Genomic DNA, 54,578 nt, shown 5'->3' with positions numbered 1-54,578 from the left:
GTCAGGGACTGGAGTTCGGTGTGGTCGCGCAGGGTCACGACGGTGCCGCGGCGGCCGCCGCCCGCGACCGGTGAGCTGTTGACCACGAGGACCCGGTCGGCGGTCAGGTGGACCTCGTCGACCCGGGGCCGGTCGGCCAGCAGGGCGCCGGTGAGCGGCGCGGGCAGTCCGAGGTCGGCGACGCCGGTGCCCCGGATCTCCCCGTGGACACCGAGCAGCTCCCGCCCTGCGTCGTTGACCAGGGTGATCCTGCGCTGGCCGTCGAGCAGGAGCAGCCCCTCGCGGACCCCGTGCAGGGCCGCCTGGTGGTAGTCGTACATCCTGCTGAGCTCGGCCGCGTTCATGCCGTGGGTGTGCCGCCGCAAGCGCGCGTTGACGACGTACGTGCCCGCGCCGCCGAGGGCCAGGGCCCCGGCCGCGACCCAGGCGAGGGCGGTGAGCTGCTCGGCGAGCCGGGCGCTGATCGCGCGGACGGTGATGCCGGCGCTGACCATGCCGACGATCCGGCCCTGGTCCAGCAGCGGGGTGACCACCCGGATCGAGGGTCCGAGGGTGCCGGTGTAGGTCTCGCTGAAGGTCTCGCCGCGCAGGGCGCGGGCGGTGTTGCCCATGAAGGGCGCGCCGATGCGCCGCGGGTCGGGGTGGGTCCAGCGCCGCCCGTCCGGGGCCATGATCGTCACGAAGTCCACCCCGGAGTCGACCCGGACGCGCTCGGCGTAGGGCTGGAGGGCGGACGAGGGGTCGCCGCCCCGCCCGGCGCCGCGTACGGCCTCGACGACGGACGGGGAGTCGGCGACCGCGCGGGCCACGGACCCGGCCTGGCGCCGGGCCGCTTCCTCGGCCTGGCCGCGGGCGGAGGCGTAGGCGAAGACCGCACAGCCGGCGACGACCACGGCGACCAGCAGCACCTGCATGGCGAACAGCTGGCCGGCGAGACTGCGCGGCGGTCGGAGGAAGCGGAACATGGCGCTCAGTCTGCCCTCCGCCGTGAACTCAATGAACGCAAGGGTGACCGGGGTCACAGCGGTGGGCGATGGTCTCCCGGAACGCAATCACCACCAGGAGGCGACGTGGCCGCCAGACCCGACAAGACCCACTATCTCTACATCGCGGTGATCGCCGCGGTGCTGCTCGGCATCGCCGTCGGCTTCGCCGCGCCCGGCACCGCCGTGGAGCTCAAGCCGCTGGGCACCGGCTTCGTGAACCTCATCAAGATGATGATCTCGCCCGTGATCTTCTGCACGATCGTGCTGGGCATCGGGTCGGTGCGCAAGGCCGCCAAGGTGGGGGCGGTGGGCGGTCTCGCCCTCGGCTACTTCATGATCATGTCCACGGTGGCGCTGGCGATCGGCCTGCTCGTGGGGAACCTGCTGGAGCCGGGCAGCGGACTGCACCTGACGGAGGCGGTGCGCCACGCGGGTGAGGCCCAGGCCAAGGCGGGCGCCGCGCAGAGCACGCCGGACTTCCTGCTGGGGATCATCCCGACCACGCTGGTGTCCGCCCTCACCGGCGGACAGGTGCTCCAGACGCTGCTGGTGGCACTGCTCTGCGGGTTCGCGCTGCAGGCGATGGGACCGGCGGGCGAGCCGCTGCTGCGCGGGATCGGGCAGCTTCAGAAGCTGGTGTTCCGGGTGCTGGCGATGATCATGTGGGCGGCTCCGGTGGGCGCGTTCGGAGCCATCGCGGCGGTGGTCGGTGCGACCGGCATCGACGCCCTGAAGTCCCTGGCCGTCATCATGATCGGCTTCTACACGACCTGCCTGCTGTTCGTGTTCGTCGTCCTGGGGACCCTGCTGCGGGTGTGCACGGGGATCAACGTGTTCTCGCTGCTGCGCTATTTGGGTCGGGAGTTCCTGCTGATCCTGTCGACCTCCTCGTCGGAGTCGGCGCTGCCGCGGCTGATCGCGAAGATGGAACACCTCGGCGTGGCCAAGCCCGTCGTCGGGATCACGGTGCCCACGGGCTACTCGTTCAACCTGGACGGGACCGCGATCTACCTGACGATGTCCTCGCTCTTCATCGCGGAGGCCATGGGCAAGCCGCTCGCCCTGGGCGAGCAGATCTCGCTGCTGCTGTTCATGATCGTGGCCTCGAAGGGCGCGGCCGGGGTCACCGGGGCGGGGCTGGCGACCCTGGCGGGCGGTCTGCAGACGCACCGGCCGGAACTCGTCGACGGCGTCGGGCTGATCGTGGGCATCGACCGCTTCATGAGCGAGGCCCGGGCCCTGACGAACTTCGCGGGCAATGCGGTGGCGACGGTCCTCATCGGCACCTGGACGAAGGAGTTCGACCGCGAGCGCGCCACCGAAGTCCTGGCCGGGCGGCTGGAGTTCGACGAGGCCCACCTGGTCGACGATGTCCACGCCGCCGAGCCCGCGGCCCCCGTACCCGGCCAGCCGGCCGGCGCCAAGGACGGCGTACCGGCCTGACCGGGACGCCCCGACGGGCCGACCGGGCAGGGCTCGCCCCCACGGTGCCCAGCCCGGTCGGCCCGCACACCCGCCCCATAGGCGATTTTCAGCCACCGGTCTGCAAAGTGTCCTGCTGTAAAAGGTACTTCCATACCCGGGCACGCGTCTGACATCTTGCGTCCACCACTCGTTTCGTACGGCCCGATCGGTGCCACCCGCACCGCCGGGCCGTCTTCGGAGGACGCATTGATACCCCACATATCCAGCCGACCTCGACGCACGCTCGTGCTGGCCGCCACCCTCGGCGCCGCACTGGCCCTCGGGACCCCTGCCGCTCTCGCCGGCACGGCTCCGGTCGGCCCCTCCGCCCCCTCCGCCCGTGCCATGGCCCCGGCCGCGGCGCCGACTTCCCAGAGTGCGACCTGGGTTGCCGGCACCCGTGCCTACCTGGTGATCACCGCTCCCGGTGACAGCTCCGCGGTGCGCTCGGCCATCGCCGCCAACGGCGGTACGGTCTTCTCGAACTTCGACTCCATCGGCGTGATCGTCGCCCACTCCGCCTCGGCCGGCTTCGCCGCCACCATGCGCGGGGTCAGCGGCGTCCAGCAGGTCGGCGCGACCCGTACCTCGGACGTGCCGGCCGACGCCTACAACCCGGCGCTCCCCGCCAACCCGAGCCAGGCCAGCACGCCCGCCGGCGAGCCCGTCCGCGCCGACATGAGCCAGATCAAGGCGGACCAGGCGTGGGCCGTCACCACCGGCTCCTCCTCCGTCAAGGTCGGCATCCTCGACACCGGTGTGGACGACCAGCACCAGGACCTGGCGCCGAACTTCAACGCGGCCGACTCCGTCTCCTGCGCCTACGGCAAGCCCGACACCCGTGCCGGTGCCTGGCGCGACGTGGACACCCACGGCACGCACGTCGCGGGCACCATCGCGGCGGCCAAGAACGGCAAGGGCGTCATCGGCGTGGCCCCGGGAGTGAAGATCTCCGCGGTCCGCGTCGCCGAGCCGGGCAACTCGTTCTTCTTCGCCGAGAACACCATCTGCGGTTTCGTGTGGGCCGGTGACCACGGCTTCAAGGTCACCAACAACAGCTACTACACGGACCCGTGGCAGTTCAACTGCCCGGACAACATCGACCAGGCCGCCATCATCGAGGGCGTCAAGCGCGCCCAGCAGTACGCCGAGGGCAAGGGCTCGCTCCAGATCGCCGCCGCGGGCAACGAGGACTACGACCTCGCCCACAAGACGACCGACTCCGCGAGCCCGAACGATTCGACGCCGGTCACCCGCACCATCACCAACGCCTGCCTGGACATCCCGACCGAGCTGCCGGGCGTGGTCACGGTCGCGGCGAACGGCACCGGCGTCACCAAGGCCTCCTTCTCCAACTACGGCCAGGGCGTCATCGACGTCGCGGCGCCGGGCAGCAACGTGTACTCCACGCTGCCGGGCGGCACGTACGGCTCCAAGAGCGGCACCTCGATGGCCACCCCGCACGTCGTGGGCGTCGCCGCGCTGATCGCCAGCACCAACCCCGGCATCACCCCGGCGCAGATCCGCGACAAGCTGGCCACCCAGGCCAACGACATCGCCTGCCCCTCGGACAGCCGCTGCACCGGCACCACGGCGAACAACGCCTTCTTCGGCGAGGGCCAGGTCGACGCGCTGAAGGCGGTCGGCTCCACCCCGCCGCCCGGCAAGTACTTCGAGAACCTCGGTGACTTCGCCATCAACGACAACGCCACCGTGGAAAGCCCCATCACCGTCAGCGGGGTGAGCGGCAACGCGCCCGCGACCCTCAAGGTGGGCGTGGACATCAAGCACACCTACATCGGTGACCTGAAGGTCGACCTGGTCGCCCCGGACGGTTCCGTCTACACCCTGAGCAACCGGGCGGGCGGCGGCACCGACAACATCATCCAGACCTTCACCGTCAACGCCTCCTCCGAGGTGGCCAACGGCCTCTGGAAGCTCCGCGTGAACGACAACGCGAACGCCGACACCGGCAAGATCGACGCCTGGAACCTCACGTTCTAGTCGCGCCGCGGCCCACGAGCCCCCGCTCCGCCGACGGAGCGGGGGCTCTTGTCCGTCCTTCGGACCCCGCGGCCCCGCCGGATGCACCCGGGCGCGGGTCTCACCGGCGCAGCACGCAGTCCCCGCAGAAGCCGCCGCCCGGCACCTTGTAGTAGAGGCAGCAGCTGCGCCGTACGAAAGCCACCCCCAAGCCTCCTCGTGGAGGAAGGTGCCGGTTCCGCCGAGCGCCCCGCCGTCGGCCAGCAGGTCGGCCACGCGTTCCACGGCCGCCCCGCCGGGCACCCGGTCGATCAGCACGCGCAGGGCGCCCACCAGCGCCGACGCGGTGTTCCCGCGCAGGACCTTGGGCGACACCCCGAACCGCTCCCGCAGGGCCGCGTCGAGGAGTCCGAGGTGGCCGAGCACGCGCGCGCCGAGCACCTCGGCGGGCAGGACCCCCTGTCCGGGCGCGGGCAGCCACAGCTGGAGCGAGCCCGCCGCCGGCATCCGCCACCACACCCGGTCCGCCGACAGGTCCGGCACCCGCCCGGCCAGGGCGGCGCACCCCAGCCCGAGCGACCACAGCCGCGAGGCGATCCCGAACTGCGCGGTCGACGCCGCCACCCGCCCGGTCCCGCTGCCGATCCGCCGCCCCACCTCGTCGACGTACGTCCCGAGTCGTTCTCCGTAGAGCTCGGTCAGCGGCCGGTACCCCTCACCGGGCGGCTGCGTCCCGTACGGCACGCTGAAGAACGGCCCCACGGCCGCCAGCCGCCGCAGTACGTCGTCCATGTCCATGGGGACGATGATCTCAGCAGGCGGCCGGGGCCCCCGCCGGCGGAGCACCCGGTCGCCGGGCCCGGACGGCGCGCGACCCGGAGCACGGCCCCCGCCGCGGGCAGCGCCGCCGGGGGGCGCCGGGCGGGGGCAGGATCCGTGTTGCCGCCCCTCGACCAGTCGGATGGCCCAGTGCCGTGGTCCATTCGGGGGCCGGTGGGGCGGGCCATTTACGCCTTCGGACCGGGCTCTGCGGGCAGCTGTGCGGCCGGGCCGCCGGGGAGGGCGGGGGCGCGGCGCGCGGACGGCCCCCGAGGCCCTCGGCGAGGCCCTCGCGGCGGCCGGGCCGAGCGCCCTCCGGCCGGGCCGGAACGACCCCGCATCTTCGCAGGTCAGACCCGTTTTCACGGCACGGGAACGGATGTCCGTGGTTCAGGATTGCGGACCCTGGGATCCGGGGATCCTCGTCCTCGGAAAACATGGCCGCGGCGTTGCCATTTTGGGGGTTCATGAGAGCACATTTAGGGGCTACATTGAGCCACTCGCGTTCACCTGACAGCCCGTTGCCTTTCACCCGCGTTTTGCGCGGGGGGTGACGTCAGGAGCGCACACTGTGCAACCACCCCACCGCCCAGAAGGACCGAAGGCTCCGTGCCCGTACCCGTACTCCTCGCCGGCCGCACCGTGCGGCTGGAGCCCCTCGCCCCCCACCACACCGAGGCCTTGGCCGTGGCCGGGGCCGAGGATCGTACGACTTACGCCTTCACCCCCGTACCCCATGGGGTGCAGGCGTCCCACGAGTACATCGACCGCGCCCTCGCCGACCAGGCGGCGGGTCGATCGCTCTCCTTCGCGGTGGTCAGAGCCACCGACGGCCGGGTCGTCGGTTCGACCCGCTTCCTCGAACTCGATTACTGGCAGGGCCCTCTGGTGTGGCCCGCCGTGACGGGCGTCCCCTTCGGTGATCCGGCGACGGCCATCCCCGATGCCGCCGAGATCGGCAATACCTGGCTGTCCCCGGGCGCGCAGGGAACCGGCATCAACACCGAGGCGAAGCTGCTCATGCTCCGCCACGCCTTCGAGTCCTGGGGCGTGCGCCGCATCTCGTTGCGGGCCGACGCCCGCAACGTGCGCTCGCGCGCGGCGATGGAAAAGCTCGGGTTCACCTGCGAGGGGGTCCGCCGGGCCCATTCGCGGGGGCTCGACGGCGCCGTGCGCAGCACTGCCTTCTACTCGATCCTCGACGAGGAGTGGCCGGCCGTGCGGTCGATCATCGAGCTGAGGCTGTCCGCGGGGGCACCGCGCAAGCGCCGGCGCAAGACGCTGATCCCGGCGTAACGGTCCTGCAAACGGCGTAACGGCCCTGTCGGCGGCCCTCGCCCCGGCCCTTCCCCCGGCGTCAGCCGAGGAAGGCCGGAGCGAGGGCCGAGGCCATGAGCTTGACGGGCTCGCCGCTGCCGTCGGCCGGCACCCGGTACAGGTCGGCGCCGAAGTCGCCGGGCAGGGAGTAGACGACGGTCCTGTCGTCGGTCCACACCACCTGATCGTCCACGCTGCGCGCCTCCGCGAGCGGGGTCTCCTGCAGGGAGGCGAGGTCGAGGGCGTAGAGCCGCCACGGGGCGTCGGCCGGCAGGCCGGGAACCCGCTTCTTGAAGACGAGCCGGGTCCCGTCGGGGGACAGGGACGGGCATTCCAGGTTCTCGCGGAGCGTGGTCACGGTGCGTTCGGCGAGGTCGCCGCGGACCAGGTGGGTCTGGCCGCCGGTGGCGAGCGTCGCGTAGAAGGTCCGCTCGTCGGCGGCGAAGGTCACGCCCCAGAAGTTCACGTCGGCATTGCGGTACGCCTTGCCGTCCTTGCGGATGGCGAAGTCCTCCAGCGAGGCGTCGAGCTTGCCGGTGCGCAGGTCGAGCAGTGAGGTCCGGGTGGAGAAGTCGGTCCCCGCGTAGGAGTCCCCGCCGACGAAGACGGTCCAGGCGACCAGGTGCCCGCCGGGCGAGACCCGGGCCCGGGTGGGGATGCCGGCCAGCGGATGCGCGGAGACCTGCCGCAGCCCGGAGTCGAGGACCACGGCCCGGTAGCTCTGCACTCCGCCCTTGTCGGCCTGGAGGCAGATCCCGGTGCCGGCCGCCGAGTGGAAGCGCAGGCAGCTCAGCCCGGAGGCGGTACGGGGGCCCGCGGGTGCGTCGGCGGGGACGGTGGCGAGCTCGTCGCGGTGTGGGCCCCACGCCATGTTCCGGAACACGATGCGCCGCCCGCCGTCCCCCGGGGCCAGGGACACCTCGCCCCGGGTGATCTGCGGGCCGCCGGCCTGGGGCTGGTCCTTCTGGTCGGCCCGGGAGGAGGCCCGTACGACGGCGAACACCCCCACGGCGGCGAGCAGGACGACGGCGCAGACGAGGATCAGGATCCGGCGTTGGACGGTCATGGGGGCCTTTCGGGGACGGCGGGTGGGGGGAGGCGGTCAGGCGCCGGGGGCCGGGCCGGCGGCGGCGCGTTCCGCCTCGGCTTCCGCGGGACGCAGCCGGGCGCACACCGCGGCGGCCCCGGCGAGGAGCACGGCGGCGACGGCCAGGGCGGGCCGGGCGCCCCACACGGTCCAGGCGGCGCCGAAGCCCAACGAGGCGGCGAACCGGGCCAGGGCCTGGCCGGTCTGGACGAGGGCGAGGCCGCCGCCGCGGTGCTCCTCGGGCACGGCTGCGGCGGCCGCGGCCATCAGGACGCCGTCGGTGGCGGCGTAGAAACCGCCGTGCAGCAGGAGTACGGCGTACGGCAGCACCGGGTGCTGTACGTCGGTGAGCAGGAGGCCGTACGCGAGGAGCAGGGCGAGGTGGCCGCCGAGGAAGACGCGCCAGCGGCCGATCCGGTCGGCGAGCCGGCCCAGCGGCAGCGCGAGCAGGAAGAACGCGCCCGCGGTGCCCAGCGGCAGCAGGGCGAACCAGCGGTCGGCGAGCCCGGTGGCGTGTTGCAGCAGCAGGAAGACGAAGCCGTCGCTGACGGTGCACAGGCCCAGCAGTAGCGCGCACAGGCCGATCCGGCGCAGGTCGCGGCGGCCCAGCAGCCCGAGGGAGGCCTTGAGGGAGACCGGTTCGGCGGGGGCTGCGCCGGAGCGCTCGGTGCGACGGCCGGGTACGAAGAGGACGAGGACGAGCACGCCGAGGGCGGCGACGCAGGCGCTGACCGTGAAGACGGCGTCGTAGCCGTCGGCGGCGCCGCGCAGGATGAGGAACGCGAGGACCGGTCCGATGAGGGCGCCCGCAGTGTCCATGGCCCGGTGCATGCCGAAGGCCCGGCCGCGTTCCTCGGGCGCCGCCGCCAGCGAGATCAGCGCGTCGCGCGGAGCCGTGCGCAGGCCCTTGCCGGTGCGGTCGAGGGCGAGGACGGCCCCGATGGCGGGCAGGGTGTGCACGAGCAGCAGCAGCGGTTTGCACAGGGCGGAGAGGCCGTAGCCGAGGCCGGCGAGGGCCTTGTGGCGGCCGAAGCGGTCGCCGAGGTGGCCTCCGGCGAGCCGGACGAGGGCGCTGACGCCGTTGTAGAGCCCGTCGAGCAGCCCGAACCCGAGCGGGGTCAGGCCGAGGCCGGCGACGAGGTAGAGCGGGAGCACGGCCGTGACCATCTCGGAGGAGACGTCGGTGATCAGGCTGACCGTGCCGAGGGCGAGCACCGTGGGGGCGAGCGCGGCGCGCCGCCCCGGGCTGGTGCCCGGGGCGACGGCCTGTTGCTCGGGGGTCACGGCGGGCGCGGGGGTACCGCGACTGTCCGCAACGTACATGGTCAGGACGTCCAGATACCCGTGATGTCCTTGGCGGTGGAGGCGTTCCCGGCATGGGTGGTCAGGCCAGCCAGGCCCTCCAGGGTGCGCAGCACGTCGTAGTGGTTGTACGTGGTGGCCGAGGAGCTGCCGGGCGTGACGGACTGGCCGTAGAACACCGTCGGGATCTTGTTGCCGGAGAGCCGGTTGTCCTCGTCGAAGGTGACGACGAGGAGGCTGTTGTGGGTCTTGGCCCAGTCCGCGTAGGCCTTGAGGTTGTTCTTGAGCCAGGTGTCGCCGGTGCCGACGGAGCAATCGTGCATGTCGCTGCACAGGTTCGGGACGACGAAGGACACCTTGGGGAGGGTGGTGTGGTCCGTGGGGAACTGGGCCATGGTCTTGGCCGTGCTGGTCGGCACGTTGGAGAACGCGAACCAGGGGTTGTGCTTGCGGGCGTACTTGCCGCTGCTGCAGGTGGTGGAGCCCTGGCTGGGCAGGGTCTCGTTGTAACTGGCCCAGCTCTTGCCCGCGGATATGAGCTCGGAGGCGAGGTTGGGCGCGGAGCTGAAGCCCGGCGTGTAACAGCTGTCGTCGGTGACGCCCTGGTGGGAGCCCGAGAACAGCTGGAGGTAGTTGGGCTGGCTGGGGTGCGTGACGCCGTACGACTGGGTGAGGTTGGCTCCCCCCGTCTTGAGGGAGTTGATGTACGGGGCGCTGGAGCTGCCGATGACCTGGCTGTAGGCGTGGTTCTCGAAGACCACGACGACGACGTGGTCAGGGGCCGGGAGCCCGGCTGCGTGCGCAGGCTGGGCGGCGCCGATACCGGCCCACAGGGCCGTGCCCGCGGCGGTGACGCCGAAAGCGGTGGCGAGGGCGGTCTTGCGGCGGGACCAAGAAGAGGTCATGCCAAACACGGGGGATACCTCCGGGCAGAGGGGGTCTGGTGGCGGCGCGGACGCACCATACCCAGGGGCATGTGCATGGGCCAGGGACAGACGGCGAACGGAGCGGGAACTCCGGTGACCGTCCAGGTCTTCGGCAACGGCCAGCCCCAGAGCAACCCAAGAGCTGGAAAAAAAGGGAACCCCGGACCGCGTAAGGTCATCTTTCGAACAGATAGCGACCACCCCGCCCCCCATCGGGCAGCACCAGCTGGAGAGCCACCGCACATGTCGTACGCACCCGACGGACAGCACCAGCCGTACCGGTCGGAAGGGCAGTACCAGCAGCAGCCCTACGGCACGTCGTACGCACAGCCGTACGAACCCCAGGACCAGTACGAGCCTCCGTACGGCCCGCCACAGCCGCCGTACGGCGAGCAGTACTCCGAGCCCGAGCCGCCGCGACGGCGCCGGGGGCGCCGCTGGCTCATGGCGGGTGTCACCGTGCTGGCCCTCGCGGGCATAGCCGCCGGCGTGATGTACCACTTCGAGATACCCCCCTTCACCGACAAGGGGAAGAGCGTCTCCTACGGCGAGCCCGCCGCGGCGGGCAAGACGGACGGCTCGGGCGGCGCCTCCAAGCCGCCCGCCAACTCCAAGGCTCTGATGCCGACCGGCCCCAAGGCCGAGTTCAAGAACTCCATGACCCTGAGCGACGGCACGCACGTCTCCGTCACCACCCTGGACGGCAAGAAGTCCGGCTTCAAGGGCAAGGTCTGGGTGTGGGCGCCCAAGGAGTACAACGACCCGAAGTTCGCCAAGAGCGGCTTCCCCGTCATGATCGCCCTGCCGGGCGGCGCCGGCTACCCGAGCAACTACTGGATGGGCACCGACCTGGGCCTCCAGACCAGCATCAGCAAGTGGTACGCCGAGGGCAAGAGCAAGCCCTTCATCCTCGCCATGCCGGTGCTGAACCCGGCCGGGGACGAGAAGGGCATCTACTGGGACGGCTCCGACATCCCCGGCCAGCCCAAGATGGGCACCTGGCTGACCGAGGACGTCCCGGACCTGGTGAAGGCGAACTTCCGCACCGTGAAGTCCCGTGACGGCTGGGCCTACATGGGCTCCTCCACCGGCGGCTTCGCGAGCCTGAAGGCCGTCCTCCAGCACCCGGACAAGTTCAAGGCCGCCATCTGCTCCGGCCCCGACATCGTCCCGGACTCCTCCCTGTGGAAGGGCCACGACAAGGAGAAGGCGGAGAACAACCCCGAGCTGCTGGCGAAGGCCCTGATCGACAAGAAGGGCAGCCCGGACGTCTACCTCGCCTTCCAGGTCGGCGACAACGAGAGCAACAAGAAGACGCTGCCCGACGTGCAGAAGTTCGTCGCCACCTACGGCAAGGGGCCGATCCACACCAGCCTGAGGGTCATCCCGGGCGGCCAGCACAACGCCAAGACCTACGTGCCGAACATGGGCGAGGGCCCGATCCAGTTCATCAGCAAGGTCATGGAAGGACCGGTGGAGTAACCGCCGGTCCGAACGCCTCCTCGCCCTGTGGCCCGCCGAATTCCATCGGCGGGCCACAGCCGTCCCAGGGCGCCCACCCGGGCTCCCCGGTCACGGCGAAACGCACCCAGGCCTCGTGCATCCGGTCCGCCAGCTCCTGCGGGGCGTCGGGCCCGGCCAGCCAGTGCGCCTCCGGCACGTGGAGCGTGTCGAACACGAAGCCGAGCTCCAGCGCGTGGCAGGCGCCGAGGCCCGGCACGCCGGAGGGCCAGCCGAACTCGTAGACGAAGCTCGGGGCCGTCCGCGCCCCGGCGAGCCGGCGCAGCGGATCGCGCAGCAGCCGGTCGGTCAGCAGGTGGCCCGCGAGTTCGGCCGGCCCCGCCTCGGGCAGGGCGGCGCGCAGCGCCCGTACGGCGGCCCGGTCCTTGCCGGTGCGGATACGGGCCAGCGCCACCGCGAGCGGGCCGAGCCGGTCCAGCAGCCGCATCAGGCCGGTGGGGGCGAGCCAGAGCTGGTACTCCTCGGTGGTCCAGCCCATCAGCAGCGGTACGCCGCTCCGCGCGGCTGCTTCGAGCGGCTCCTCGGGAAGCGTGTCGGGGTCGGAGACCAGGCCGAAGGCGGGTCCGCCGAGCAGCGCTCCGGCGCGGCGCAGCACCGCCCGCTGAGCGGCGATCAGGTCGGGCAGGGCGACGGCGGCGAAGGCCTCCGCGGTCGCGGGCACCTTGAGCAGGGAGGCCATCCGCCGGACCATGGTGCGGACGTGGTCGGGCGGCAGTACCTCGGGCGCGCCGCTCTGCAAGACGGCCTGCGCGAACAGCCCTGCCGCACGGGGGGCGGCGAGCAGGGCACCGACACTGATGGCGCCCGCCGACTCGCCGAAGACCGTGACCCGGGCGGGGTCCCCGCCGAAGGCCGTGATGTTCTCGCGGACCCACCTGAGGGCGGCCATCTGGTCGAGCAGGCCGCGGTTGGCGGGGGCGTCGGGGAAGAGTCCGTAGCCGAGGACGCCGAGGCGGTAGTTGAGCGAGACGAGCACCACGCCGTCGCGGGCGAAGGCGGATCCGTCGTATACGGGCACGGCGGAGGAGCCGCGGGTCAGCGCGCCGCCGTGGAGCCACACCATGACCGGCAGCCCGGCCCCGGCGGTGGGCTCGGGGGTCCACACGTTGAGGTTGAGGCAGTCGTCGCCGGGGATCTCCGGGTCGCACAGCAGCGCGGCGAAGGTCTTGGGGTAGGCCGCCTTGGGTGCGGTGGGCCCGAACGCACCGGCGTCGCGTACGCCGTCCCAGGCGGCCGGGGGTTCGGGGGCGGCGAAGCGGAGGGCTCCGACCGGTGCCGCCGCGTACGGGATGCCCCGGAAGGCGGCGACGCCGTCCGGTCCGGTGCGTCCCTCGACCACGCCCTGCCCGGTGCGGACCCGGGGTCGGCCGCTGCTGCCCGCTGCGCTCATCACGCCCTTCTTGGAAATGGTGCCTCCGTGGAACAGGTGCATCAGGTGTTCCCGTGGTGCGTCCCACCTCCCCCGCACGGTCGCACAGGCCTCCAACGGGTGACAAGGCGTGACCCGTCCGGGGGCGGGCCGGGTTGGGCCGGGCATGCGATCCATGCGTAACCACCCCGGCGCCCGGAGCCTCGTCCGGGCCTGCTCGCTCCCCTTCCTCCTGCTCGCGGCCGCCGGAACGGCGCAGGCCGCGGGGCCCGACTTCCAGTACGTCGGCCAGGACGACCAGGTCCACGGGCTGACCGCCCCGAAGGGCTGCGTCCGCGCCCTGGGCGGCGGCTCCCGGGCGGCCACGAACTCCACCCGCGGGACGGCGACGTTCTACCGGGAGCCGGACTGCTCGGGCCGCCCGCTGGCGGTCCTGGAGGCGGGCCGGGTGGGCCAGATCCGGCCCTACTTCGCGTCCGTGCGGTTTTCCGTCACCAGGTAGGCGCAGCGCCCGTGACCCCTTGGCCTCCGCTGCGTTGTATGCCATGTCAAATGCCGCACTTACTGCTGCGGCGCCCCACATCTCACGAGGAGATCTTGATGTCGCGTATCGCGAAGGCAGTCGCCGTCACCGCTGCCGCCGGTAGCGCCCTGGCCGCCGGCGCCGGGCTGGCCGTCGCCGATGCCGGAGCGCACGGTGCGGCGGTCGGCTCCCCCGGTGTCCTGTCGGGCAACGTCGTTCAGGTTCCGGTGCACATCCCGATCAACATCTGCGGCAACTCCGTGAACGTCGTCGGCCTGCTGAACCCGGCGTTCGGCAACACCTGCATCAACAAGTCGGGCGGCGAGCACCACACCGAGGACAAGGGCGGCTACGGCGGCTGATTCCAGCCCGCCTGACCTGACCAGGCCGAGGGGCCCCCGCCGGTTACGGCGGGGGCCCTTCCCGTGCGCCCCACCGGTCACGCGGTCCTTCGCGGGTCGCGCGGTCACTCGGTCACGCCGTCACTCGTAGCGGTAGACGCCCTCGTGGCTGAGCATGTCGCGGGGGGTGAGGTTCCACGGCGGCATCGGCTCGTCGAGGGCGATCACCCGCCTGCGCTGGAGGTCGCCCGGGGGCAGGGGGGCGGCGGGCAAGTAGCCGGAGTCCGGGTGCCGGCGCTGCCAGCGGTCCCAGAGGAGGTCCACGAAGGCGTGGTGCAGCCAGAACGCCGGGTCGTTGGGGGCCGTTCCGCCCGTCATGTGGCCGCCGATCCACTGGTGCACCTTGTTGTGGTTGCGCCAGCGTTCGCTCTTGGGGGCGGCCCAGCCCTCCAACTTGTTGCGGAAGCCACCGGCCCCGGCCGTGGAGTCCCACGGCGAGCTGTCGTACGTCGGATCGTCGAGCGCCCACTGCAGTTCGGCCGCGGTGGGCAGTTCGATGGGGTTCTGGGGGCGGCCGAGGTTACGGGTGAGGAAGCGCTCCACCGTGAAGCCCACCGTGATCACCCAGTTGCCCTTCTCGTAGGCGAAGGGGCCGGTCATCACCTGGCGGTCGCCGGCGCGGCCGGTGCCGCCGAGGAAGTCGTCGGCCCACAGGGAGGAGACGGGACTGCTGTCCGTGGTCCAGTCCCAGTAGGGGACCGAGACGCCCGGGTCGACGCCTTGGAGCAGCCGCTCGAATTCGAGCAGGTAGCGCCGGTGCCAGGGGAAGAACGACGGCGACATGTGCCCGACGCGCAGCTTGCGGTCCCGGTCGGGGACGAAGTACTTGTCGTGGGTGCGGACCAGGTCGTCGTACGCACCGTTGCGCTTGAGCTCCAGCACGGCCGCCGTGAAGCGCTTCTTCTGCGCGCTGGTCAGGTTCCTCTGGTTCTGCCGGGTGTACATGCGGGGCTCCTCCCGTTCCGTCCGTCAGCCGTGGTGCGGGACCGCGAGCGCCAGCTGGTTGGTGCCGAGTTCGTCGACGGCGGCGCGGGCGAGCTCCAGCGGAGTCTCGAAGGACTGGAAGTGGTTGATCCCGCTCAGGTAGCTGCCGTCGGCGCGTCGCATCACGTGCAGGGGGCGGCCGTCGATGCGGACCCCGGCGGCGTCGACGGCGATGTGCCGGCCCCGGTACGTCTCCTCGGTCAGCGGTGCGGGGGTGAGCGTCTGCCGGGGGCGCCGGGCGCGCAGCACGGGGGCCAGGGCCGCGGCGGCGCCGGCGAACACCGCCGCGGTGAAGGCGGTGCGGAGAAGTGTGCGCCGGCTGAGTGGTGCGGCGGCGGGTGCTGCGTACATGCGGTCTCCCTCGCTCGGTGGTCCGCGCTACGGGGTCTAACGCGGCGCGGCGGGCGAGGTCACCTCGACCGTGCGGGGTGCTTGTAGAAGAGCGTGGTGGGGTGCAGGCGGCCTGCCGGGTCGGCGGCGTAGTCGGGGATGGTGCCGGCTTCGGTCCAGCCCGCGGAGCGGTAGACGCGCTCGGCGCCGCTCCCGGTCTCGGTGTCGAGGAACAGCAGCAGCACTCCGGCCCGGGCGGCCGCCGCCTCGGCCTCGGCGAGCAGGGCGCGGGCCGTGCCCCGGCCGCGTGCCCCGGGGTGGACCATGAGCTTGCGCAGCTCGGCGCGGTGGCGGCCGTTGGGCTTGGACTCCCGGCACCAGCTCACCGTGCCGTCGAGCGGGGCACCGTCGGCGGGGCGGGAGATCCAGAGGGCGAGCGAGCCGTCCTCGACGGCGGGGCGCAGGGAATCCCACCAGGAGGCGGCCTGGCGGTGGTCGAGGTCGGCGAGGAAGCCGAGCGAGGAGCCGCCGCGTACCACCGCGAGAAGGAGGTCGGCCAGCTCGTCGCGGTGCGTGGTGAGCCCGGCGGTGTCGAGTCGGGTGATGACGGGAGCCATCCCCCGAGGATAAGGACCGGCCGTGCGCCCCCGGGGGCCGGGGCTGACGCCCCGGCCCCCCACGGTCCCTCAGGGCGCCGGGAGTTCCGCGAAGTCGGCCACCAGGGCGCGGTGGTGGCCGGCGGTGCCCAGGGCCAGGGAGTCGGCCTTGGCGCGCTTGAGGTACAGGTGCGCCGGGTGCTCCCAGGTCATGCCGATGCCGCCGTGCAGCTGTACGCACTCCTCGGCGGCGCGGACCGCCACGCCCGAGCAGTAGGCCTGGGCGACGGCCACCGTGAGCGGGGCGTCCGGAGCGCCGGTGGCGAGGGCGTCGGCCGCGGCGCGGGCGGCCGCCCGTGCGGAGGCCACGTCCAGCCAGAGCCGGGCGAGCCGGTGCTTGAGGGCCTGGAAGGAGCCGACGGGCCGGTTGAACTGGTGGCGGCCCCGGACGTAGGCCACCGTCTCCGTCAGGCACCACTCGGCGATTCCGAGTTGCTCGCCGGCCAGCAGTCCGGCCCCGGAGAGCAGTGCTCCGGCCACGGCCGCGCGCGCGGTGGCCGGGTCGGCGAGCCGGGTCCCGGCGGCCCCGTCCAGCGTGACGGTGGCGAGCGGCCGGGTCAGGTCCAGCGGGACCAGCGGCGTGAGGGTCACGGCGGCGACCGGAACGGCGTACAGGCCGGTGTCCGCGAGCACGAGCAGGACGTCGGCCGCCACCGCGTCCGCCACCGAGGTGACGGTGCCGGTCAGCTGCCCTCCCCCGGTGTCCCGGACGGCGGCCGGCAGCGGGGCCCCGGGCGCCAGGGTGAGCGGCACGGCCGGTACGCAGACCTGCCGCCCGGAGGCCAACTCGCGCAGCAGGGCGGCCGTGTGGGCCGAACCGGCGGGATCGCAGCCGAGCAGGATCTCCGCCGCCAGCACCGCGCTCGTCAGGTAGGGGACCGGCGCCACGGCCCGCCCCAGCTCCTCCAGGACCACGGCCGCCTCGCGGTGGCCCGCGCCCTGGCCGCCGAACTTCTCCGGTACGAGCAGCCCGGCCGTGCCGATCTCCGCGGCGAGGGTGTGCCACAGAGCGGGGTCGTGCGGGCGGCCGCTCTCGGCCCGGGCCAGTACGGCCGGGGGCGCGCACCGGTCGGCGAGCAGGGCCCGTACGGCGGACCGCAGTTCCTCCTCGGTCTCCGAGTACAGCAGGTCGTAACCTTCGCGCGGGAACGTCATCGGGCCAGGTCCTTCCAGGCGAGGTCCTTGTCGTCGCGCGGTTCGGCGGGCAGGCCGAGGACGCGTTCGGCGACGATGTTGAGGAGGATTTCGCTGGTGCCGCCCTCGATGCTGTTGCCCTTGGCACGCAGGTAGCGGTAGCCGGCGTCCCGGCCGGTGAAGTCGACCAGTTCGGGCCGGCGCATCGTCCAGTCCTCGTACATCAGGCCCTCCTCGCCGAGGAGTTCCACCTCCAGGCCGCTGATCTCCTGGTTGAGCCGGGCGAAGGTGAGCTTCATGCCCGATCCCTCGGGGCCGGGCTGCCCGGCGGCGAGCTGCTGGCGCAGCCGTTCGCCGGTGAGGCGGGCGACCTCGGCCTCGACCCAGAGGTCGAGCAGCCGCTGGTGGAGGGCGTGGGTGCGCAGTGCGGGGCGTTCGCGCCAGGCGGCGGCGACGGGGGCGATCATGCCGCCCTCGCGGGGGATCCGCATGCCGCCGATGGAGACGCGTTCGTTCATGAGGGTGGTGCGGGCGACCTCCCAGCCCTGGCCGACGGCCCCCAGGCGGTGGGCGTCGGGGATCCGGACCCCGGTGAGGAAGACCTCGTTGAACTCGGCCTCGCCGGTGATCTGGCGCAGCGGCCGCACCTCGACACCCGGGGCGTGCATGTCGCACAGGAAGTAGGTGATGCCCTGGTGCTTGGGCAGGGCGGGGTCGGTGCGGGCGATCAAGATGGCCCAGCGGGCGGTGTGGGCGCTGGAGGTCCACACCTTCTGGCCGTCCACCACCCATTCGCCGGCCGACTCGTCGAGGACGGCGCGGGTGGCGAGCGCGGCCAGGTCGGAGCCGGCGCCGGGCTCGCTGAACAGCTGGCACCAAACCTCCTCGCCGACCCACAGGGGGCGCAGGAAGCGCCGCTTCTGCTCGTCGGTGCCGTAGGCCAGGATCGTGGGCGCGGCCATGCCGAGGCCGATGCCGATCCGGCGCGGGTCGTTGTCGGGGGCGCCGGCGGCCTCCAGTTCGGCGTCGACGACGGCCTGGAGGGTGCGGGACGCGCCGAGTCCGCCGAGGCCCTCGGGGTAGTGGACCCAGGCGAGGCCGGCGTCGAAGCGGGCGCGCAGGAAGTCCGTGCGGCCGGTGGTGGCGGGCGGGTGGGCGGCGAGCAGGTCGCGGACGCGCAGGCGCAGGGTGTCGGCGGTGACGGCGGGGGTCATCGGGCGGCTCCTGCGGCGGGGGTGGGGGCGGTTGCGTCCAGGGCCGGTACGACGACCAGGCGGCCGGTGGTGCTCCCGTCGGCGAGGCGCTGGACGGCGTCGGCGGCCGCCGCGAGCGGGACGCGTTCGCTGACCAGGGGGGTGATGGCGCCCTGGGCGGCGAGGCGGGTGAGTTCGGTGTGGCAGGCGAGGATGGCGGCCGGGTCCTTGGTGGCGTAGAGGCCCCAGTGCAGGCCGAGGATCGCGTAGTTCTTGACCAGGGCGTGGTTGAGAGCGGGGGCGGGGATGGTGCCGCTCGCGAAGCCGACGACCACGATGCGGCCCTCGAAGGCCACGCACTTGGCGGAGGCGGTGTAGGCGTCGCCGCCGACCGGGTCGTAGACCACGTCGGCCCCGCGCCCGCCGGTGAACTCCTTGACCCGGGCGACCAGGTCCTCGCTCGTCCGGTCGATCACCAGGTCGCAGCCGAGCTCCTCGGCGGTGCGCGCCTTCGCCTTGCCCCCGACGACGCCGATGACGGTGGCGCCGGCGGCCTTGCCGAGCTGGACGGCGGCGCTGCCGACACCGCCGGCCGCGGCGTGCACGAGGAGGGTCTCGCCGGACTGGAGCCGGGCGCGGCGGTGCAGGCCGAACCAGCCCGTCTGGTAGCCGATGTGGAGGGCGGCCGCCTGGGCGTCGTCGAGGGTCTCGGGGGCCGGCAGCAGGGCGCGCGCGGGCGCGGTGACGTACTCGGCGAAGCCGCCGTGGGGCAGGCTCGGGTTGGCGATGACGCGGCGGCCGTCCTCGGTCTCGCCGCAGATCTCCACCCCGGGGGTGAAGGGCAGCGGCGGGCGGATCTGGTACTGCCCGCGCACGAGCAGGGCGTCGGGGAAGTTGACGTTGGCCGCGAGCACCTTGAGCCTCACCTCGCCCTCGCCGGGCACGGGTTCGGGGACCTCTTCGAGGCGCATCGCCTCTCGGGGCTCGCCGGGGGTGTGTACTCGCCATGCCTGCATCCGGGGCCTCCAGCCGCCGTCGAGGGGAACCACGCTCCGCGGGCATACTAAGCGGTCGCTTGCCACTTTGGGAACCATCGGTCGTCGGCCGGCGTGCGGTGCCCGACGGCCGGCGTGCCGGCGGCCGACGGCCGTCCGGGGGTGTGCATTCGAACCCGTTCGGGGGGGGTGGGGAAGATGGGGAGGCACGTGTCTTCTGCATGTGTGGCCGGCACGTGTGCTCTGCACGTGTGCTCTGCACGTGTGCTCTGCACGTGTGCTCTGCACGTGTGCTCTGCACGTGTGCTCTGCACGTGTGCTCTGCACGTGTGCTCTGCGGGCCGGCGTGTACGCCGGACATCCTCGGGCTGCCGGCACTCGGGGCCGGGCCCGCGACGGACAGCGCCGTGCGCGCCTTCGGGAGCGGTGGGTTGTTGGCGGGCGACGGCGCCGGACTGCCCGTGTACTGGACGGCCGACCACGCGGTCCACGCCGTCGCGATGCCCGAGGGTTTCGTGTTCGGCGAGGTCCGCGCCGTGAACGCGAAGGGCCTGATGGTGGGCACCGTCCGGCGCGCCAACGACTACGGCACCGCCGTCGGGTTCACGTACCAGCAGGGTGCGGCGGCGGTCCGGCTGGTCAGCGGCGGAACCACCGCGAGCGCGGTGACGGACGTCAACGACTCGGGCCGCTTCGTCGGCATGGAGGCGGGCGTCGCCAAGGAATGGCTGAACGGCGCCGTGGTGCGCGAGCTGCCCGTCCCCGCGGACGCCCACCCGAGCACGAAGATCGTTTCGGTGGACGGGATCAACGCGCGCGGCGACATCGTCGGAACGGCCCTGACCTCCTACGTGGAGGAGGACGAGCGAGCTCAGGAGCATGAGCTTCCCCGTCGTGTGGCCCGCGGGGGGCGGCTACCCGCCGTACAGCCTCCCCGTGTGGACCCAGGGCGACCGGACGGTCCACACGTCCGCGGCCGGCATCGACGAGCGCGGCCGGGTCGCCGGCTGTGAGCACCTCACCTTCGACGCCGTCAGCCCTGGCGCGAACGTGGCCGTCGGATCGGCCGTCACGTTCGTCGACGGGTACCCCAACTTCCTCCACGCCGCGTACTGGCCGGGCACGGGGGCCCGGGCCCCGATGGCACTCCCGCACCCCGCGGGCGCGAGCCCCGACTCGGGCAGCTCGACCTTCGCGGCCTCGGACGACGACCGGGTGGGCGGCACCTTCTACGACTGGGAGACCATGAAGAGCAGCGCCGTGGTGTGGAGCTGCGCGAGCAAGCAGGCCTACGTGCCGAAGTAGCGGGGTGTTGCGGGCTTGGTGACCGGGTGCGGGTGACCGGGTGCGGGTGACCGGGTGCGGGTGACCGGGTGCGTGGTGATCGTGGGCGTGGTGATCCCTCGCGTGGCGATCGGGCGTACGGTGACCCGCGCGTGGTGACCGTAGACGTGGTGACCGCGGACGTGGTGACCGCGTGGGCGGTGAGTGCGTGGGTGGTGACCGCGGGCGTGGTGACCGTGGGCGTGGTGATTGGGTGCGTGGTGACCGCGGGCGTGGTGACTGCGTGCGTGGTAACTGCGTGCGTGGTAACTGCGTGCGTGGTAACTGCGTGCGTGGTAACTGCGTGCGTGGTAACTGCGTGCGTGGTAACTGCGTGCGTGGTTACCGCGGGCATGGTGATCTGAGCGCCCGCACGCTATCGATGGGCTTATGGAGAACCCCTCGCACCCTCCCGCGCCCGGTCTGCCCGCGCCTCCGCCGCCCGGTGCCGCCGCCCTGCCTCCCGGTACGTACGCCGGGCAGGTGGTCCTCGTGACCGGCGGGGGCACCGGGCTCGGCAAGGCGATCGCCGCCGAGTTCGCCCGGCTCGGCGCGGACCTGGTCATCGCCGGACGGCGGCCCGAACTGCTCGCGGCGGCCCGGGAGGAGCTGGCGGCCGTCCCGGGCGCGGGGCGGGTGACGGCGGCCGTCTGCGACATCCGGGACCCCGAGCGGGTCGCGGAGGTCTTCGACGCGGCGCAGGCCGCGCTCGGGCCGCCGGACGTCCTGGTCAACAATGCGGCCGCCAACTTCCCCTGTCCGGCCGAGGACTTGTCCCCGAACGCCTGGCGAGCCGTCGTCGACACCACCCTGACCGGCACCTGGTTCATGACACGCGAGTTCGGCCGCCGCCACCTGGCGGCCGGCACCCCCGGGTCGATCGTGAACATCGGAGCGTCCTACGCCTGGACGGGCGGGCCCGGCTTCGCCCACAGCGCCGCGGCCAAGGCGGGGGTGAAGAACCTGGTGGAGACGCTCGCCGTGGAGTGGGGCCCGTACGGCATCCAGATCAACGGCCTCGTCCCCGGCCTGTTCCCGCACGCCGACATGACCGGGGACATCCGCGGCGGCCTCGACCGGGCGGCGCTCGGCGGCCGGGACGCCCGCCAGCCCGCCCTCCGGGTCGGCGTTCCCCGCGAACTCGGCTGGGCGGCGACCTTCCTGGCCTCCCCTTACGCCCGCTTCGTCACGGGCCACACCCTGGTGGTCGACGGTGCGAACTGGCAGCGCCGCTCCCTGGTCAACCCGGAGGTCACCCCGCTGCGCGAGCAACTGGGCCGCGGTCCGTTCGTCCCGTGAGGGGGGAGCCCCGCGTCCGGGGTCGGTGGGGTTCGGGGGCGTCCCGTCAGTCGACTGTCCTTCCGTGTCGGTCCGGGCCGTCAAGGGCGCTCACTGCGTTCGCGTCGCTTCGCGATGGCCTTCGGCCACCCTTGACCGCCCGGCCCGCCCCGGAAAGACAACAGACTGCCGGGAAGCCCCCGAAGGATGGCCGGGGGGGTCGTGTTCAGGAGCGGCGGTGAGGGGCGGGCCGGATTCCGTTGCCGTGTCTCCTTCGGGGCCGATAGATCCCCTTTCCGAGCCCAGGTCGGGTCAAGCCGCAGTCGGCCCATCAGATGGGCATCGGGGCCATCCAGGCCACCGTCGCGTCAGATCGCTACACAGCCCGTCTCGGCTTGGCGTCCGCCGCCCGTCTGGGGTTGCCGGGAGCCGGGTGGCTCGGGGTCCGTGCTCAGCCTCCGGTGAAGCGGGGCGGGCGGCGGGTGGCCTTGGCCGTGTAGCCCTCGCGGCAGTCCTCCGAGGTGAGGGTGAGGGCCGCTGTCAGGGCCACGCGGTCCAGGGCCGGGGGCAGGGCGGCGTCCGCGTAGGCGTCGATCGCGCGCTTGATGCCCTGGACGGCCAGGGGTGCGTTCGCCGCGATCTCCGTCGCCAGCTCGCGGGCGGCGGTGTCCAGGGCGTCGCGGGATACGAGCAGTTGGACGAGTCCGAGGCGTTCGGCGGTTGCGGCGTCGATGCGGCGGCCGGTCAGGGCGAGGAGCTTGGCCCAGCCCGCACCCGCCTCGCGGGCGATGCGCAGATCGCCTCCTGCGTCCACCGCCACGCCGAGCTGCGCCTCCGGCAGGGCGAAGACGGCGTCCTCGGCGGCGATGCGGATGTCGGCCATCAGGGCCAGTTCGAAGCCGAAGCCCAGGCAGTAGCCCTGGACGGCGGCCAGCACGGGTTGCGGTAGGCGCCCCAGGGCGGCGAAGCGCTCGTGGGCCCAGCGGATGCCCTCGTAGTAGTTGCGGGTCCGCTCGGCGGGCGAGGCGCCCGTGATGGCGCTGCCGGGGGCCGTCACGTCGATGCCCGCGCAGAAGGCCCGGCCCTCCGCCCGCAGGAGGACCACCCGTACCGCCGGGTCGAAGCGGATGCGGTCCGCCAGCAGGCCCAGCTGGCGGGTGGACTCCCAGCTCCAGCCGTTGAGGGTGGCCGGGCGGCAGAGGGTGAGGAACGCCATGCCGTCCTCGACCTCCAGACGGATCCGTTCCTCGCCCTCTGCGACCTCCGTGCTCGTGGTGTCGATCAACGGCCCCCCATTGGCTGATCGGCCGTCAGCTTAAGGGGCCGGTGCTCAGCGCGGGAAGAGCTCGAACGCCACCGCCGGGCGGCCGCCGAAGCGGGCGGCGACCTGTCGGGCGTTGTCCGTGAGGAAGCTGCGGCAGTACTCCTCCGGGTCCTGATCGGTGAGGACTTCTATGTACGCCTTGTGCTCCATCAGGGACCTGATCGAACGCTCCAGGCCGGGGCCCGCGTCCACCGCGTGCGTCGGCGTGGACGAACCCGCCACGGCGACCCAGCGCACGCCGTTCCACGGCTCCAGACCCTGTTCGGAGATGAGCTCCGGGAAGATCCACCGGTTGCCCGCGTCGGCGGCGGCGTCGAGTGCGGCCCGGCCGACGGCCTTGTGGTCGGGGGTGTTCCAGTAACCGCCGCCGCCCTGGCCGCCCCAGGTGTCCCGGTGGTTGAGGGTGACCAGCAGCTCGGGGCGGTACCGGCGGATCGCCGCCGCGATGTCCCGGCGCAGGTCCAGGCCGTACTCGACGACACCGTCGCGGTAGTCGAGGAACTCCACCGTGGAGACCCCGACGACAGCGGCGCTGGCCCGCTGCTCGGCCTCGCGCAGCGGGGCGCACTCCTCGGGCGGGAGCGTGTCGATACCCGCCTCACCGCGGGTGGCCAGCAGGTAGACGACCTCGCGGCCGCCGTCCGTCCAGTGTGCGATCGCGGCGGCGCCGCCGTATTCCAGGTCGTCGGGGTGGGCGACGACGGCGAGGGCGCGCTGCCAGTCGGCGGGCATGGGCTCCAGGGGCGCGAACTGATCCATTCCTTCGGTCATGCCCGCACCCTAGGCGAAGCCGCCGACGGAGGCGGGGCTTCGCCCGGACCGGCCCGCGGGAGTGTGCTCCTGCGGGCCGGCGGAGGGTCAGAAGGTGACGACCGAGCGGAGGACCTCGCCGCGGGACATGCGGGCGAACGCGTCTTCGACCCCGTCCAGCGGGATCGTCTCGGACACGAAGGCGTCGAGGTCGAGACGGCCCTGCAGGTAGAGGTCGATGAGCAGGGGGAAGTCCCGCTCCGGCAGGCAGTCCCCGTACCAGGAGGACTTCAGGGCGCCGCCGCGGCCGAATACGTCGAGGAGCGGGAGTTCGAGCTTCATGTCCGGTGTCGGGACGCCGACCAGGACGACCGTTCCGGCGAGGTCGCGGGCGTAGAAGGCCTGCTGGTACGTCTCGGGGCGGCCCACCGCCTCGATGACCACGTCCGCGCCGTTGCCGCCGGTGAGTTCCTGGACGGCCTTGACCACGTCCTGGGTGCGGGCGTTGACGGTGTGGGTGGCGCCGAGGCCCCGCGCCCACTCCAGCTTGCGGTCGTCGAGGTCGACCGCGATGATCCGTGCGGCGCCGGCCAGCCGCGCGCCGGCGACGGCCGCGTTGCCCACTCCCCCGCAGCCGATGACCGCGACGGAGTCGCCGCGTCCGACGTTGCCGGTGTTCAGGGCCGCGCCGAGGCCGGCCATCACCCCGCAGCCGAGGAGTCCGGCGGCGGCGGGCGAGGCGGCCGGGTCGACCTTGGTGCACTGCCCGGCCGCGACCAGCGTCTTCTCGGCGAACGCCCCGATGCCGAGCGCCGGGGAGAGCGGGGTGCCGTCCTCCAGGGTCATGGGCTGCGCGGCGTTGTGCGTGGCGAAGCAGTACCAGGGGCGACCGCGCTTGCAGGCTCGGCAGGTGCCGCACACGGCCCGCCAGTTGAGGATCACGAAGTCGCCGGGCGCGACGGAGGTGACGTCCGGGCCCACGGCTTCGACCACCCCGGCGGCCTCGTGGCCGAGGAGGAAGGGGAACTCGTCGTTGATGCCGCCCTCGCGGTAGTGCAGGTCGGTGTGGCATACCCCGCAGGCCTGGACCTTGACCAGTGCCTCGCCCGGTCCCGGGTCGGGCACGAGGATCGTCGTCGTCTCCACCGGTGCGCCCTTGCTCCGTGCGATGACTCCTCGTACGCGATGCGTCACGTCGTACCCCGCTCTGATCGGTTCTGTCTGGATCCACGAACGTACACGGACGGGGCGGCGCAGGGGAGTTGTGTCACGCCGCGGCGTCGGCGGTGGCGAGTTCCGGCGGTAGCGCGGCGCGAAGTGCCGCCCCGAAGGCGGCCACGGCCGGGTGGGCGGCGGCGCCGCTGCGGAAGGCGATCCTGGTGCGGCGTTCCATGCGGAGGCGGGTGAGGGCCACCGCCGGGTCCGCGGGTCCCATGACGCCGAGCTGCGGTACGACGGCCACGCCCTGGCCGGCCGCGACGAGCGCGAGCACGGTGGCGAACTCGTCGACGTGGTGGCGGATGCGCGGGCTGAAACCGGCGGCCTGGCAGGCCCGTACGGTCATGGCGTGGCAGAGGGTGCCCGGGGTGGCGACGATCCACGGGGCGTCCGCGTGGCTCCGCAGGACCGCCCGCTGGTCCGCGGCGGCCTCGGCGGGGGCACCCGGGGCCTGGGGCGCGGCGAGATACATGGCTTCGCCGTAGAGCGGCTCGGCGGTGATCCCCGGCTCCTGGGGCGCGGGCACGAAGTCGTACTCGTGGACCAGCGCCACGTCCAGGTCCCCGGCTCGCAGCGCGTGCGCGACCGCCGCCGGGTCGGTTTCGGAGACCATCGGCTCCAGCCCCGGGTGCAGCCGCGCCAGCGCGACCAGGGCGGCGGGCACGACGGCCCGGGTGGCGGTGGGGAACGAGCCGATCCGCAGGGCACCGGCCAGTCCGCTGCGCGCTTCGGCGAGATCGGCCTCCGCCTGCTCCAGCCGTTCCAGTACGGCATCGGCGTGCCGGACGAGGTGCTGTGCGGCGGGGGTGAGGCGGACCCGGCGGCCGGTGCGCTCCAGGAGGGGCAGGCCGGCTTCGCGTTCCAGGACGCCGAGTTGCTGGGACACGGCCGAAGGGCTGAAGGCGAGGGCGTCGGCCACCGCGGCGATGGTCCCGCGGCGGGCGAGTTCGCGCAGCAGGCGCAGGCGTCGTACGTCGAGCATCGACTCAGCTTACGGTTGGGGTAAGGAATGCGAACTGGATTTGGCGCTACGGGGCCGCCAGGCTCGTCGGCATGGCACAAAACCTCTCCCTGCACGGGATTCACGTACCGCTCGTCACGCCCTTCACCACGGCCGGGGCCGTCGACCCCGGCGGGCTGGAGGCGCTCGCCCACCGGGTGCTGGACGAGGGGGCCGACGGGATCGTCGCCCTCGGCACCACCGGGGAGGCGGCCACCCTCGACGAGGCGGAGCGCGACCTCGTCGTCGACGTCTGCGCACGGGCCTGCCGGGAGCGCGGGGCGGTGCTGACCGTCGGCGCGGGGGCGAGCGGGACACGGGCGAGCGAGGCGGCGCTGGCCCGCCTGGCGCGGTGGCCCGAGGTGCGGGCGGCGCTGGTGGCCGTGCCGTCGTTCCTGCGGCCCTCGGCAGCCGGGGTGTTGGCTCATTTCACCCGGCTGGCCGAGGTGAGCCCGGTGCCGCTGATCGTCTATCACATTCCGTACCGCACGGGGCAGCCGCTCGACGCGGCCGCGCTGCGGGCGCTCGGGGAACTGCCGGGGGTCGCCGGGGTGAAGTACGCGGCCGGCGGCATCGACCAGGACACGGTGGCGCTGCTCGGTGACCTGCCGGACGGCTTCGCCGTGATGGCGGGGGACGATGCGTACGCGTCGCCGCTGCTGGCGCTCGGGGCTGCGGGCGGGATCTTGGCCTCGGCACATCTGGCGACGGCCCGGTTCGTGGAGCTCGCGGCGGCTTGGCGGGCAGGTGAGGCCGCTCGGGCGCGGGAGCTGGGGCATGCGCTGGCCCGGCTGTCGGCGGCGGCCTTCACCGAGCCCAATCCGGCGGTGATCAAGGGGGTCCTCCATGCACAGGGCCACATCCCGACGCCGGACGTGCGCCTGCCCCTGCTCCCCGCGAGCGGGGCCGCGGTGCGGGCGACGCTGACGCAGCTGGCGCGCACGCCGTAGGGCCGGGCGGCCCGGGGCCGGAGTCCAAGGACGCTGCCCGCGCCCCGGACCCCCGGGGACGGCGCCCGGGCCTCCGGACCTCCGGGAGCGGGTCCGGGGGTCCGGATCACGGCGGGCGACAGGGCCGATCGCGCCGGAAAGGGCGTGTGATGAGGTATTCGCCTGCAACAGGTGGGACGCCCGAATCGGATACGGATAGAGGCGACTTGTCCGTTTTACCTTCGAGGTCCTTTAAACCGTGATGTGAGTCACTGCGCCGACCTCAACATCATTTGCCCGTCGGGGCACCATTCCCTTTTCCCGGAAAGGATTTCGGCTATTGGCCGGAGAAGTCCCCAAGGTCATTTTCCGAGCCGATACGGGGAAGTCGATCACCCGGTGGAATTCGAGCCTTGTTCCCGCCCGGCGGACTCGCTTACGGTCACGTCGTTCCCGGCGGGCAGCTGCCGAATCCGGCCGCCGCCAGGGCTCTCCCGTACCCCCACACGTGAGGAATTCCGCCATGCCCGCACTGGGTAAGCACCGCCGCCCCAAGCAGAACCCGGTCGTCCGCAAGCTGGCCTTCGCCGGCACCGGCGGGGCGGCCCTGGCCCTCCCGCTGATCAGCGCCACCACCGCCGGGGCGGCTGTCACGCAGCCCGCCGTGGCGGCCGCGGCGAACACCGTGGCGCTGCCCGCGGCCAAGGTGACCGCCGAGAAGAAGGCCTCACCGGCGACCTACTCCGTGGCCGTCGGCGACACCCTGTCGAAGATCGCGGCGGAGCACTCGGTGAGCGGCGGCTGGCAGGCCCTCTACGCGGCCAACAAGACCGCCATCGGCAGCAACCCCTCGATCATCCGCCCCGGCCTCAAGCTGAGCCTCGGCACCGCCGCGAAGGCGGCGGCCGGCAAGGCGAAGGCGACGCCCGCCGCTGCCAAGCCGGCCACCACCTACGCCAACAACCTCGACGGGTGGATCCGCGAGTCGCTGGACATCATGGCGAGGCACGGAATTCCCGGCAGCTACAACGGAATTTATCGCAATGTGATGCGTGAGTCCTCGGGCAATCCGCTCGCCATCAACAACTGGGACTCCAACGCGGCGGCCGGCATTCCCTCCAAGGGTCTGCTCCAGGTCATCGACCCCACCTTCCGCGCCTACCACGTTCCCGGTACGTCGCTGGACTCGTACGACCCGGTCGCCAACATCACGGCCGCCTGCAACTACGCGGCCGCCCGCTACGGTTCGATCGACAACGTCAACGGCCCCTACTGACGAGGGCCCACCAGGGGGTGCCCACCGGGCACCCGCGGGAAGACCGGCCCGGTCCGCGCGGCGTCAGAGCCAGCCCTGGCTGCGGGCCGCGCGGACGGCCTCCATGCGGTTACGGGTGCCGGTCTTGCCGATGGCCGCGGACAAGTAGTTGCGCACCGTCGACTCCGACAGGTGCAGCCGCTCGGCGATGTCGGCGACGGTCGCCCCGTCCACGGCGGCGTTGAGAACGTCGACCTCACGCGCGGTCAGCGGGTTCGGGCCCGCGCTGAGGGCCGCTGCCGCGAGCGCGGGGTCGATCACCGTCTCCCCCGCGAGCACCCTGCGGACCGCGGCGGCCAGTTCCTCCACCGGCCCGTCCTTCACGAGGAACCCGCCGGCCCCCGCCTCCATCGCCCGGCGCAGATGGCCGGGCCGGCCGAAGGTGGTCAGGATCAGCACCCGGCAGTCGGGGCAGCGCGTGCGCAGCTCGGCTGCCGCGTCGAGGCCGCTGCGGCCCGGGAGTTCGATGTCGAGCAGGGCCACGTCGGGCTGGACGCGGAGCGCCGCGGGCACGATCTCGTCGCCGGCGCCGACCTGTGCGACCACCTCGATGTCCTCCTCCAGCCCGAGCAGCAGCGCCAGCGCGCTGCGCATCATGCCCTGGTCCTCCGCCAGCAGGACCCTGATCATCGACACTCCCCGTTCCCCTCTGCTTCGGCCGGCTCCGCCGGCAGCTCGGCGGTGACCCGGAAGCCGCGGTCCGGTGCCGGTCCGCTGCTCAGGGTGCCGCCCGCCGCGGCGAGGCGCTCGGCCAGGCCGGTCAGCCCGCTGCCCGCCGGTGTCGAGCCTACGCCGCTGCCGTCGTCGGTGATCACCAGGCGGACCCGTTCCGCGGAGCTGCGGACCTCGATCTCGCACCGGGTGGCCCGGCTGTGCCGGATGGCGTTGGTGACGGCCTCGCGGACGACCCATCCCAGCAGCGCCGCCGACTGCGGGGACAGCGGCGGTCCGGACTCGCGGATGAGGGGCTCGATGCCCGCGGCGGTCAGCACGCCCCGGGCACGGTCGAGCTCCGCCGCGAGGCTGGCCTCGCGGTAGCCGGTGACCGCCTCCCGGATCTCGGTGAGCGCCTGGCGTCCCACGGACTCGATGTCCGAAACCTGGCCGAGGGCCGCTTCCATGTCGCGGGGTGCGATACGGCGGGCCGCCTCCGCCTTCACCACGATCACCGAGAGCGTGTGGCCGAGCAGGTCGTGCAGATCGCGGGAGAACCGGAGCCGCTCGTGGTCGACCGCGGCGCGCGCCAGCTCCTGGCGGGTCTCGTGCAGCTCCTTCACCGTCTCGGACAGGGCGAGGATGGCCGCGGTCACCATGCCGGACAGGAACGTCCCGTAGACGATGCCGAGGGCGTCCCAGCCCTCGTCCCGCGCCGCGACCACCCCGGCGAGGGCGGTGATCACGACCATCACCGGGGCGAGCGCCCGGCCCCGGACCACCGCACCGGCGGCGAGCCCCCAGAGCGGGAAGAACAGCAGCCAGTTGTCGCCGTAGGCGAGGCCGAGGGCGCAGGTGACCGCGCCGAGCGCGGCCAGGCACCAGCGGGTGCCGGGGTGCTCGCGCGCCCGCGTGACGAAGGCGCGGAACACCAGCGTGACGTAGAGGGAGTTGAAGACGAGCAGGCCGAGCCCGCCGGTCCAGGGGTTGGGCGTCTCCCCCTGGATGATGTTGGAGATGGCCCCCATGCCCACGAGCAGCCAGGGCAGCAGGGTGTGGACGCCCCGGATCTCCGACGTCCGCCTCATCGGGTGCTCCGTCCTCTTGCGGCTTCCCGGACGGCCCGCCAGGCCGTGGGGGGCTGTGGGCGTCGTGTGCGTCGTGTGCGTCGTCCGCGTCATGTACGCCACGGTAGGAACCGTGCCGGGGCCGGCGGCAGATGCATCCGTACGGAACCCGGTAGTACGGATGTCACTGGTCAGGGCTCGGAACGCGGGTCCCGCGGGATCCGCGGACCCGGCGGGCGCGGGCCAGGGTGCGCAGGGGGGCCTGCAGGCCGTAGCCGACGTTCTTGCGGAGGGCTCCGGCTCCGGCCCGTTCCACCGCGGCCAGCTGGTGGCCCATCAGCTCGGCCATCGCCGCGATCACCGGGCGCAGGCCCGGCTCGACGAGGTCGAGGATGCCCGCGGTGGCGGCCAGCGCGGTCCGGGCGCGTGCACACTCGGCGCCGAGCAGCTCCCGCACGGCAGGGGTGTCACGGGCCTGTTCCAGGTCGGCCCGGGTCACGCCGTGCTCGGCGAGGTGGGCGCGCGGCAGGCAGAGCCGGCCTTCGGCCAGGTCCCCGGCGAGGTCGGCGAGGAAGTCCACGCGCTGGGCGGCGTCGACGAACCGCCGCCAGCCGGCCGCTTGTTCCTCGTCGGGGCCGCCCTGGTACTGCAGGCCGGTGAAGACCAGCAGCCCCGGCCAGGCGTAGGTGTCGAGGTAGGCCTGGAAGTCCTCCTCCGTCGCGAAGCCGTCGAAGCGGGCCTCGGCCGTGGCCGCGCCCTCCAGGAACCGCTCGACCCAGTGCACGGGCAGACCCCGGGCGTCGACGGCGTGGGCGTACGCGCGCAGCAGCGGGTCGGGGCTGTCGCCGGTCTGCAGCGCGGCGTCCACCCCCTCGGCCAGCGCGGCCAGACCTGCGGACCGTTCCTGCAGGGTGCCGGTCTCGGCCACGTCGTCGACCAGGTTCATGAATCCCACTCCTGCCGTCAGCCAGGGCACCAGCGGCGGCGCGGCGAGCAGCCGCAGCGTCAGGTACGGGGCGGGCTCGCGGCGCAGGACCCGGCGCGCCACGTGGGTGTAGTCGGCCCGCAGGGCGGGGCCGGCGATCCCGGCCGCCGTGAGGGTGGTGCGCCAGCTGGGCATGGGTGGTGAGCTCCTCGAACGGTGTGCGACCGTACGCGCGTGCGCACGGGTAGGGGTACACGGTCTCAGGAGCGGTAGACCTTCTTCACCTTGCCCTGGGTGTCGGCGTAGAGGTAGCCGCCCTGCCCGTACTCGTCGCTCAGGTAGGGCCGCATCGAGGGGGTCTGGTCGAACAGCCAGGGCTCGACGATGACGTAGCGGGAGGTGGGGTTGGCCACGCCCAGCTCCTGCTTGGCCTTTTCGAGGAGACCCGGGAGGGCGTCCCAGTTCACGGTGGCCATGTCGATCAGCGGCTCGTCCTCCTTGATGGTGCCGCCGGGGCCCGTGCGCCTGGCCTCGCCGTCGCGGTACTCGTAGCGGTCGTACGTCTTGGCTCCGGAGGCGGTGGGGATGGAGGCGAGCACGTACTCCTCGTAGACCACCATCTCCACGAAGGCGGTGGTACCGGTCTTCTGCTTGAACGCCTCGATGGCGGTACGGACCTTGGCCGGGGCGAGCAGGGAGCCCTTCGGGGCGGTCTTGCCCTTGGGGGTGGGGCCGGCCCCCGGGGTGGCCGGGGCGGCGGAGGGGGACGCGCCGGAGGAGGCGGTGGGGCCCTTCGCGGTGTTGCGGCCCGTGGAGTTGCCGTCGGGCAGGAACTTGAACAGGACGACCGCGCCGACGGTCAGCACCAGCGCGAGCACCCCGCCGATCAGCGCGGAGCGCCGGCCCGCGGGGCGGGTCACCGGGACGGGACTGGTGGCCGCGTACGGGGAACCGCCGCCGGGGGTGAACGGAGGCGCGTAGGGCTGGGGGTGAGTGGACTGCGGCCCCTGAGCCCGGGGAGGCAGGGTCGGCGCGCTGGGCGGTCCGTACTGGCCCAGGGACACCGGGGGTACGACCGGCGGGGCGGGCGCGGCGGCACCCGGGAGAGCGGCGCTCGCGTTCCGGAGCAGCTGTTCCAGCTGCTCCGCGTCGGGCCGCACGGCCGGGTCCCGGACCAACAGCCGTTCCAGTACGGGGCCCAGCGGGCCGGACCGCACCGGCGCCGGGATCGGCTCGTCGAGCACGGCGACGACGGTGGCCAGGCTGGTCGCCCGGCGCAGCGGATGAACGCCCTCCGCCGCCACGTACAGCAGCATGCCGAGAGACCACAGGTCGGAGGCGGCGAGCCCCTCCTCGCCGCGCACCCGCTCCGGCGCGATGTACTCGGGCGAGCCGATGAGCACCCCGGTGGAGGTCAGCGCGGTCGAGTCGTGCAGCGCCGCGATCCCGAAGTCGGTCAGTACGGCGGACCCGTCCGGACGCAACAGCACGTTGGCCGGTTTCACATCGCGGTGCAGCACCCCTTCGGCGTGCGCGGCCCGCAGCGCGGACAGCACGTCGAGGCCGAGCCGCAGCACCTCCGCCACCGGCATCGGCCCGGACTCCAGCCGGTCGTGCAGGGAGCCGCCCTTGACGAGCTCCATCACGATCCACGGATGTCCGTCGGAGCCCTCCGCGGGTTCCACGATGTGGTGGATCGTCACCACGTGGGGGTGCGCGAGGCGGGCGAGCGCCCGTGCCTCGCGCACCGCCCGCTCGCGCAGCTGGACGGCGAGCCCGGGTTGGGCCGCGGCGGTCGCCGGGTCCGGCGGACGCACCTCCTTGAGCGCGACGTCGCGGTGCAATGCGATGTCGCGGGCACGCCAGACCGTGCCCATGCCGCCGGCCCCCAGGGGCGCGATCAGTTCGAAGCGGCTGTCGACCAGCTGTCTGCCGGCCTCACTCGTGTCCATGGCCGGTCATCGTAGGCGCAGCCGGTGTCAACAGCGTCGCCGGTCCACGGTCACGGCGCCCTGAGCGGTGGCCACCGTGCGGTCGTAACAGCCGTGTCCCTGGTCAGCCCCGTACAGCTGGTAGCGCTCCGAGCTGGTGCCGACCGCGTGCCGCTGCTCGCGCGGGACGTTGGCCGTGTAGCTCGCGTCGCCCGTGTACCGGTCGTCCAGCCATGACCGGTCCACGCGGTGGCCGCCGCGCAGGGTGACCGTCTCGGCGCGGTCTCCGAGCGCGATGACGGTGCGCAGGCGGCCCGCCGCGCCGAGGGTGGTCTCGCCGTCCATCGTGTACGTGCGCGCGGTGCGGACGGTGGTGGGGCCGCGGGTCACGCTCTCCTCGTCGGTCCAGGTCGCGGTCAGCGCGTCCTGGTTCTCGTCCTGCGTCCAGCGGTGCACGGAGGTGTTGCGGACGGCGCGGGTGACGGTGGTGGTCACCCGGCCGTGGGAGGTGTCCAGGCGTCCCGCGACGGTCAGCCGGTGGCCGCCCTCGGTGTCGAGGCGGTGTTGCGTGGTGGGCGAACCGGGCGTCCAGTGGCTGGAGTTGCCCGGATCGCTCTCCTCGTGCCGGGTGAGGGTCCCGGTGACGACCTCCCGGTGCTCGTCCTGCCACAGCAGCAGGTTCACCGGGGTGCTCCAGCCGCTCTGGCCGGCCGGCACCCCCGCGACGGCCACCTCGATCCGGTGCGGGCGGCCGTCGTTGAGGAGGGCGGCGTAGGGGGTCAGGTCGTAGACGATCGGCTGGACGTCGAAGGCGCGGGGGGCGGGCGTGACGTACCAGAGGAAGGGGTTCGACCAGCCGCCGGTCCACACGGTCGGGAAGGGCGCGGCGATGCCCGCGAGTTGCCCGTCGACCACGATGCGGACCTCGCGGTAGGGGCCGTCGGCGGCCTTGCAGGAGTACGGGGCCGCGTCGGGGGTGGTCAAGTACCAGTACTCCTCGCAGCCGCCGCCCGAGCCGGTGGCGTACACCTCGGCGAGGAGCCGCTCGGTGTTGCGCGGGGTGGTGAGGGCGGGGGCGGTGAGCGGCAGGACGCGGTCGGGGGTGTCGGGCGCCGGGTTCCGCCCCTCGGTGGCGTAGAAGGTGAGGGTCACCTTGACGTCGATGACACCGGTGTAGGTCTCGTTGACGACGTTGCCGATGAGCATTTCGACGGGCTGGGGGCGGCTGAGCGTGTCGCGGTAGCGGGTGACGTCCTTCTCGACGGACCAGGTGATGCCGTCGGGCGAGGGCTCGGGGGTGGAGGTGCGCAGGATTTCCACGCCGCCGAGGGAGAGGTGGCCGAGGCGGTCGTACTGGCGGCCCTTGACCTTCCCGTCGAGGCGCAGGACCACCTTGGACCAGCGGGGTCCGCCGCCGACGCCGCCCCCGCAGCCGGTCGGCGGCACGTAGCTTCCCACGTAGGGGGTGAAGTCGCGGAACTGGGCCTCGGCCAGGGTCAGCTCGCAGGAGGCGGTCGCGGGCCGGGACACCGGCAGGGCGGCGGTGAGCGGGTCGTGCCAGTCGGTCCCGAACTCCGCGGGCGGCTCGGTCGCGGGGGCGGGCTGCCCCGCGCCCCCGGAGCCGGGTACGGCACCGGCGGGCACGGTGGGTCGGCCGAGGGCGGCGCCCGCGGGTCCCGCGGCGGCGGCCAGGGTGCCTGCGGCGAGCACGAGCGCGCCGAGCAGCCCCATGATCCTGTGTCGTGTCATGGCCCCGCAGTGAATCCCGCCCGGACCCGCCGGCACCAGGCCCACTGCCCTGCCCATGGCCGAATCTCGCCCCCGCCGTGCGCTACGCCGGCGCGGGCAGGACGGCGATGCCGTCGTCGTCCGCGTGGACCGCGTCGCCGGGACGGAAGGTGACGGTGCCGATGGTGATCGGGGTGTCCACCGTGCCCGCGCCCGTTTTGCCGCTCTTGCGGGGGACCGTACCCAGGGCCTTGATGCCGAGGTCGAGGCCCGCCAGGGCAACGCTGTCGCGGACCGCGCCGTTGATGATCAGGCCGGCCCAGCCGTTGCGCTGCGCCGCCCCGGCGATCAGGTCGCCGGTGAGGGCCGTGCGCAGGGAGCCGCGGCCGTCCACCACGAGGACGGCGCCCTCGCCGGGTGAATGGAGCAGCTCCCGCAGCAGGGCGTTGTCCTCGTGGCAGGAAAGCGTCCGCACCGGGCCGGCGAACAGCCTGCGCCCGCCGAACTGGCGGAAGGCGGTGGTGCAGATGAGCAGGGCCTCGCCGTGCTCGTCGTACAGATCGCTGGTGGGGACGGTGTCACGCTCATGGTGCTCTGGGCTCCTCACAGCCGGTACGTCGCACCGTGCGGCCCAGCGTAGGCCCGGCGTCAGTCGCGGGAGTTGCCGAACAGCAGCCGGTAGCCGATGAGCAGCACCAGCGAGCCGGCGATGGCGGAGCCCCAGGTGGCGGGGTCGTAGAACTCGTTCGCGATCGACTTGTCCAGGAACTTCGCGGAGAGCCAGCCGCCGGTGAAGGCGCCCGCGATGCCGATGAGGGTGGTGCCGATCAGGCCGCCGGGATCGCGTCCGGGCAGCAGAAGCTTGGCGATGGCCCCGGCGAGCAGCCCCAGGACGATCCAGCTGACGATCCCCATGCCGTGTTCACTCCGCTTCGTCGGTGCAGGTGAGTACGTGGATGCACTCTCCCGCAAGGACGCGCGTCCGACCGGTCCGGTTCTCCCGTCAGGCCGCCACCCGCTGGGTCATCGGCACCGCGGCGGCGGGCTGCGGACCGGGCTGCGGGCTCGGCTGCGGACCGGGCTGCGGGCTCGGCGCCGCGCGGGTCAGCAGCAGCACCCCGCGGGCCGCCGCCAGCGCCCCGGCCACCGCCAGCAGCAGGCCCAGCGCGCCCCCCTGCAGCCGCTCTCCCAGCAGGACCATGCCGATGGCGGCCGCGGCGAGCGGATTGGCCAGGTTCACCACGGCGAGCGGGGCGCCGAGCCCGCCCCGGTAGGCGCGCTGCGACAGCAACATCCCGCCGACCGCGAACAGCATCACCAGCAGGGCCACCGACACGACCCGGACGCTGAGCAGGGCGCCGCCCCGGCCGGCCGCCACCGCGACCGTCTGGGTCAGGGCGGAGGCCACGGCCGAGGCCAGCCCCGACGCGGTGGCGTGCCGCAGCCCCGAGCGCACGTCGCGGCGCGCGGTGAGCAGCAGGATCGCGGCGGTGGTCGCGCCCGAGACGGCGAGGGCCTCGGCGAGGGTGAGGGTGTCGTCGGGGGCCGGGCCGGAGGCCGGGAGCAGCAGCAGGCCGAGCCCGGCGACCGTGGCCAGGGTGCCCCGCCATTCGGTGGCGGCGACCCGTCGGCCGGCCCGGTGCGCCCCCAGCGGGACGGCGGCCACGAGGGTGAGCGCGCCCAGCGGCTGGACCAGGGTCAGCGGCCCGTACCGCAGGGCGGCGGCGTGCAGCAGCGCTGCGGCGGCGTTGAGCCCGGCGGACCACCACCAGGCGCCGTTTCCGAGCAGGTCCCGGGCACTGCGGGCCACGGCGGCGCGGGCCAGCCGCTCCTGGGCCACGGCCGCGGCCGCGTAGGCCACCGCGGAGGCGAGGCAGAGCAGGACGGCGAGGAGGGGGGCGTTCACCGGCCCACCCCCGCGGCCGCGGCCCTGGCCCCGGTCTCCCCGGCCCCGGCAGCGGCCCTGGCCCCGGCCCCGACGGGCCCCGCCTCCGCCCCGGCTCCGGCAGCGGCGGCGGCCCCGGTCCCGGCAGCGGGCCGCGCCCGGGGCAGGTGGCGTACGACCGGCACGGACCGGGACGCGGTACGGGCGACCGGGCGCGGCACCAGCAGCAGCGCCGCCCCGAGCAGCACGGTGGCGACGATGGCGTCGAGCCAGTAGTGGTTGGCCGTACCGACGATCACGAGCAGGGTCACCAGCGGATGCAGCAGCCACAGGGTTCGCAGGCGGGAGGTGGTGGCGGCCATCATGCCGAGCGCCAGCATCAGGGCCCAGCCGAAGTGCAGCGAGGGCATCGCGGCGAACTGGTTGGCCATGGTGTCGGCGGCGGGCGCGGCCCGGTAGACGGCGGGCCCGTAGACCTGCGCCGTGTCCACCAGGTGTGCGGCGGCGAGCATCCGCGGCGGCGCGAGCGGGAAGGCGAGGTGCAGCACGAGGGCGGCGCCGGTCAGGACGGCCAGCACGCGGCGGACCCACAGGTAGTGGCCGGGTCTGCGCAGGTACAGCCAGACCAGGAAGACCACGGTGGCGGGGAAGTGCACCGCCGCGTAGTACGTGTTCGCGGTGTGGACGAGCAGGTCCCCGCCGGCCCCGGGGGCCGCCTCGCCGCCGTGTAGCAGCAGGCGCTGGACCACGCCCTCGCCCGGCAGGTGCAGGGCGCGCTCGGCGTCCCAGATCCGGGCGGCGTTGCGGAAGGCCTCGTCCGTGCGGTCGGTGGCCAGCAGCCGGCCGGCCTTGTAGACGGCGAACAGGCCCGCGACGAGGAGCAGCTCGCGTATGAGGCGGCGCCGCTGCCCGGTGCCCGGGCCGGCGGCGGGCCCGTCGGGTGTCGTGTGGGAGGTCATTCCCCCGGTCTCTCTTCCTGTACTCGCGCTGTACTCGCGCGCCGCTCGTCAGGCCGATGGGGCACCGGTGCACGGCGGCCGGTTCCGGCCACCCGCTCCATCGACACGCCAGTGTATCGATACATTCGCGTATCGATACGCGGGTGTACCGATACGTTGCCGTTTCCCGTACACTTTTTGCAGGAACCCGCCTCAACCCGCCGCGGACCCCCCGAGGAGAACCGCCCGCCATGACGTCGACGCCGCCCGCCGCGCGCCGCTCCAAGATCACCCCGGAACGGGTGCAGGAGTTCTACGACGCCGTCCTGGATCAGCTGCGTGAGCACGGGTACGAGGCGTTGACCATGGAAGGCGTGGCCGCCCGGGCCTGTTGCGGGAAATCCACGCTCTACCGGCAGTGGAAGACCAAGCCGCAGCTCGTGGCGGCCGCCCTGCGCGCGAACCGGCAGGGCACGCTCGTCGCCGTGGACACCGGGACGCTCGCCGGAGACCTGCGCGAGGCCGCCCGGATCGCGGCGGGCAACTCGGGCCGCGACACCCGGCTCACCGAGGCCCTCGCCCACGCGGTGCTGAGCGACAAGGAACTGCAGGCGGCGCTGCGCGAGGCCCTGATCGAGCCCGAACTGGCCGCGTTCGACGCGATGGTGGCCCGGGCGGTGGAGCGCGGCGAGATCGCCCCGGACCACCCGGCCGTGGAGTTCCTCCCGGCCCAGCTGATGGGCGTCCTGCGGATCCGGCCGGTGCTGGAGGGGCGGTACGCCGACGCCGACTACCTGGTCCGCTTCGTGGAGGCGGCCCTGCTCCCCGCCCTGGGCCTGGCCCCGCTCCTGGCCCCGGAGCCGGCCGTCACCCCGGAGCCGACCGTGACCCCGGACCCCGGCCGGACTCCGACCCCCTGAACCGGCGGGCCGCCGTCACCGATGACCGGACGGCGGCCCGCCCGCGCTGCCTCGTGGGGACGGCGGCAGCGCGCCACCCGGACGGGGTGGCGGCCGCTCACTCGACGAGGGAGCGGCCGCCGCCCGGTCTGAGCGGCCCCGGCCGCATCCCGACCCGTCCCATTCCCCTTGGCCGGCGCCGCCGTCAGGGACGGGCGGCCCCCATGATCCGGACGAACTCCCCCGGATCGGCGTCGAATCCCCGCACGGCCGCGTCCAGCGACCAGCCGCCCGCAGCGTCCCGCATGAACTGCGCGACGGTGGCGGCGGTGGCGGTCGGCACGCCCGCGAAATCGCCCACGGCGAGATCCGTGTAGCCCTCGCGGATCCGGATCCCCGTGCCGCCTATGGCGGCGAAGGTCTTCGTCCGGGCGCCGCGCGGGCCGGTGTCCTGGATCACCACGCCCACCACCACGCGCGCCAGCTCCGGTGCCATCCGGTTCAGTTCGAGGGTCATCACCTCGTCGTAGCCGAAGCCCTGACCGGTCTGGCTGTCCCGGTTCAAGGTGATCGTGCCGTCCGGGGACCGGCTGCCGAAGTGCACGAGGTGGGCGGGCTCCCCGTGGGGGTCCGCCGCGGTGTAGACCGCGGCGATGATGTCCAGGTCGTGCGCCGGCGTGCCCGCGGGGCTCGGATCCCACCGCAGTGCGATCTCCACCTTGGCCAGGCTCTTGCGCACCCCGCTCACCGAATCGCTCACCGAACTGCTCACCGAACTCCCCCTCCGCTTGCCGGGTGTTGCCCGGCCATGCTGTCATGCGGCGGCCGCGGCGGCCCGTACCACCGTACGTTCCCGGCCAGTTCGGCAGCGGGCGGTCGAGGGGGCCGTCACTGTCCCGGGGCCACCCGTACGGTCTCCACCCAGGCCGGCGGCTGCGGCGCACCGGCCCCGATCAGCGCGGCGATCAGCCGGCAGGACGGGCTCTCGTCCGGCCACGGCGTGTATCCGTCGGTCAGCACGACGACGATGTTCGGCCGGTCGGGCATGGCCAGCGCGGCGCGGATCCCGACCCGCATGTCGGTGCCGCCGCCCCCGGCCAGGGTGACCTGCTCGGTGCTCGTCACCCGGTTCACGGTGTGCACGTCCGCATCGCAGGCCAGGACCGCGACCCGGTTGCCCCGGACCCCCACCTCGCGCAGCACTCCGGTCACCTCGCCGAGCGCGGCGGCGAGTTCCTCCTCGCCCATCGAGCCCGAGGTGTCGATGACGACGGCGACCCGCGGCAGCGGCCGGCGCAGGCTGGGCAGCACCACCCGGCCGCCGAGGGCGGGGGTGCGGCGCGAGGGACGGCGGTACGTGTAGTCCACCGCGCCGCCCGCCCACGCGGCGGCCTCCCGTACGGCACCGGACAGCGCGCGGCGCCAGTCGACGGTGGGCTCCAGCAGTTCCCGGGCCCAGCGCTGCCAGCCCTCCGGGAGGCTGCCCCGGGTGCGCTGGTGGGCCCGCATCGCCTGGGCCGTCTGGCGGCGCAGCGCCTCCGCCTCGACCGGGCCGATCCGGGCGGGTGCCGCGCCTTCGCCCAGGTCCCAGGGCATCGGCGTCCCGTGGGCGCCCGAACCGCACTCCGCCACGTGCGGCGGGGAGGGCGGAACCGCCGGCAGGTACGACTCGAACATCCCCCCGGTGGGCAGGCCGAAGAGCCTCGGCTCCATCCGGCCCTCGGGCAGTGCCAAGCCGTCGGCCAGGAGGTCGTCGTTGATCTCGCAGTCCTGGGCGATGTTGATCCGCTGCCGGTCGCCCTGGTCGGCGGCCGGCAGCCGGTCCGCCCTGCCGTGGTGGTCGCGCAGCAGGTGGGCCACCTCGTGGATCCACACCCCGGCCAGCTCCGGCACGGGCGTCGCGTCGACGAAGGCGGGCGCGACGTAGCAGCGCCAGTGCCGGTCCACGCCCATCGTGGGGATCGCGGCCGAGGGGACGACGGTGAGCGCGTACAGGGCGGAGGCCAGGTACGGCCGCGCCTCGGCCGCCTTGAACCGGGCGGCGAGCAGTTTCGCCCGGTCCAGCCGGGCGTGCGCCACGCCTTCCGGGTCCTCCTGGGGCAGGCCGTTCGCCGACACGGTCATGCGCCGGTCAGCCGCCGCCCGGCAGCGCGCCGGAGAGCTGGAGCAGTTCGATGAACGCGTCGATACCGGCGGGCACGGGCCAGTCCAGGTCCCGCATCGCCGCGAGGTCGGTGGCGGCCCGCGCGGCCACGTCGGGCACGCCGGCGTCCACGGCCTTGGCGAGTACGGCCCAACCGGCCTCCCAGCGGGGACGGGTCGGCTCGGCCTGGACGGCCGCCACCACGGCGATGAGGAAGGCCAGCTGGCGGTCACCGCGTTCGGGCAGCGCGAAGGCGTCCGGGTCGGCCAGGACCCGGTCGGGGTCGGGTAGGTCCAGGTGCTCCATGTACGAGAGCAGCTCGATCCCGGCGGCTTCCCCGACGGCGCCGGTCAGCGCCGCGGCCAGGGCCTCCCGGCCCGCGCCGGTCGCGTACCCGGTGGCCAGCAGGCGCAGCGCCATCTCCCAGGTGCGCGGGGAGGGCCATGCACGGCCGCGACCCTCGGCCTCGTCGGGCATGTGGTGGACGAGCCCGGGGCGGGCGGTGAGGAAGCCGGAGATGACGCCGCGGGCCCGTGCCACGGCTCCGGGGACCCGGGCGGGGTCGACCGCGGGGAGGGCCACCTCCGGCCAGGTGCCGGCCATGCCGCGGGCCACGGTGCGCGGGTCGTGGGTCCAGTCGAGGTGGACGAAGCGGTTGGCGAGCGGCGGGCTGAGGTGCCAGCCGTCCGCCGCGCTGGAGGGCGGGTTGGCGGCGGCCACGATCCGGACCGGCTCCGGCAGGACGAGGCTGCCGACCCGGCGTTCCAGGACCACGCGCAGCAGGGCCGCCTGCACGGCCGGCGGAGCGGAGGACAGCTCGTCGAAGAACAGCAGTCCGTGGCCGGTGCGGGCCAGGCGTACCGCCCAGTCCGGCGGGGCCATGGGGACGCCGGTGGTGGCGGGGTCGTCGCCGACGACGGGCAGCCCCGCGAAGTCCGAGGGCTCGTGGACGCTCGCGATGACCGTCTCCAGCCCGACGCCGAGAGCGGTGGCGAGCCGGTCCATGCCCGCGGACTTCCCGATGCCCGGCTCGCCCCACAGCAGCACCGGCTGATTGGACGTCACGGCCAGGGCCAGTGCCTCCAGTTGGGGGTTGGAGGCGGGTTCGGTGCGGGTGGCGCGAAGCCGGGCGCCCAGGGCGTCGGCGGCCGCGAGGGCCGGCGGCGGCGTGCTCATGCGTCTTCTCTCTCGTCGGCTCAGTGGCCTTCGGCCATGTAGTCGTCGAACCACTCGGAGCCGATGCCGGGGAACTCCTCCTCGACGCGGCTGCGCAGGAAGTCGAGGTCGGTGCGCTTGAACTGGCGGATCAGCTGGGCGAGCGACAGTTCCTGGTCGTCGACGACGTCGATGCGGGACCCGGCGGCCAGGAGCGCGCGGACGAGCCCGGCCGACCCCCCGTACCGGACGGCCGCCAGCAGGGGGGTGAGGCCCGTCTTGGAGCGGGCTTCGAGGTCCAGGCCGGCCGCCAGCAGCCGGGGCATCAGGACTTCGTGGTCGAGGAGGTGGAGCACGTGCAGCAGCGTGTACCCGCGGGCGTCGCGGACGTGGGGGTCGGTGCCCGCGTCGAGCAGCACGGTGACACCCGGGGTATCGCCGTGCTGGACCCGCAGGAACAGGTCCCGCCGCTCGTCCCGCAGGGCGCGCGGCAGCCGCCCCTCGCCGCTGGTCCAGGACTGCTGGACGGCGAAGCAGCCGGCCACCGCGCCGCCGAACGCCCGCATGGCCCGCTCGCGCTGCTGCTCCTCCGCGCTGTGCGGGAGCAGGTCGAGTACGCCGCCCTGGGAGCGGACCTCGTGCCATGCGCCGCGGCAGCGCACCCGTACGGCCTTCGGTTCGGGCGGCTCGGGCGGTCCCGCCGCGGGAGCGGCCTGCGGGAAGAGGGCGGCGCAGACGAGGGGGTGCAGTTCGGCGGGGGTGATCCGGCCGGTGCGCAGGAGTTCCAGGTCGGGTGAGCGCTGCCAGGCGTACTGCGGCAGCCGGGGAACCCCCTCGTGGCCGCGGTTCTCGCCGACCCGGATGCGCAGCCGGGCGTCCGCGCCGGTGCCGGCCGGCTCCAGCAGGAACGGGTGGCCGTGGGGGATCCGGAAGGTGTCCCCCGCTCCGGCCGCCGTGAGGCGCCGTACCTCGGCCACCAGTCGGGCCAGGTCGATGCGGGCGCCCGCGAGGACCCGCTCCGGATCGAGGGGCCGGCCGTACGTCGGGGGCTTGGGCACGGTCAGGTCACGTTCCAGCCCGGCGGCTGCGTAGGCCTCTGCGGCGCGGCCGCCCTGGTGCAGGAGGGCGACCCATTCGGTGTGTCCGGCCGGGTCGGCTCCGCCCGGGTCGGCGGCGGGCAGCTCGTCCGGGCCGAGCGCGGTCCCGTCCGGGCGGAGGAACGGCAGCCGGCCCGGGAGGCCGCCGAGGAGCTCGGGCAGTGCGGCGGTGTGCCGGGCGTCCCACAGGGGGCGGGCCGCGGTCCAGTCCTCGCCCAGGAAAGCCACCGCGTAGGGATGGTCCGGGTGGACGAGGTCCGGGGCGGTGAGCGGGGCGCAGTGCAGCCGGAGCCGCTGGGGGCCCTCCATCATCGGGCCGGTGGTGACGGACAGGACGGGGGCTTCGGCGGAGGTGCCGTAGCGCGCCAGCAGGACGCGTACGTCCGGCTTGAGGGTGGTGCGGCCGCCCAGCAGGCGGGGCAGGTGCCAGCGCAGCAGGTCGGGTGCGAGGTGGCACAGGTCCGCCTCGACCGCTTCGGCGACCGGGGCCCCGTGGCGGGCCGCGACTCCGGGCAGGTCGAAGGCGACGTCGACGGCGGCCGCCGCGCAGGCGGCCCGCCAGTCGCCGGCCATGCGGTGCTCGGTGGCGCGGCGGATCATCCAGCCGGGTACCGCGTGGCGGCGGATCCGCTGCCAGAGCGGGCCGTCCTCGGGGAGGAGGCCCCCGGGCGGTGTGGTGGCCGCGCTCATCGGTACACGCTCGTGATTGCGGCGAGGTCGGGGTGGGCCGGCCGGGCGGGCCGCAGCCGGGTGGTGAAGGAACGCTTCACCTTGCGGGGCAGGCCGGGACCGAGGCCGACGTACTCCAGCGGGGAGCGGTCGGGCACGGCGGCCAGCAGGCCCTTCGCGCCGCGCCCGGTGAGCCCGGTGTGGCGCAGCTCCAGGCGCCGCAGCGGGCTGCCGGGGAGGGCGGCGGCGAGGGCGTACGCCCCCTCGTCGCCGGTGGTGTTGCCGGCGGAGCCGAGGATGCGCTCGGACATCGCCCGCCCCAGGTCGAGGGCTTCGATGCCGCCGAGCGCGTCGGCGAGGGCGCGGGCGCCGGCGGGGCCGATGCCGTTGCCGCCGAGTCCGAGGCGGACCGGCCGCGCAGGGTCGGATGCCGCGGCCTCGGCCAGGACGGCGGCGCCCTCGTCGCCGAGGTGGTTGGCGGGGAGGTACAGCTCGCGCACCCCGGCTTCCCGGATGAGGGCGGCGAGCAGCGGCGCGGCCTGGGCGGTGAGGCCGTTGCCGCCGAGGAAGAGCCGTTCGAGCGGGGTCCCGCGCTCGCGGAGGGCGTCGAGGAGGAGGCGTACTCCCCCGGCTTCGATGCCGGTGTTGACCAGGTCGAGGGTGCGCAGGGTGCGGTTGCGGCGCAGCAGCGCGGCGAGCGTGCGGGCGCCGTCCTCGCGCAGCGGGTTCCGCTTGAGCCACAGGGCCCGGACGGTGGTGTCGTCCGCGAGGACACCGGCGAGCGCCGCCACCCCCTCGGGGCCGATGCGGTTGCAGCCGAGGTAGAGGGTGTGCAGCCCGTGACCGGCCGGGGTTCCGGCGTCCGGTCCTCCCGACTGCCCCTCGCGGAGGGCGTCCGCGAGGGTGCGGGCGCCCTCGTCGCCGATGGAGTTGGTGCCGAGGAGGAGGTGCCGGGCGAGCGGGGAGTGGGCGGCCGCGGACACGACGCGGGCCGCGCCGGCGGGCCCGAGGCCCTGCTTGCACAGGTCGACGCGGCCGTCCGCACGGAGGGTCCCGACGGGGAATGCCTCGTCCGCCTCGACGGCGCCGCCCGCGGCGAGGCGGGCGAGCAGCGGGTCGAGTCCCGCGGGGTCGGCGAGCGGCAGGTCGGGGTGCTCGATCGCGGGGCACCGTACGGGTGTCGGCTGTGTCATCACCACTCCACCGGTTCTTCGCCGGTGACCGGCGTCCACAACGACATGACGACCTCACGAACACGTGAAGAAGGCGCAAGACCGGTCGGATTCGAACCGACGTCCTCCAGCTCGATGCGTGGGCGCGACGACCTCTGCGCTACGGCCTTGCTGGCGGAGATCATACCGCCTCGCCGACCGAACTCGATCACCAGTTTGAAATGCCATCCGGCCGCTGCCGGACCGCCATCAGCCCCCTCCTGTACCGATGCGCCCGGCCTCGGGGCGTTTCCGAGCGGCGCGATCCGGCCGGCGCCCGCCGGAGACGGTAATGCCCGCATGTGGGGGATTCGTACGCTTCACCGATGAGAAGGGTGTTTCCACCCCATTCGCACCGAACCTTCCGGCGCAGCAGCCCCCTTCATCCCGTTCGAGCCCGAATCCACCGGAGAAATACCGGTCGAGCCGGATCGTTACCTCAAGTTTTGCTCAGATCCAGTGACATGCCGCGTGCCACCTTCCTAGCTTCCTCGTACACGCGTCTCGACGCTTCTCACGTCCCCGCGGCTCCACGCGTACCGGCGATCCCGTCTACGCGTCCCGCGACCCCAGGAAAGAGTGCAGCAATGAAGGTTCCCAAGGCCGGTGCTTTGGCCGCAGTGATCGGCCTCGCCCTGACCGCCTCCGGCTGCGGCGGCGACGACGGCCCCCAGGGGAACCTCTCCATCGGCATCAAGTTCGACCAGCCGGGCGTCGGCCTGCGCGAGGCGGGGGGCACCTTCTCCGGCTTCGACGTGGACGTCTCCACGTACATCGCCAAGGAGCTGGGCTACAAGCCGGAGAACATCGAGTTCAAGCGCGTCGACAGCTCCGACCGCGAGCTGCTGCTCCAGTACAACGAGGTCAAGTTCGTCGCGGCGAGCTACTCGATCAACGACAAGCGCAAGGAGAAGGTCGACTTCGCCGGCCCCTACTTCCTCGCGCACCAGGACTTGATGGTCCGGGCCGGTGACACGTCGATCACCAAGCCCGAGGACCTCAACAACAAGAACCTGTGCTCGGTCACCGGCTCCACCTCGGCCGAGAACATCAAGAGCAAGCTGGCCCCCAAGGCGAGCCTCATGGAGCTCGAAAGCTACTCGGAGTGCGTCTTCGCCCTCGCCGACGGCCGCGTCGACGCCATGACCACGGACAACTCCATCCTGGCCGGGTACGCCGCCCAGAAGGAGAACACCGGCAAGTTCAAGCTGATCGGGCTGAGCCTGAGCAACGAGAACTACGGCATCGGCCTCAAGAAGGGCAACAAGGAGCTCCAGGGCAAGATCAATGCCGCCCTCAAGAAGATGGTCGAGGACGGCTCCTGGGACGCGGCGGTGAAGAAGAACTTCGGTTCGGCCAACTACAAGAGCGAGCCGGCTCCGCCGATCACATCGGGCAACTGACGATCGCCGACGCGGTGGCCGGGTCCGACCAGTCGGCGTCGAAGGCCGCGTTGACGACGTAGAGGCGTCCGCCGTGGACCGCGGCCGTCGTCGGCTCGTCGAAGCGCGGGTCGGTGATCTGCTTGACGAACGCGGCCCGGCGCCCGTCCGCGCTGAGCGTGAACACGTCGATGGCGTAAGTCCAGTTGCGTACGACGTACAGGGTGCGGCCGTGCAGGACGAGTCCGTCGCCGTTGCCGACCGCCCCGCCGTCGAGCGGGATCCGGGCGGCGGCGCCGGTGCGCGGGTCGACGCGGAACAGCGCCTGGGCGTTGTCGTTGACCACCACGAGGGCCCGGCCGTCCGGAGTGCGCTCGATGCCGTTGGAGCCCCAGACCTGGCCACCGGACGGGGTGGGCAGCCATTCACCGCCCAGCGGCAGCGGGCGCGGCGTCGCGCCGGCGCCCGGAGGCAGGAAGTACAGGGCGTCGTTGAAGGAGTCGGTGAACCAGGCCCCGCCGCAGCCGATGACCACGTCGTTGACGAAGGCGGTGCCGGTCGCCGCCTGGTGGGTGGCGAGGATCCGGCCGTCGGCGGCCCGTACGACGCGGATCTCGCCGCTGTCGCCGCCCGCGACGAGCAGTCTCCCGTACCCGTCGAGCTTGAGGCCGACCGCCATCGGGCCCGTTCCGCGCACGAGGATCCGGCCCCTCCCCGTGGCGAGATCCGCGCGGTAGATCGACCCGTCCAGCAGCGATCCCGTGTAGGCGGTGCCGCCGGGTGAGACGGTGATGCCTTCCGGCTGGAAGCCGGGAGGTGTGGCGATGATGTCCGGGCGGCCGCCGGCGGCCGCGGTCCCGGCGCCGGTCCGGTCCTGGGCCCGGGCGGGCGGGGCGAACGGGGCGAGCGGCCCCGCGACGGCCGCGCCGCCGAGCGCTGCGGCCGCGCCGAGGAGGAACCTGCGCCGACCCAACCGTATGGCCATGTGATGTCCTTTCAACTGCCTTGAAAACAGCGGTGGTTGCTGCTTCACGGACTGACCCCGCAACCTCAGCACATCACTGCCGTCCGGAAAAGGGATCCCGAGGGGCAGAATCCGGACTCCTGAAACATGGCGTTTACCTGTTGGGCACATGACAATGTGAGCCTCGCTCTGCCACCTGATGCCCCGCCAACTGGACCGGCGGGGGCGGTGTACGTGAAGAGGTGCCCCCACACCATGAGACTTTTCCGCCACACACCCTGGGCAGCCGGGCTCGCCGCCGGCGCCCTCCTGCTCGTGCCTGCCACCGCGTCGGCCGGCTCGCAGCGTTCGGCGACTCCCCACGCCGACGCCGCGGCCGCGGTCACCACCGCCACCACCGTGGACGCGTACTACGCCACGGCCGAGGGTAAGACCGGTGCCGCGCTGAAGACCGCGCTCCACGACATCATCAAGAACCAGTCCAAGGTCACCTACGACGGCGTGTGGAACGCGCTGAAGGTGACCGACCAGGACCCGGCGAACCCGAACAACGTCATCCTGGTCTACTCCGGCCGCTCGCAGTCCAAGACCACCAACGGCGGCGGTGTCAACGACTGGAACCGCGAGCACGTCTGGGCCAAGAGCCACGGCGACTTCGGCACCGTCACGGGCCCCGGTACCGACCTGCACCACCTGCGCCCCGAGGACGTCACGGTCAACAGCACGCGCGGCAACAAGGACTTCGACATGGGCGGCAGCGCGGTCGCCGAGGCCCCCGGCAGCTACACCGACGCCGACTCCTTCGAGCCGCGCGACGCGGTCAAGGGCGATGTCGCGCGCATGCTGCTCTACATGGCCGTCCGCTACGAGGGCGAGGACGGCTTCCCGAACCTGGAGATGAACGACCGGGTCAACAACGGCACGGCCCCCTACTTCGGCCGGCTCGCCCTGCTCAAGCAGTGGAACCAGCAGGACCCGCCGGACGCCTTCGAGCAGCGCCGCAACCAGGTCATATTCGACACGTTCCAGCACAACCGGAACCCGTTCATCGACCATCCGGAGTGGGTCAACTCCATCTGGTGACCCCCACCCCGCCCGGGATTGGCCCGCTCCCGGGCGGGTATGCGCAGGTCAGAGCTGCTGTCCGCGCCCGGCGGCGGCAGCAAGTGGAGGTTGCCATGGACGGAGGGGGACTGTCCGACCGCGAGCGGCACGCGCTGTCCGCGATCGAGGCCCAACTCAAGGCCGACCGTTCGCTCGACCGGATCCTTCGCTCTGCACACCTGCGTCACCGCATGCTGGCGGCCTGTGGGCTCGCCGCGGTGACGCTGGCGCTGCTGATCGCCGCTTCGGTCACCGTCTCACTGCCGCTGATCTGGGCTTTCGCCGGCGCCTGGGTGCTCACCGTGATCACGGCCCTCCCGCTGGCCGCCCAGTGGGTCCGGCGCCGGTGGCAACGCCGCGACCGGACCGGAACGGGTACGACGAGTACCCCTGCGTGAACAGGAATCCCGTGAACAGGATCCGGGGGCCGGGCCGGTTCAGCCGCCCGGTCCCCGGAGCCGGTCCGCGAGGGCCTTGAACTCGACCCAAGCGGGCTTCGGTGTCCGCGCGTCCCACACCTTCTGCGACAGCGCGGCCAGCGGCAGCCGTATCCCCTCGGCCACCTGGGCCGGGGTCTGCGCGCCGGACAGGTCGCACCAGACGGCGAGGCGCGCGCCCAGCACCTGGCCCCCGTAGCCCGCCGGCACCGCGGTCGTGCCGCGCAGCACCAGCGGGGTCCACTGCTCGTAGATCCGCCGACCGGTCGGATAGGCGAACTGGTTGGGCTCGCCGAGCACGTAGTAGAGGAACTCGTCGTTGAGGTTGACGATCCTGCGCCCCTGCCGCAGGTACTCCAGCGGAGGCCGGGCCCCGTTCTCCTTGCCCGTCCAGTACTCCGCCTGGATGTCCTTGGCGGCCTGGACGACGCCCCCGGCGAAGAACCCGTCGTTCCACGCCTTGGGTGCCTTGCCCGCCGGACGCACCACGGCGGCCCGGTCGTTCACCCAGCCCGTCGCCAGGTCCTGCACCCGGGCGGAGGCACCGTAGCGCTGCTGCGCGGCCCGCGCGAGCTGCGGGAAGGAGGCCTGCGGGTTCTTGTACACGAGGGCCTGGTACTCGTCGGCGCCCAGGTGCCAGTACCCGCCGGGGAACAGCGGCAGGTACTCGCGCAGCAGTTCGTCGACGAGCTTGGCGGCCGCGGGGTTCGATATGTCCACGGCGCCCTTCACCACCCTGCCCTGGACGTCGCGCAACTGCAGCCCGGGGTGGGCGCGCAGCACCGCGCCGAGGTGGCCGGGCGAGTCGATCTCGGGGACGACGGTGATGTGCAGGCGGGCGGCGAGCGCGGTGATCCTGCGCACCTCGGCCTTGCTGAGGTGCGGGGTGGAGACGATCTCGGGGTGGGTGTCGGACTCGATCCGGAAGGCCTGGTCGTCGGAGAAGTGCAGGCCGAGCTGGTTGAGCTTGAGGTCGGCGAGCTCGTGCAGCCGGTCCTCTATCCAGCCGGGCGTGAAGTACTTGCGCGCGATGTCGAGGTTGAGGCCGCGCTGGGGTTTGGCCGGTGCGTCGCGCACGGTCCCCTCCGGGGCCGAACCGCCCGACTTCACCTCCTGTTTGAGGGTGCGGGTGCCGTAGAAGACCCCGGCCTCGTCGGGGCCGGTGACGCGCACCCGGCCGTCGCGCACGGTGAGGTTGTACGACTCGGGGGTCCCGGAGCCCTTCGAACCCAGGGCGAGTTCGACGTCCCCGCGGTTCACGGTCGCGGACTCGGTGTATCCCAGGTGCAGTTCGCCCGCGAGCAGCCTGCCCTCGTCGGCCAGGGCCTTGCCGTCGGCCGGTGCCACGACAACCCGGGCGCCCGCGGCGGGCTTCCAGCCGGGGCCGCGGGCCGGCGTGTGCTCCCGTACGGCCGGAATGGTGCGGGGGGCGGCGGACAGGGGGTACGACGGGGTCGGCTCGGGGTTGGGCGAAGCGCTGGGAGCCGTGGTGGCCGCCGCGGTGGCGGGGGCCGGGGAGGCCGCACCCGGCGCGCGGTCCTCGCGGGCGGTGGCGCATCCGGGGACGGCAAGGGAGACCAGCGCGGCTGCCGTGGCCGTCGCGATGGCGTGGACCCTCCTGTACTGCCTGGAATTCCGCATCATGCACCCGTGTCCCCCGTACCAACGTGGCACGGGGGACGCGGGCGCGCGACCGGGGGCGTCAGGCCAGGGCGGTCAGGGCGGCGGCGGCGAAGGCGTGGTCCTGCTCGGGTGCTCCGCCGCCGACGCCGATCGCGCCGATCAGCCGGCCTTCGCGGTGCACGGGGAGCCCGCCCGCGATGAACAGCAGCGGCCGGTCGAGGGCCGTGGGCAGGGTGTGGAAGGGCCCGCCCGGCTGGACGGCCTGGACGAGGTCGGCGGTCGGGGTGTTCAGCTGGAGGGCGGTGAAGGCCTTGCGGGTGCTGGTCTCGCCGGAGACCAGCACGGCCCTGTCGTCCCGGCGGAAGGCGAGCAGGTGGCCGCCCGCGTCGAGGACGGTGACGCTGACCGTGGCCCCGGCCTGCTCGGCGGCGTCGCGGGCGGCGGCGACGAGCAGTTCGGCGTCCTCGGTGGTCAGCGGGGCGACGGCGGTGCGGGGGGCGGTGGTGCGGGGCGCGGCGGTGGCCATGCGGGGTGCTCCAGGGTCTGCGGACGTACGACGGGTCGTGGATCAGTGGTGGACGGCGACGGGGGCGGGGGCGGCCCCGGCGGAGGCGGCGATGCGGCCGGGGCGGGAGGAGGCCGTACGCCGCTCCAGGGCGCCGGAGACGAGGGCGAGGGCCAGCGCGGAGGCGGCCAGCGCGGCGCCGACCCAGTTCGGGGCGGTCCAGCCGAGCCCGGCGGCGATGACCAGCCCGCCGAGCCAGGCGGCGAGCGCGTTGCCGAGGTTGAAGGCGCCGATGTTGACGGCGGACGCGAGGGTCGGGGCGCCGGCGGCCTGGTCGAGGACCCGCTTCTGCAGCGGCGGTACGGTCGCGAAGCCGAGCGCCCCGATGAGGACGACGGTGATCGCGGCGCCGGCCTTGGTGTGGGCGGTGACCGTGAAGACGGCCAGGACGACGGCGAGGGCGCCGAGGGACACGTACAGCATCGGCATCAGCGCCCGGTCGGCGAACCGGCCGCCGACGAGGTTGCCGCCCACCATGCCCAGGCCGAAGAGGACGAGGAGCCAGGTGACGGAGGTGCCGGCGAAACCGGCCACGTTCGTCATCATGGGCGTGATGTAGGTGATCGCGGCGAAGACGCCGCCGAAGCCGAGCACGGTCATCGCCATCGCGAGCAGCACCTGCACGTTGCGGAAGGCGGCCAGCTCGTGGCGGAGCCGGACGCCCTCGGGGCGGGGGAGCTCGGGCACCAGCCGGGCGATGCCGAGCAGGCCGAGGACGCCCAGGGCGGCGACGATCAGGAAGGTGACGCGCCAGCCGAGGGTCTGGCCGACCAGGGTGCCGAGGGGGACGCCGACCACGTTGGCCACGGTCAGGCCGGTGAACATCATCGCGATCGCGCCCGCCTTCTTCTCGGGGGTGACGAGCTCCGCGGCGACGACCGAGCCGATGCCGAAGAAGGCGCCGTGGGCGAGGGAGGCGACGACGCGGCCAGCGAGCATCACGCCGAAGGCCGGGGCGAGCGCGGAGAGCACGTTGCCGACGACGAAGAGGCCCATGAGCAGCATCAGCATGCCCTTGCGCGGGATGCGTGTGCCGAGGACGGTCATCAGCGGGGCGCCGAGCACGACGCCGAGGGCGTAGCCGGTGACCAGCAGGCCGGCGGTGGGGATGGAGACGCCGTAGTCGCCGGCGACCTCCGGGAGCAGGCCCATGATCACGAATTCGGTGGTGCCGATCCCGAAGGCCCCGATGGCGAGGGCGAGCAGTGCGAGAGGCATGAGGGGAGGTGCCCTTCAGGGGAGGTGGGGGTGTCGCAGGGCATGGATCTTGTCTACGCCGCTTACGTGCGTCCACATTAATTGCAGACGCGGGATGTTTGCAACCGCGGGCTATTGCGGAGGTGTCCTATCCTGGGGTCATGGGGTCACGAAGACGCCCCTGAAGACGCTCCCGAGGAGGAGTCCATGACGGCGACGGACAGTGCGCTCACCGCCCTTTCCCAGGGCTGGTGCGCCCTCTCGCTGCTCCACGGGCGGATCGAGGCGCACATCGAGCGGGCCCTGCAGGCCGGCCACGGACTGAGCGTGCGGGAGTACTCCTTGCTGGACGTCCTGAGCCGCCAGCACAGCGGCCCCGGCGGCCACCTGCGAATGCACCAGGTCGCCGACTCAGTGGTGCTCAGCCAGAGCGCGACCACCCGCCTCGTCAGCCGGCTGGAGGACCGCGGCCTGCTGAACCGCTACATCTGCGACACCGACCGCCGGGGCATCTACACCGACGTGAGCGAAGCAGGCCTGGCCCTGCTGGCCGCCGCCCGACCGACCAACGACACCGCCCTGCGCGAGGCGCTGGACGAGGCTGCACAGAACCCGGAGCTCGCCCCCCTGGTCGCGGCGGTGGAAAACACCCGCCCCACGACGCCGTAGGGACCGCCCGACGAATCCTGGCCAAACACCCCCGGCCCTTCCTCCCTCACCCCCGGGAGGGACTGGCGCTGGGCGGGGACGACGGCTGGGGCTGCGGGGGTGAAGAGACCGGCGCCGACGGGGTCAGGGAGCGCGAAGGGGACTTCGGGCCGGAGGGCGTCGGGGCGGGGCTGCGGGGCGGGGTGGAGGAGGTCCGGGGCGTCGACGGGCGCGGCGTGGACGGCTCCGGAGAGGCGTGCGGGGCGCCTGGCTCCGACGTACGGGGGGACGCCGGGATCTCGGGCGGCGAGGCCGGCGGCACGGGCCGCGGCGGCGCCTGCTCCGGCCCCAGGACGAGGTAGCACGCCACGGCGGCCGCAGCCGCCGCGAGTCCCGCGAGCGGCAAGGCGAAGCGCCGCAGCCACACCCCGCCCGCCGACCGGTCCCGCGCGTGCGCTCCCGGCGGATCCGCGGGGCGCAGGTCGCGGTGGGTGATCTCGTCCGCGCGGGCGTCGAGGGCCTGGCGCAGCCTGCGCTCGACGGCGCTTTCGGCCTGCGTCATATCCGTCCCTCCAAAATGCGTTCCAGCGCGTCCAGGGCCCGGCTCGCGTTCGATTTGACCGCGCCCCGACTGATCCCGAGGGTCGTCGCGATCTCCGCCTCGCTGAGGTCCGCCCAGTACCGCAGGACGAGGACCTCGCGACGGCGCGGGGTCAGCCGGCCGAGGGCGGCGAGCACCTCGCGGTGCGCCTCGCCGAGCACCACGTACTCCTCCGCGGACGGTATGTCGGCCGGGGCGGGCGGAGTCCACGCCCGGGCGGTGCGCCTGCGGCGCAGGACGGAGCGGGAGGTGTTGACCACGGCCGTGCGCAGGTAGCCGAGGGCATTGTCGACCTCGCCGATGTGCTCGCCGTGACGCCGGTACAGGGCCGTGAAGGCGTCCTGGACCACGTCTTCGGCGGTGGCCGGGTCGTCGACGAGCAGCACCGCCAGCCGGACCATGCCCAGCCGGTGTGCGTGGTAGAGCTCGGTCACGGTGGGGCGCGACGCCCCGCGCGGCGCGTCCGAGCCCGGTGCGTGCTCGTACGGTGCCTCCTCGTACGGTGCCTCCTCGTACGGATACCTGGGCGCGGGCACCTGCCCGTACGGCCGCGCGGGCTTCGGCGGGGTGAGGTGCTCGCGGCGCAGCAGCCACGCCCGAAGGCCCCGCCACGCCCGGCCGAAGCCGGGCACGAGGGGGCCTGCGGGGCATGCCGGTGATGCCGTCGGTGCGAGGTGGAGCACGGGGTCCTCAGCCGTTGGCGCGGCGCCGTACGGCGTACAGGGTCCCCGCCCCGGCGGCCAGGAGCACGGCGGCTCCGGCTCCCAGGGCGGTGGTGGTCGCGGAGGAGCCAGTATGCGCGAGCTCGTTCCCGGCCTGGTCGGCGGGGGCGGGCGCGGGGGCGGTGGGCACCGCGCTCGGCCGGGCGGCGGGGTCGGTCGTGGGCGGCACGCTGCGCGACGGCGTCGGAGCGGCGCTCGGGGCGGCGCTCGGGGCAGCGGTGGGCGGCATGCTGCGCGACGGCGACGGCGCGCTGCTCGGAACGGCGCTCGGCGCCACGCTGGGCACGGGCGACGGCGTGGCCGAAGCGCCCTGCGCCGCGAAGGCCGGACCGGCGAGGGCAACGGCCGCCGCGGCGGCGGCGGTGACGGCCGCCCGGCGGACGGGCAGGGGAACGCGCTTCAGGTTGTTCACAGGGAATCTCCACGATCGGCTGGGGGGCGCGGAACTGCGCCCTTCACCCCCCACGACGCGCGACCCCGGGGGAGGTTGCCGCCTTCGCCGGAAAACTTTCCGCGCGCCGCGCCGCGCCGTTTCACGCCGAGCTGCTTCCGGCCGTGCCGCTTGGGGCCGAGCCGTTGCGTCGGCCGGGCTGTTCACCCCGTCGGCAGGGGGAGCCTGCGGACCACCTCGAAGCTCAGGTTCCCGTAGGCGGTGAAGAAGGGGGCCGCCGCCACTTCGGTGGCGCCGCCCGCGTCGCGGGCGAGGACGCGCGCCCTGCGTGCCGTGCGGTCCAGGTCCGGGGCGTGTCGGCGGCCCAGCCGGACGGTCCGGGTGACGCCGTCCGCCCGGACGTTCAGGAAGCAGTCCCAGGTGCCCGGCGCGAGCGGTTCCCCCGCGGCGAGGGTCGCGAGGTCCGCGTCCGCCGAGAAGCCGGCCATGGCCAGTTCCGGGTCCTTCTCCGTCAG

The 54,578-nt window shown here is 73.5% G+C and carries 54 protein-coding genes and 1 pseudogene (2 of these 55 only partly in view); 16 read left to right on the top strand and 39 right to left on the bottom strand.

All coding sequences use genetic code 11. The features are described 5' to 3' along the window. Positions 1 to 965, bottom strand: partial view of a sensor histidine kinase gene (locus AB0B01_RS03600; protein ID WP_361712459.1) — the 5' portion only. Its footprint begins 640 nt before the window's first position; the window shows 965 of its 1,605 coding nt (coding positions 1-965); the start codon lies at positions 963 to 965; the stop codon falls past the left edge of the window. Between the two features lie 105 nt (positions 966 to 1,070). On the opposite strand from AB0B01_RS03600, the gene AB0B01_RS03595 reads away from it, so the two are divergent. Next, positions 1,071 to 2,429: a cation:dicarboxylase symporter family transporter gene (locus AB0B01_RS03595; protein ID WP_361712457.1), complete on the top strand. Its 1,359-nt coding sequence runs from the start codon at positions 1,071 to 1,073 to the stop codon at positions 2,427 to 2,429. A 267-nt stretch (positions 2,430 to 2,696) separates the two neighbouring features. Next, positions 2,697 to 4,454 (top strand): S8 family serine peptidase, encoded by a 1,758-nt coding sequence (locus AB0B01_RS03590; protein ID WP_361712456.1) that lies wholly within the window; start codon positions 2,697 to 2,699, stop codon positions 4,452 to 4,454. A gap of 100 nt (positions 4,455 to 4,554) precedes the next feature. On the opposite strand, the gene AB0B01_RS03585 is transcribed toward AB0B01_RS03590, so the two are convergent. Continuing rightward, the gene (locus AB0B01_RS03585) at positions 4,555 to 4,638 is read right to left on the bottom strand and encodes a (2Fe-2S)-binding protein (RefSeq protein ID WP_361712597.1); all 84 of its coding nucleotides are present in this window, start codon (positions 4,636 to 4,638) and stop codon (positions 4,555 to 4,557) included. A gap of 1,223 nt (positions 4,639 to 5,861) precedes the next feature. Here AB0B01_RS03585 and AB0B01_RS03580 point away from each other — a divergent pair. Beyond that, positions 5,862 to 6,548 (top strand): GNAT family protein, encoded by a 687-nt coding sequence (locus AB0B01_RS03580; protein WP_361712454.1) that lies wholly within the window; start codon positions 5,862 to 5,864, stop codon positions 6,546 to 6,548. Positions 6,549 to 6,609: 61 nt separating this feature from the next. Here the strand turns inward: AB0B01_RS03580 and AB0B01_RS03575 are convergent, their stop codons facing one another. Genes AB0B01_RS03575 through AB0B01_RS03565 form a run of 3 tightly spaced genes read right to left on the bottom strand, consistent with a single transcriptional unit; the run spans position 6,610 to position 9,863 of the window. After that, complete coding sequence (locus tag AB0B01_RS03575; RefSeq protein WP_361712452.1) at positions 6,610 to 7,635, bottom strand: hypothetical protein; 1,026 nt, start codon at positions 7,633 to 7,635, stop codon at positions 6,610 to 6,612. Positions 7,636 to 7,671: 36 nt separating this feature from the next. Beyond that, positions 7,672 to 8,979, bottom strand: coding sequence for an MFS transporter (locus tag AB0B01_RS03570; RefSeq protein WP_361712450.1), 1,308 nt, complete (start codon positions 8,977 to 8,979; stop codon positions 7,672 to 7,674). 2 nt (positions 8,980 to 8,981) lie between these two features. Then, on the bottom strand, positions 8,982 to 9,863 hold the full coding sequence (locus AB0B01_RS03565; RefSeq protein WP_361712448.1) for an alkaline phosphatase family protein: 882 nt from the start codon (positions 9,861 to 9,863) through the stop codon (positions 8,982 to 8,984). A gap of 465 nt (positions 9,864 to 10,328) precedes the next feature. Here AB0B01_RS03565 and AB0B01_RS03560 point away from each other — a divergent pair, with 465 nt between their 5' ends. Next, the gene (locus AB0B01_RS03560; protein ID WP_361712595.1) at positions 10,329 to 11,366 is read left to right on the top strand and encodes an alpha/beta hydrolase-fold protein; all 1,038 of its coding nucleotides are present in this window, start codon (positions 10,329 to 10,331) and stop codon (positions 11,364 to 11,366) included. Here AB0B01_RS03560 and AB0B01_RS03555 read toward each other — a convergent pair. Then, positions 11,344 to 12,795, bottom strand: a complete 1,452-nt coding sequence (locus tag AB0B01_RS03555; protein ID WP_361712446.1) for a carboxylesterase family protein — start codon at positions 12,793 to 12,795, stop codon at positions 11,344 to 11,346. The two genes, AB0B01_RS03560 and AB0B01_RS03555, sit on opposite strands and share 23 nt — an antisense overlap. Positions 12,796 to 12,949: 154 nt before the next feature. Between AB0B01_RS03555 and AB0B01_RS03550 the strand changes: the two genes are divergently transcribed. Next, the gene (locus AB0B01_RS03550) at positions 12,950 to 13,276 is read left to right on the top strand and encodes a hypothetical protein (protein WP_361712444.1); all 327 of its coding nucleotides are present in this window, start codon (positions 12,950 to 12,952) and stop codon (positions 13,274 to 13,276) included. Between the two features lie 98 nt (positions 13,277 to 13,374). Further along, the gene (locus tag AB0B01_RS03545) at positions 13,375 to 13,659 is read left to right on the top strand and encodes a chaplin (RefSeq protein ID WP_361712442.1); all 285 of its coding nucleotides are present in this window, start codon (positions 13,375 to 13,377) and stop codon (positions 13,657 to 13,659) included. A gap of 120 nt (positions 13,660 to 13,779) precedes the next feature. On the opposite strand, the gene AB0B01_RS03540 is transcribed toward AB0B01_RS03545, so the two are convergent. From AB0B01_RS03540 to AB0B01_RS03515, 6 genes are all read right to left on the bottom strand, one after another. After that, positions 13,780 to 14,643 (bottom strand): tyrosinase family protein, encoded by an 864-nt coding sequence (locus tag AB0B01_RS03540; RefSeq protein WP_361712440.1) that lies wholly within the window; start codon positions 14,641 to 14,643, stop codon positions 13,780 to 13,782. Positions 14,644 to 14,667: 24 nt separating this feature from the next. Then, a complete protein-coding gene (locus AB0B01_RS03535; protein WP_361712438.1) occupies positions 14,668 to 15,033 on the bottom strand; it encodes a tyrosinase family oxidase copper chaperone in 366 nt (121 codons plus the stop codon). A gap of 59 nt (positions 15,034 to 15,092) precedes the next feature. After that, positions 15,093 to 15,629, bottom strand: coding sequence for a GNAT family N-acetyltransferase (locus AB0B01_RS03530; RefSeq protein ID WP_361712436.1), 537 nt, complete (start codon positions 15,627 to 15,629; stop codon positions 15,093 to 15,095). A gap of 69 nt (positions 15,630 to 15,698) precedes the next feature. Continuing rightward, entirely contained in the window at positions 15,699 to 16,823 is a 1,125-nt protein-coding gene (locus AB0B01_RS03525) for an acyl-CoA dehydrogenase family protein (protein WP_361712434.1), read from the bottom strand. Next, on the bottom strand, positions 16,820 to 18,016 hold the full coding sequence (locus AB0B01_RS03520; protein WP_361712432.1) for an acyl-CoA dehydrogenase family protein: 1,197 nt from the start codon (positions 18,014 to 18,016) through the stop codon (positions 16,820 to 16,822). The genes AB0B01_RS03525 and AB0B01_RS03520 overlap by 4 nt, the downstream gene beginning before the upstream one ends. Then, a complete protein-coding gene (locus AB0B01_RS03515) occupies positions 18,013 to 19,011 on the bottom strand; it encodes an NADPH:quinone oxidoreductase family protein (protein WP_361712430.1) in 999 nt (332 codons plus the stop codon). Before AB0B01_RS03515 ends, AB0B01_RS03520 begins: the two co-directional genes overlap by 4 nt. Before the next feature lie 293 nt (positions 19,012 to 19,304). Here AB0B01_RS03515 and AB0B01_RS03510 point away from each other — a divergent pair, with 293 nt between their 5' ends. From AB0B01_RS03510 to AB0B01_RS03500, 3 genes are all read left to right on the top strand, one after another. Next, complete coding sequence (locus AB0B01_RS03510; protein WP_361712428.1) at positions 19,305 to 20,003, top strand: hypothetical protein; 699 nt, start codon at positions 19,305 to 19,307, stop codon at positions 20,001 to 20,003. After that, entirely contained in the window at positions 19,927 to 20,295 is a 369-nt protein-coding gene (locus AB0B01_RS03505) for a hypothetical protein (RefSeq protein ID WP_361712426.1), read from the top strand. The genes AB0B01_RS03510 and AB0B01_RS03505 overlap by 77 nt, the downstream gene beginning before the upstream one ends. Positions 20,296 to 20,703: 408 nt before the next feature. After that, the gene (locus tag AB0B01_RS03500; RefSeq protein ID WP_361712424.1) at positions 20,704 to 21,612 is read left to right on the top strand and encodes an SDR family oxidoreductase; all 909 of its coding nucleotides are present in this window, start codon (positions 20,704 to 20,706) and stop codon (positions 21,610 to 21,612) included. 430 nt (positions 21,613 to 22,042) lie between these two features. Here the strand turns inward: AB0B01_RS03500 and AB0B01_RS03495 are convergent, their stop codons facing one another. The 4 genes from AB0B01_RS03495 to AB0B01_RS03480 all read right to left on the bottom strand — a co-directional run bounded on the left by AB0B01_RS03495 (position 22,043) and on the right by AB0B01_RS03480 (position 25,865). Next, on the bottom strand, positions 22,043 to 22,876 hold the full coding sequence (locus tag AB0B01_RS03495) for an enoyl-CoA hydratase/isomerase family protein (protein ID WP_361712422.1): 834 nt from the start codon (positions 22,874 to 22,876) through the stop codon (positions 22,043 to 22,045). Positions 22,877 to 22,921: 45 nt separating this feature from the next. Continuing rightward, complete coding sequence (locus AB0B01_RS03490) at positions 22,922 to 23,686, bottom strand: PIG-L family deacetylase (protein ID WP_361712420.1); 765 nt, start codon at positions 23,684 to 23,686, stop codon at positions 22,922 to 22,924. A gap of 87 nt (positions 23,687 to 23,773) precedes the next feature. Then, positions 23,774 to 24,859 carry an S-(hydroxymethyl)mycothiol dehydrogenase gene (locus AB0B01_RS03485; RefSeq protein ID WP_361712418.1) on the bottom strand — a complete coding sequence of 362 codons (1,086 nt, stop codon included), beginning with the start codon at positions 24,857 to 24,859 and terminating at the stop codon, positions 23,774 to 23,776. Between the two features lie 73 nt (positions 24,860 to 24,932). Next, on the bottom strand, positions 24,933 to 25,865 hold the full coding sequence (locus tag AB0B01_RS03480; RefSeq protein WP_361712416.1) for a LysR family transcriptional regulator: 933 nt from the start codon (positions 25,863 to 25,865) through the stop codon (positions 24,933 to 24,935). Positions 25,866 to 25,936: 71 nt separating this feature from the next. On the opposite strand from AB0B01_RS03480, the gene AB0B01_RS03475 reads away from it, so the two are divergent. Both AB0B01_RS03475 and AB0B01_RS03470 read left to right on the top strand, forming a co-directional pair. Next, the gene (locus AB0B01_RS03475) at positions 25,937 to 26,833 is read left to right on the top strand and encodes a dihydrodipicolinate synthase family protein (protein ID WP_361712414.1); all 897 of its coding nucleotides are present in this window, start codon (positions 25,937 to 25,939) and stop codon (positions 26,831 to 26,833) included. A gap of 502 nt (positions 26,834 to 27,335) precedes the next feature. Then, the gene (locus tag AB0B01_RS03470) at positions 27,336 to 28,088 is read left to right on the top strand and encodes a transglycosylase SLT domain-containing protein (RefSeq protein ID WP_361712412.1); all 753 of its coding nucleotides are present in this window, start codon (positions 27,336 to 27,338) and stop codon (positions 28,086 to 28,088) included. A 63-nt stretch (positions 28,089 to 28,151) separates the two neighbouring features. Here the strand turns inward: AB0B01_RS03470 and AB0B01_RS03465 are convergent, their stop codons facing one another. From AB0B01_RS03465 to AB0B01_RS03425, 9 genes are all read right to left on the bottom strand, one after another. Beyond that, a complete protein-coding gene (locus AB0B01_RS03465) occupies positions 28,152 to 28,757 on the bottom strand; it encodes a response regulator transcription factor (protein ID WP_361712410.1) in 606 nt (201 codons plus the stop codon). Continuing rightward, positions 28,754 to 29,869 carry a sensor histidine kinase gene (locus tag AB0B01_RS03460; protein ID WP_361712408.1) on the bottom strand — a complete coding sequence of 372 codons (1,116 nt, stop codon included), beginning with the start codon at positions 29,867 to 29,869 and terminating at the stop codon, positions 28,754 to 28,756. Before AB0B01_RS03460 ends, AB0B01_RS03465 begins: the two co-directional genes overlap by 4 nt. Positions 29,870 to 30,032: 163 nt before the next feature. Then, entirely contained in the window at positions 30,033 to 30,968 is a 936-nt protein-coding gene (locus tag AB0B01_RS03455; RefSeq protein WP_361712406.1) for a squalene/phytoene synthase family protein, read from the bottom strand. A gap of 65 nt (positions 30,969 to 31,033) precedes the next feature. Beyond that, complete coding sequence (locus AB0B01_RS03450) at positions 31,034 to 32,725, bottom strand: protein kinase (RefSeq protein ID WP_361712404.1); 1,692 nt, start codon at positions 32,723 to 32,725, stop codon at positions 31,034 to 31,036. Between the two features lie 27 nt (positions 32,726 to 32,752). Then, positions 32,753 to 34,348 carry a peptide-N4-asparagine amidase gene (locus AB0B01_RS03445; protein WP_361712593.1) on the bottom strand — a complete coding sequence of 532 codons (1,596 nt, stop codon included), beginning with the start codon at positions 34,346 to 34,348 and terminating at the stop codon, positions 32,753 to 32,755. Between the two features lie 187 nt (positions 34,349 to 34,535). Next, entirely contained in the window at positions 34,536 to 35,039 is a 504-nt protein-coding gene (gene rraA, locus AB0B01_RS03440) for a ribonuclease E activity regulator RraA (RefSeq protein WP_361712402.1), read from the bottom strand. A 41-nt stretch (positions 35,040 to 35,080) separates the two neighbouring features. After that, entirely contained in the window at positions 35,081 to 35,347 is a 267-nt protein-coding gene (locus AB0B01_RS03435) for a GlsB/YeaQ/YmgE family stress response membrane protein (protein ID WP_361712400.1), read from the bottom strand. Between the two features lie 88 nt (positions 35,348 to 35,435). After that, a complete protein-coding gene (locus AB0B01_RS03430) occupies positions 35,436 to 36,338 on the bottom strand; it encodes a hypothetical protein (RefSeq protein ID WP_361712398.1) in 903 nt (300 codons plus the stop codon). Then, entirely contained in the window at positions 36,335 to 37,276 is a 942-nt protein-coding gene (locus tag AB0B01_RS03425; protein ID WP_361712397.1) for a phosphatase PAP2 family protein, read from the bottom strand. The genes AB0B01_RS03430 and AB0B01_RS03425 overlap by 4 nt, the downstream gene beginning before the upstream one ends. Before the next feature lie 230 nt (positions 37,277 to 37,506). On the opposite strand from AB0B01_RS03425, the gene AB0B01_RS03420 reads away from it, so the two are divergent. Next, positions 37,507 to 38,175, top strand: a complete 669-nt coding sequence (locus AB0B01_RS03420) for a TetR/AcrR family transcriptional regulator (RefSeq protein WP_361712395.1) — start codon at positions 37,507 to 37,509, stop codon at positions 38,173 to 38,175. Between the two features lie 184 nt (positions 38,176 to 38,359). Here the strand turns inward: AB0B01_RS03420 and AB0B01_RS03415 are convergent, their stop codons facing one another. The 6 genes and pseudogenes from AB0B01_RS03415 to AB0B01_RS03390 form a co-directional block, all read right to left on the bottom strand. Then, entirely contained in the window at positions 38,360 to 38,902 is a 543-nt protein-coding gene (locus AB0B01_RS03415; RefSeq protein WP_361712591.1) for a TerD family protein, read from the bottom strand. A 140-nt stretch (positions 38,903 to 39,042) separates the two neighbouring features. Then, on the bottom strand, positions 39,043 to 40,278 hold the full coding sequence (locus tag AB0B01_RS03410; RefSeq protein WP_361712393.1) for a VWA-like domain-containing protein: 1,236 nt from the start codon (positions 40,276 to 40,278) through the stop codon (positions 39,043 to 39,045). A gap of 7 nt (positions 40,279 to 40,285) precedes the next feature. Then, positions 40,286 to 41,473 (bottom strand): AAA family ATPase, encoded by a 1,188-nt coding sequence (locus AB0B01_RS03405; RefSeq protein WP_361712391.1) that lies wholly within the window; start codon positions 41,471 to 41,473, stop codon positions 40,286 to 40,288. Between the two features lie 20 nt (positions 41,474 to 41,493). Further along, on the bottom strand, positions 41,494 to 43,239 hold the full coding sequence (locus tag AB0B01_RS03400) for an ankyrin repeat domain-containing protein (RefSeq protein ID WP_361712389.1): 1,746 nt from the start codon (positions 43,237 to 43,239) through the stop codon (positions 41,494 to 41,496). After that, positions 43,236 to 44,411, bottom strand: coding sequence for a gala protein (locus AB0B01_RS03395; protein ID WP_361712387.1), 1,176 nt, complete (start codon positions 44,409 to 44,411; stop codon positions 43,236 to 43,238). Before AB0B01_RS03395 ends, AB0B01_RS03400 begins: the two co-directional genes overlap by 4 nt. Before the next feature lie 76 nt (positions 44,412 to 44,487). After that, a pseudogene (locus AB0B01_RS03390) lies at positions 44,488 to 44,560 on the bottom strand. Between the two features lie 456 nt (positions 44,561 to 45,016). Between AB0B01_RS03390 and AB0B01_RS03385 the strand changes: the two are divergent. Then, positions 45,017 to 45,832: a glutamate ABC transporter substrate-binding protein gene (locus tag AB0B01_RS03385; RefSeq protein WP_361712386.1), complete on the top strand. Its 816-nt coding sequence runs from the start codon at positions 45,017 to 45,019 to the stop codon at positions 45,830 to 45,832. On the opposite strand, the gene AB0B01_RS03380 is transcribed toward AB0B01_RS03385, so the two are convergent. Next, positions 45,816 to 46,796 (bottom strand): superoxide dismutase, encoded by a 981-nt coding sequence (locus AB0B01_RS03380; protein WP_361712384.1) that lies wholly within the window; start codon positions 46,794 to 46,796, stop codon positions 45,816 to 45,818. The genes AB0B01_RS03385 and AB0B01_RS03380 overlap by 17 nt on opposite strands. 234 nt (positions 46,797 to 47,030) lie before the next feature. Here AB0B01_RS03380 and AB0B01_RS03375 point away from each other — a divergent pair, with 234 nt between their 5' ends. Next, complete coding sequence (locus AB0B01_RS03375; RefSeq protein ID WP_361712382.1) at positions 47,031 to 47,858, top strand: endonuclease; 828 nt, start codon at positions 47,031 to 47,033, stop codon at positions 47,856 to 47,858. Between the two features lie 95 nt (positions 47,859 to 47,953). Continuing rightward, positions 47,954 to 48,277 (top strand): DUF3040 domain-containing protein, encoded by a 324-nt coding sequence (locus tag AB0B01_RS03370; protein WP_361712380.1) that lies wholly within the window; start codon positions 47,954 to 47,956, stop codon positions 48,275 to 48,277. Between the two features lie 39 nt (positions 48,278 to 48,316). On the opposite strand, the gene AB0B01_RS03365 is transcribed toward AB0B01_RS03370, so the two are convergent. The 3 genes from AB0B01_RS03365 to AB0B01_RS03355 form a co-directional block, all read right to left on the bottom strand. Then, positions 48,317 to 49,957: a glycoside hydrolase family 20 protein gene (locus AB0B01_RS03365; protein WP_361712378.1), complete on the bottom strand. Its 1,641-nt coding sequence runs from the start codon at positions 49,955 to 49,957 to the stop codon at positions 48,317 to 48,319. A gap of 61 nt (positions 49,958 to 50,018) precedes the next feature. After that, positions 50,019 to 50,465 (bottom strand): heme-binding protein, encoded by a 447-nt coding sequence (locus AB0B01_RS03360; protein ID WP_361712376.1) that lies wholly within the window; start codon positions 50,463 to 50,465, stop codon positions 50,019 to 50,021. Positions 50,466 to 50,507: 42 nt separating this feature from the next. Continuing rightward, positions 50,508 to 51,722 carry an MFS transporter gene (locus tag AB0B01_RS03355; RefSeq protein WP_361712374.1) on the bottom strand — a complete coding sequence of 405 codons (1,215 nt, stop codon included), beginning with the start codon at positions 51,720 to 51,722 and terminating at the stop codon, positions 50,508 to 50,510. Positions 51,723 to 51,908: 186 nt separating this feature from the next. Between AB0B01_RS03355 and AB0B01_RS03350 the strand changes: the two genes are divergently transcribed. After that, positions 51,909 to 52,370: a MarR family transcriptional regulator gene (locus AB0B01_RS03350; protein WP_361712372.1), complete on the top strand. Its 462-nt coding sequence runs from the start codon at positions 51,909 to 51,911 to the stop codon at positions 52,368 to 52,370. Positions 52,371 to 52,416: 46 nt separating this feature from the next. Here the strand turns inward: AB0B01_RS03350 and AB0B01_RS03345 are convergent, their stop codons facing one another. The 4 genes from AB0B01_RS03345 to AB0B01_RS03330 all read right to left on the bottom strand — a co-directional run. Further along, positions 52,417 to 52,911, bottom strand: coding sequence for a hypothetical protein (locus AB0B01_RS03345; protein ID WP_361712370.1), 495 nt, complete (start codon positions 52,909 to 52,911; stop codon positions 52,417 to 52,419). After that, positions 52,908 to 53,582: a SigE family RNA polymerase sigma factor gene (locus AB0B01_RS03340; RefSeq protein WP_361712368.1), complete on the bottom strand. Its 675-nt coding sequence runs from the start codon at positions 53,580 to 53,582 to the stop codon at positions 52,908 to 52,910. The genes AB0B01_RS03345 and AB0B01_RS03340 overlap by 4 nt, the downstream gene beginning before the upstream one ends. 58 nt (positions 53,583 to 53,640) lie before the next feature. Beyond that, positions 53,641 to 54,084, bottom strand: coding sequence for an LAETG motif-containing sortase-dependent surface protein (locus AB0B01_RS03335; RefSeq protein WP_361712366.1), 444 nt, complete (start codon positions 54,082 to 54,084; stop codon positions 53,641 to 53,643). 182 nt (positions 54,085 to 54,266) lie between these two features. Continuing rightward, on the bottom strand, positions 54,267 to 54,578 hold the final stretch of the coding sequence (locus AB0B01_RS03330) for a glycosyltransferase family 2 protein (RefSeq protein ID WP_361712364.1). 1,275 nt of this gene lie beyond the right edge of the window; 312 of the gene's 1,587 nt are visible here — the last part of the coding sequence; its start codon lies off the right edge, out of view — the gene reads right to left on this strand; its stop codon occupies positions 54,267 to 54,269.

Origin of the sequence: Streptomyces sp. NPDC044571, assembly GCF_040647115.1 — a bacterium.
In the GTDB taxonomy this organism is placed as follows: domain Bacteria; phylum Actinomycetota; class Actinomycetes; order Streptomycetales; family Streptomycetaceae; genus Streptomyces.
Note: the sequence above shows the minus strand (reverse complement) of the source record. Positions and strands in the feature narration are given on the sequence as shown.

What these genes read in the sequence shown, in the direction of transcription:
- AB0B01_RS03575 (WP_361712452.1), bottom strand. Translation starts at nt 7,635, where the DNA reads ATGACCGTCCAACGCCGGATCCTGATCCTCGTCTGCGCCGTCGTCCTG.
- AB0B01_RS03570 (WP_361712450.1), bottom strand. Translation starts at nt 8,979, where the DNA reads ATGTACGTTGCGGACAGTCGCGGTACCCCCGCGCCCGCCGTGACCCCC.
- AB0B01_RS03565 (WP_361712448.1), bottom strand. Translation starts at nt 9,863, where the DNA reads ATGACCTCTTCTTGGTCCCGCCGCAAGACCGCCCTCGCCACCGCTTTC.
- AB0B01_RS03560 (WP_361712595.1), top strand. Translation starts at nt 10,329, where the DNA reads ATGGCGGGTGTCACCGTGCTGGCCCTCGCGGGCATAGCCGCCGGCGTG.
- AB0B01_RS03555 (WP_361712446.1), bottom strand. Translation starts at nt 12,795, where the DNA reads ATGAGCGCAGCGGGCAGCAGCGGCCGACCCCGGGTCCGCACCGGGCAG.
- AB0B01_RS03550 (WP_361712444.1), top strand. Translation starts at nt 12,950, where the DNA reads ATGCGTAACCACCCCGGCGCCCGGAGCCTCGTCCGGGCCTGCTCGCTC.
- AB0B01_RS03545 (WP_361712442.1), top strand. Translation starts at nt 13,375, where the DNA reads ATGTCGCGTATCGCGAAGGCAGTCGCCGTCACCGCTGCCGCCGGTAGC.
- AB0B01_RS03540 (WP_361712440.1), bottom strand. Translation starts at nt 14,643, where the DNA reads ATGTACACCCGGCAGAACCAGAGGAACCTGACCAGCGCGCAGAAGAAG.
- AB0B01_RS03535 (WP_361712438.1), bottom strand. Translation starts at nt 15,033, where the DNA reads ATGTACGCAGCACCCGCCGCCGCACCACTCAGCCGGCGCACACTTCTC.
- AB0B01_RS03530 (WP_361712436.1), bottom strand. Translation starts at nt 15,629, where the DNA reads ATGGCTCCCGTCATCACCCGACTCGACACCGCCGGGCTCACCACGCAC.
- AB0B01_RS03525 (WP_361712434.1), bottom strand. Translation starts at nt 16,823, where the DNA reads ATGACGTTCCCGCGCGAAGGTTACGACCTGCTGTACTCGGAGACCGAG.
- AB0B01_RS03520 (WP_361712432.1), bottom strand. Translation starts at nt 18,016, where the DNA reads ATGACCCCCGCCGTCACCGCCGACACCCTGCGCCTGCGCGTCCGCGAC.
- AB0B01_RS03515 (WP_361712430.1), bottom strand. Translation starts at nt 19,011, where the DNA reads ATGCAGGCATGGCGAGTACACACCCCCGGCGAGCCCCGAGAGGCGATG.
- AB0B01_RS03500 (WP_361712424.1), top strand. Translation starts at nt 20,704, where the DNA reads ATGGAGAACCCCTCGCACCCTCCCGCGCCCGGTCTGCCCGCGCCTCCG.
- AB0B01_RS03490 (WP_361712420.1), bottom strand. Translation starts at nt 23,686, where the DNA reads ATGACCGAAGGAATGGATCAGTTCGCGCCCCTGGAGCCCATGCCCGCC.
- AB0B01_RS03480 (WP_361712416.1), bottom strand. Translation starts at nt 25,865, where the DNA reads ATGCTCGACGTACGACGCCTGCGCCTGCTGCGCGAACTCGCCCGCCGC.
- AB0B01_RS03475 (WP_361712414.1), top strand. Translation starts at nt 25,937, where the DNA reads ATGGCACAAAACCTCTCCCTGCACGGGATTCACGTACCGCTCGTCACG.
- AB0B01_RS03470 (WP_361712412.1), top strand. Translation starts at nt 27,336, where the DNA reads ATGCCCGCACTGGGTAAGCACCGCCGCCCCAAGCAGAACCCGGTCGTC.
- AB0B01_RS03465 (WP_361712410.1), bottom strand. Translation starts at nt 28,757, where the DNA reads ATGATCAGGGTCCTGCTGGCGGAGGACCAGGGCATGATGCGCAGCGCG.
- AB0B01_RS03460 (WP_361712408.1), bottom strand. Translation starts at nt 29,869, where the DNA reads ATGAGGCGGACGTCGGAGATCCGGGGCGTCCACACCCTGCTGCCCTGG.
- AB0B01_RS03455 (WP_361712406.1), bottom strand. Translation starts at nt 30,968, where the DNA reads ATGCCCAGCTGGCGCACCACCCTCACGGCGGCCGGGATCGCCGGCCCC.
- AB0B01_RS03450 (WP_361712404.1), bottom strand. Translation starts at nt 32,725, where the DNA reads ATGGACACGAGTGAGGCCGGCAGACAGCTGGTCGACAGCCGCTTCGAA.
- AB0B01_RS03435 (WP_361712400.1), bottom strand. Translation starts at nt 35,347, where the DNA reads ATGGGGATCGTCAGCTGGATCGTCCTGGGGCTGCTCGCCGGGGCCATC.
- AB0B01_RS03425 (WP_361712397.1), bottom strand. Translation starts at nt 37,276, where the DNA reads ATGACCTCCCACACGACACCCGACGGGCCCGCCGCCGGCCCGGGCACC.
- AB0B01_RS03420 (WP_361712395.1), top strand. Translation starts at nt 37,507, where the DNA reads ATGACGTCGACGCCGCCCGCCGCGCGCCGCTCCAAGATCACCCCGGAA.
- AB0B01_RS03410 (WP_361712393.1), bottom strand. Translation starts at nt 40,278, where the DNA reads ATGACCGTGTCGGCGAACGGCCTGCCCCAGGAGGACCCGGAAGGCGTG.
- AB0B01_RS03405 (WP_361712391.1), bottom strand. Translation starts at nt 41,473, where the DNA reads ATGAGCACGCCGCCGCCGGCCCTCGCGGCCGCCGACGCCCTGGGCGCC.
- AB0B01_RS03400 (WP_361712389.1), bottom strand. Translation starts at nt 43,239, where the DNA reads ATGAGCGCGGCCACCACACCGCCCGGGGGCCTCCTCCCCGAGGACGGC.
- AB0B01_RS03395 (WP_361712387.1), bottom strand. Translation starts at nt 44,411, where the DNA reads ATGACACAGCCGACACCCGTACGGTGCCCCGCGATCGAGCACCCCGAC.
- AB0B01_RS03385 (WP_361712386.1), top strand. Translation starts at nt 45,017, where the DNA reads ATGAAGGTTCCCAAGGCCGGTGCTTTGGCCGCAGTGATCGGCCTCGCC.
- AB0B01_RS03380 (WP_361712384.1), bottom strand. Translation starts at nt 46,796, where the DNA reads ATGGCCATACGGTTGGGTCGGCGCAGGTTCCTCCTCGGCGCGGCCGCA.
- AB0B01_RS03375 (WP_361712382.1), top strand. Translation starts at nt 47,031, where the DNA reads ATGAGACTTTTCCGCCACACACCCTGGGCAGCCGGGCTCGCCGCCGGC.
- AB0B01_RS03370 (WP_361712380.1), top strand. Translation starts at nt 47,954, where the DNA reads ATGGACGGAGGGGGACTGTCCGACCGCGAGCGGCACGCGCTGTCCGCG.
- AB0B01_RS03365 (WP_361712378.1), bottom strand. Translation starts at nt 49,957, where the DNA reads ATGCGGAATTCCAGGCAGTACAGGAGGGTCCACGCCATCGCGACGGCC.
- AB0B01_RS03360 (WP_361712376.1), bottom strand. Translation starts at nt 50,465, where the DNA reads ATGGCCACCGCCGCGCCCCGCACCACCGCCCCCCGCACCGCCGTCGCC.
- AB0B01_RS03355 (WP_361712374.1), bottom strand. Translation starts at nt 51,722, where the DNA reads ATGCCTCTCGCACTGCTCGCCCTCGCCATCGGGGCCTTCGGGATCGGC.
- AB0B01_RS03350 (WP_361712372.1), top strand. Translation starts at nt 51,909, where the DNA reads ATGACGGCGACGGACAGTGCGCTCACCGCCCTTTCCCAGGGCTGGTGC.
- AB0B01_RS03345 (WP_361712370.1), bottom strand. Translation starts at nt 52,911, where the DNA reads ATGACGCAGGCCGAAAGCGCCGTCGAGCGCAGGCTGCGCCAGGCCCTC.